Annotated in this window: 55 protein-coding genes and 3 pseudogenes (1 of these 58 only partly in view); 30 read left to right on the top strand and 28 right to left on the bottom strand. The window is 72.1% G+C overall.

The genetic code is table 11. The annotated features are described in order from the left end of the window. From AMK24_RS22420 to AMK24_RS22405, 4 genes are all read left to right on the top strand, one after another. Positions 1-707 carry the 3' portion of an NAD(P)/FAD-dependent oxidoreductase gene (locus AMK24_RS22420; RefSeq protein WP_073770633.1) on the top strand. It extends 310 nt beyond the left edge of the window, so 707 of the gene's 1,017 nt are visible here — the last part of the coding sequence; its start codon lies beyond the left edge, outside the window; the stop codon is at positions 705-707. 126 nt (positions 708-833) lie between these two features. Next, a complete protein-coding gene (locus AMK24_RS22415; protein ID WP_073770632.1) occupies positions 834-2,396 on the top strand; it encodes an MFS transporter in 1,563 nt (520 codons plus the stop codon). A 95-nt stretch (positions 2,397-2,491) separates the two neighbouring features. Beyond that, positions 2,492-2,890 carry a DUF6221 family protein gene (locus AMK24_RS22410; protein ID WP_073770631.1) on the top strand — a complete coding sequence of 133 codons (399 nt, stop codon included), beginning with the start codon at positions 2,492-2,494 and terminating at the stop codon, positions 2,888-2,890. Between the two features lie 267 nt (positions 2,891-3,157). Further along, positions 3,158-3,361, top strand: a complete 204-nt coding sequence (locus tag AMK24_RS22405; RefSeq protein WP_030188562.1) for a cold-shock protein — start codon at positions 3,158-3,160, stop codon at positions 3,359-3,361. A 78-nt stretch (positions 3,362-3,439) separates the two neighbouring features. Here the strand turns inward: AMK24_RS22405 and AMK24_RS22400 are convergent, their stop codons facing one another. Next, complete coding sequence (locus AMK24_RS22400) at positions 3,440-4,984, bottom strand: MFS transporter (RefSeq protein WP_073770630.1); 1,545 nt, start codon at positions 4,982-4,984, stop codon at positions 3,440-3,442. 227 nt (positions 4,985-5,211) lie between these two features. Between AMK24_RS22400 and AMK24_RS35225 the strand changes: the two genes are divergently transcribed. Beyond that, positions 5,212-5,340, top strand: coding sequence for an LPFR motif small protein (locus tag AMK24_RS35225; protein WP_267489257.1), 129 nt, complete (start codon positions 5,212-5,214; stop codon positions 5,338-5,340). Between the two features lie 78 nt (positions 5,341-5,418). Here AMK24_RS35225 and AMK24_RS22395 read toward each other — a convergent pair whose 3' ends face one another. After that, positions 5,419-5,664, bottom strand: a complete 246-nt coding sequence (locus AMK24_RS22395; RefSeq protein ID WP_073770629.1) for a hypothetical protein — start codon at positions 5,662-5,664, stop codon at positions 5,419-5,421. Positions 5,665-5,956: 292 nt separating this feature from the next. On the opposite strand from AMK24_RS22395, the gene AMK24_RS22390 reads away from it, so the two are divergent. The 8 genes from AMK24_RS22390 to AMK24_RS35455 all read left to right on the top strand — a co-directional run bounded on the left by AMK24_RS22390 (position 5,957) and on the right by AMK24_RS35455 (position 10,915). Next, a complete protein-coding gene (locus AMK24_RS22390; protein ID WP_073770628.1) occupies positions 5,957-6,184 on the top strand; it encodes a DUF5133 domain-containing protein in 228 nt (75 codons plus the stop codon). Positions 6,185-6,214: 30 nt separating this feature from the next. Next, positions 6,215-7,342, top strand: a complete 1,128-nt coding sequence (locus AMK24_RS22385; RefSeq protein ID WP_073770627.1) for a glutamate--cysteine ligase 2 — start codon at positions 6,215-6,217, stop codon at positions 7,340-7,342. A 54-nt stretch (positions 7,343-7,396) separates the two neighbouring features. Continuing rightward, complete coding sequence (locus tag AMK24_RS22380; protein WP_073770626.1) at positions 7,397-7,960, top strand: type 1 glutamine amidotransferase domain-containing protein; 564 nt, start codon at positions 7,397-7,399, stop codon at positions 7,958-7,960. A 294-nt stretch (positions 7,961-8,254) separates the two neighbouring features. Continuing rightward, a complete protein-coding gene (locus tag AMK24_RS22375; protein WP_073770625.1) occupies positions 8,255-9,148 on the top strand; it encodes a siderophore-interacting protein in 894 nt (297 codons plus the stop codon). 130 nt (positions 9,149-9,278) lie between these two features. Next, positions 9,279-9,497: an MbtH family protein gene (locus tag AMK24_RS22370; protein ID WP_073770792.1), complete on the top strand. Its 219-nt coding sequence runs from the start codon at positions 9,279-9,281 to the stop codon at positions 9,495-9,497. 249 nt (positions 9,498-9,746) lie between these two features. Further along, a complete protein-coding gene (locus AMK24_RS22365; protein WP_073770624.1) occupies positions 9,747-10,184 on the top strand; it encodes a DUF4190 domain-containing protein in 438 nt (145 codons plus the stop codon). A 42-nt stretch (positions 10,185-10,226) separates the two neighbouring features. After that, on the top strand, positions 10,227-10,613 hold the full coding sequence (locus AMK24_RS22360) for a VOC family protein (RefSeq protein ID WP_073770623.1): 387 nt from the start codon (positions 10,227-10,229) through the stop codon (positions 10,611-10,613). Between the two features lie 224 nt (positions 10,614-10,837). Continuing rightward, the gene (locus AMK24_RS35455) at positions 10,838-10,915 is read left to right on the top strand and encodes a 50S ribosomal protein bL37 (protein WP_373465217.1); all 78 of its coding nucleotides are present in this window, start codon (positions 10,838-10,840) and stop codon (positions 10,913-10,915) included. A 121-nt stretch (positions 10,916-11,036) separates the two neighbouring features. Here AMK24_RS35455 and AMK24_RS22355 read toward each other — a convergent pair whose 3' ends face one another. The 9 genes from AMK24_RS22355 to AMK24_RS22315 all read right to left on the bottom strand — a co-directional run bounded on the left by AMK24_RS22355 (position 11,037) and on the right by AMK24_RS22315 (position 20,927). After that, positions 11,037-11,972, bottom strand: coding sequence for a PfkB family carbohydrate kinase (locus AMK24_RS22355; RefSeq protein WP_073770622.1), 936 nt, complete (start codon positions 11,970-11,972; stop codon positions 11,037-11,039). After that, complete coding sequence (locus tag AMK24_RS22350) at positions 11,969-12,958, bottom strand: zinc-dependent alcohol dehydrogenase family protein (protein ID WP_073770621.1); 990 nt, start codon at positions 12,956-12,958, stop codon at positions 11,969-11,971. Before AMK24_RS22350 ends, AMK24_RS22355 begins: the two co-directional genes overlap by 4 nt. After that, a complete protein-coding gene (locus AMK24_RS22345) occupies positions 12,955-13,827 on the bottom strand; it encodes a carbohydrate ABC transporter permease (RefSeq protein WP_073770620.1) in 873 nt (290 codons plus the stop codon). The genes AMK24_RS22350 and AMK24_RS22345 overlap by 4 nt, the downstream gene beginning before the upstream one ends. Further along, positions 13,824-14,786, bottom strand: a complete 963-nt coding sequence (locus AMK24_RS22340; protein ID WP_073770619.1) for a carbohydrate ABC transporter permease — start codon at positions 14,784-14,786, stop codon at positions 13,824-13,826. The genes AMK24_RS22345 and AMK24_RS22340 overlap by 4 nt, the downstream gene beginning before the upstream one ends. Beyond that, positions 14,783-16,153, bottom strand: coding sequence for an ABC transporter substrate-binding protein (locus AMK24_RS22335; RefSeq protein ID WP_073770618.1), 1,371 nt, complete (start codon positions 16,151-16,153; stop codon positions 14,783-14,785). Before AMK24_RS22335 ends, AMK24_RS22340 begins: the two co-directional genes overlap by 4 nt. Positions 16,154-16,287: 134 nt before the next feature. After that, entirely contained in the window at positions 16,288-17,049 is a 762-nt protein-coding gene (locus AMK24_RS22330) for a DeoR/GlpR family DNA-binding transcription regulator (protein WP_073770617.1), read from the bottom strand. 411 nt (positions 17,050-17,460) lie between these two features. Beyond that, on the bottom strand, positions 17,461-18,555 hold the full coding sequence (locus AMK24_RS22325) for a Rieske 2Fe-2S domain-containing protein (protein ID WP_073770616.1): 1,095 nt from the start codon (positions 18,553-18,555) through the stop codon (positions 17,461-17,463). Between the two features lie 142 nt (positions 18,556-18,697). Next, positions 18,698-19,597: an LLM class F420-dependent oxidoreductase gene (locus tag AMK24_RS22320; protein ID WP_073770615.1), complete on the bottom strand. Its 900-nt coding sequence runs from the start codon at positions 19,595-19,597 to the stop codon at positions 18,698-18,700. Between the two features lie 127 nt (positions 19,598-19,724). Continuing rightward, complete coding sequence (locus AMK24_RS22315) at positions 19,725-20,927, bottom strand: erythromycin esterase family protein (RefSeq protein WP_073770614.1); 1,203 nt, start codon at positions 20,925-20,927, stop codon at positions 19,725-19,727. A 58-nt stretch (positions 20,928-20,985) separates the two neighbouring features. Here AMK24_RS22315 and AMK24_RS22310 point away from each other — a divergent pair, with 58 nt between their 5' ends. Further along, positions 20,986-21,801: a TioE family transcriptional regulator gene (locus AMK24_RS22310; RefSeq protein WP_073770613.1), complete on the top strand. Its 816-nt coding sequence runs from the start codon at positions 20,986-20,988 to the stop codon at positions 21,799-21,801. A gap of 73 nt (positions 21,802-21,874) precedes the next feature. Here the strand turns inward: AMK24_RS22310 and AMK24_RS22305 are convergent, their stop codons facing one another. The 8 genes from AMK24_RS22305 to AMK24_RS22270 all read right to left on the bottom strand — a co-directional run bounded on the left by AMK24_RS22305 (position 21,875) and on the right by AMK24_RS22270 (position 30,945). Then, positions 21,875-23,533, bottom strand: a complete 1,659-nt coding sequence (locus tag AMK24_RS22305; protein WP_073770612.1) for an acyl-CoA dehydrogenase family protein — start codon at positions 23,531-23,533, stop codon at positions 21,875-21,877. 50 nt (positions 23,534-23,583) lie between these two features. Beyond that, positions 23,584-24,189 carry a TetR/AcrR family transcriptional regulator gene (locus AMK24_RS22300; RefSeq protein WP_073770611.1) on the bottom strand — a complete coding sequence of 202 codons (606 nt, stop codon included), beginning with the start codon at positions 24,187-24,189 and terminating at the stop codon, positions 23,584-23,586. Between the two features lie 322 nt (positions 24,190-24,511). Beyond that, positions 24,512-24,691: a hypothetical protein gene (locus AMK24_RS22295; protein ID WP_030118564.1), complete on the bottom strand. Its 180-nt coding sequence runs from the start codon at positions 24,689-24,691 to the stop codon at positions 24,512-24,514. Between the two features lie 145 nt (positions 24,692-24,836). Continuing rightward, a complete protein-coding gene (locus AMK24_RS22290; RefSeq protein WP_073770610.1) occupies positions 24,837-25,379 on the bottom strand; it encodes a DUF488 domain-containing protein in 543 nt (180 codons plus the stop codon). A 6-nt stretch (positions 25,380-25,385) separates the two neighbouring features. Beyond that, positions 25,386-25,595 carry a DUF2945 domain-containing protein gene (locus AMK24_RS22285; protein ID WP_073770609.1) on the bottom strand — a complete coding sequence of 70 codons (210 nt, stop codon included), beginning with the start codon at positions 25,593-25,595 and terminating at the stop codon, positions 25,386-25,388. Between the two features lie 115 nt (positions 25,596-25,710). Continuing rightward, positions 25,711-26,295: an N-acetylmuramoyl-L-alanine amidase gene (locus AMK24_RS22280; RefSeq protein ID WP_073770608.1), complete on the bottom strand. Its 585-nt coding sequence runs from the start codon at positions 26,293-26,295 to the stop codon at positions 25,711-25,713. Positions 26,296-26,599: 304 nt separating this feature from the next. Beyond that, positions 26,600-28,012: an SWF or SNF family helicase gene (locus AMK24_RS22275; RefSeq protein WP_073770607.1), complete on the bottom strand. Its 1,413-nt coding sequence runs from the start codon at positions 28,010-28,012 to the stop codon at positions 26,600-26,602. Continuing rightward, entirely contained in the window at positions 28,009-30,945 is a 2,937-nt protein-coding gene (locus AMK24_RS22270) for a DEAD/DEAH box helicase (protein ID WP_073770606.1), read from the bottom strand. Before AMK24_RS22270 ends, AMK24_RS22275 begins: the two co-directional genes overlap by 4 nt. A 195-nt stretch (positions 30,946-31,140) precedes the next feature. Between AMK24_RS22270 and AMK24_RS22265 the strand changes: the two genes are divergently transcribed. Then, on the top strand, positions 31,141-31,323 hold the full coding sequence (locus AMK24_RS22265) for a hypothetical protein (RefSeq protein WP_073770605.1): 183 nt from the start codon (positions 31,141-31,143) through the stop codon (positions 31,321-31,323). Between the two features lie 21 nt (positions 31,324-31,344). Here the strand turns inward: AMK24_RS22265 and AMK24_RS22260 are convergent, their stop codons facing one another. Next, entirely contained in the window at positions 31,345-32,211 is an 867-nt protein-coding gene (locus tag AMK24_RS22260; RefSeq protein WP_073770604.1) for a hypothetical protein, read from the bottom strand. A 199-nt stretch (positions 32,212-32,410) separates the two neighbouring features. Between AMK24_RS22260 and AMK24_RS22255 the strand changes: the two genes are divergently transcribed. Further along, on the top strand, positions 32,411-33,316 hold the full coding sequence (locus AMK24_RS22255) for an oxygenase MpaB family protein (protein ID WP_073770603.1): 906 nt from the start codon (positions 32,411-32,413) through the stop codon (positions 33,314-33,316). A gap of 46 nt (positions 33,317-33,362) precedes the next feature. On the opposite strand, the gene AMK24_RS22250 is transcribed toward AMK24_RS22255, so the two are convergent. Together AMK24_RS22250 and AMK24_RS35220 are read right to left on the bottom strand one after the other, a co-directional pair. After that, positions 33,363-33,962 carry a class I SAM-dependent methyltransferase gene (locus AMK24_RS22250; protein WP_073770602.1) on the bottom strand — a complete coding sequence of 200 codons (600 nt, stop codon included), beginning with the start codon at positions 33,960-33,962 and terminating at the stop codon, positions 33,363-33,365. Between the two features lie 140 nt (positions 33,963-34,102). Further along, positions 34,103-34,189: pseudogene (locus AMK24_RS35220) on the bottom strand (TerD family protein); the annotation flags it as partial. A 224-nt stretch (positions 34,190-34,413) separates the two neighbouring features. Between AMK24_RS35220 and AMK24_RS22240 the strand changes: the two are divergent. Beyond that, positions 34,414-34,920: pseudogene (locus AMK24_RS22240) on the top strand (GTP-binding protein); the annotation flags it as partial. A gap of 21 nt (positions 34,921-34,941) precedes the next feature. Here the strand turns inward: AMK24_RS22240 and AMK24_RS22235 are convergent. Beyond that, the gene (locus tag AMK24_RS22235) at positions 34,942-35,370 is read right to left on the bottom strand and encodes a PPOX class F420-dependent oxidoreductase (RefSeq protein WP_073770600.1); all 429 of its coding nucleotides are present in this window, start codon (positions 35,368-35,370) and stop codon (positions 34,942-34,944) included. 142 nt (positions 35,371-35,512) lie between these two features. Here AMK24_RS22235 and AMK24_RS22230 point away from each other — a divergent pair, with 142 nt between their 5' ends. The 4 genes from AMK24_RS22230 (at position 35,513) to AMK24_RS22215 (ending at position 38,624) form a co-directional block, all read left to right on the top strand. Beyond that, a complete protein-coding gene (locus tag AMK24_RS22230; RefSeq protein ID WP_073770599.1) occupies positions 35,513-35,926 on the top strand; it encodes a roadblock/LC7 domain-containing protein in 414 nt (137 codons plus the stop codon). 109 nt (positions 35,927-36,035) lie between these two features. Next, the gene (locus AMK24_RS22225; RefSeq protein WP_073770598.1) at positions 36,036-37,208 is read left to right on the top strand and encodes a DUF6397 family protein; all 1,173 of its coding nucleotides are present in this window, start codon (positions 36,036-36,038) and stop codon (positions 37,206-37,208) included. Between the two features lie 39 nt (positions 37,209-37,247). Beyond that, positions 37,248-37,736 (top strand): GNAT family N-acetyltransferase, encoded by a 489-nt coding sequence (locus tag AMK24_RS22220; RefSeq protein ID WP_073770597.1) that lies wholly within the window; start codon positions 37,248-37,250, stop codon positions 37,734-37,736. Between the two features lie 258 nt (positions 37,737-37,994). Beyond that, positions 37,995-38,624: an LAETG motif-containing sortase-dependent surface protein gene (locus AMK24_RS22215; protein ID WP_073770596.1), complete on the top strand. Its 630-nt coding sequence runs from the start codon at positions 37,995-37,997 to the stop codon at positions 38,622-38,624. A gap of 102 nt (positions 38,625-38,726) precedes the next feature. Here AMK24_RS22215 and AMK24_RS22210 read toward each other — a convergent pair whose 3' ends face one another. Continuing rightward, positions 38,727-40,871 carry a SpoIIE family protein phosphatase gene (locus tag AMK24_RS22210; RefSeq protein WP_073770595.1) on the bottom strand — a complete coding sequence of 715 codons (2,145 nt, stop codon included), beginning with the start codon at positions 40,869-40,871 and terminating at the stop codon, positions 38,727-38,729. A gap of 274 nt (positions 40,872-41,145) precedes the next feature. Between AMK24_RS22210 and AMK24_RS22205 the strand changes: the two genes are divergently transcribed. The 6 genes from AMK24_RS22205 to AMK24_RS22175 all read left to right on the top strand — a co-directional run bounded on the left by AMK24_RS22205 (position 41,146) and on the right by AMK24_RS22175 (position 47,044). Beyond that, positions 41,146-42,264: an enoyl-CoA hydratase/isomerase family protein gene (locus AMK24_RS22205; RefSeq protein WP_073770594.1), complete on the top strand. Its 1,119-nt coding sequence runs from the start codon at positions 41,146-41,148 to the stop codon at positions 42,262-42,264. Between the two features lie 119 nt (positions 42,265-42,383). Beyond that, positions 42,384-42,599, top strand: a complete 216-nt coding sequence (locus AMK24_RS22200) for a bacteriocin immunity protein (protein ID WP_107427446.1) — start codon at positions 42,384-42,386, stop codon at positions 42,597-42,599. Positions 42,600-44,016: 1,417 nt separating this feature from the next. Next, positions 44,017-45,114, top strand: a complete 1,098-nt coding sequence (locus tag AMK24_RS22190; protein ID WP_073770592.1) for a hypothetical protein — start codon at positions 44,017-44,019, stop codon at positions 45,112-45,114. A 31-nt stretch (positions 45,115-45,145) separates the two neighbouring features. After that, positions 45,146-46,270 (top strand): HBL/NHE enterotoxin family protein, encoded by a 1,125-nt coding sequence (locus AMK24_RS22185; protein ID WP_073770591.1) that lies wholly within the window; start codon positions 45,146-45,148, stop codon positions 46,268-46,270. Positions 46,271-46,459: 189 nt separating this feature from the next. After that, positions 46,460-46,657 carry a hypothetical protein gene (locus tag AMK24_RS22180; protein WP_199876480.1) on the top strand — a complete coding sequence of 66 codons (198 nt, stop codon included), beginning with the start codon at positions 46,460-46,462 and terminating at the stop codon, positions 46,655-46,657. Positions 46,658-46,828: 171 nt separating this feature from the next. Continuing rightward, positions 46,829-47,044: a hypothetical protein gene (locus tag AMK24_RS22175; RefSeq protein ID WP_073770590.1), complete on the top strand. Its 216-nt coding sequence runs from the start codon at positions 46,829-46,831 to the stop codon at positions 47,042-47,044. Positions 47,045-47,112: 68 nt separating this feature from the next. Here the strand turns inward: AMK24_RS22175 and AMK24_RS22170 are convergent, their stop codons facing one another. The 3 genes from AMK24_RS22170 to AMK24_RS22160 form a co-directional block, all read right to left on the bottom strand. After that, the gene (locus tag AMK24_RS22170) at positions 47,113-49,344 is read right to left on the bottom strand and encodes a LamG domain-containing protein (protein ID WP_073770589.1); all 2,232 of its coding nucleotides are present in this window, start codon (positions 49,342-49,344) and stop codon (positions 47,113-47,115) included. 363 nt (positions 49,345-49,707) lie between these two features. Further along, a complete protein-coding gene (locus tag AMK24_RS22165; protein WP_079190589.1) occupies positions 49,708-51,273 on the bottom strand; it encodes a sensor histidine kinase in 1,566 nt (521 codons plus the stop codon). Beyond that, positions 51,260-51,940 carry a response regulator transcription factor gene (locus tag AMK24_RS22160; RefSeq protein WP_073770587.1) on the bottom strand — a complete coding sequence of 227 codons (681 nt, stop codon included), beginning with the start codon at positions 51,938-51,940 and terminating at the stop codon, positions 51,260-51,262. The genes AMK24_RS22165 and AMK24_RS22160 overlap by 14 nt, the downstream gene beginning before the upstream one ends. Before the next feature lie 123 nt (positions 51,941-52,063). Here AMK24_RS22160 and AMK24_RS22155 point away from each other — a divergent pair, with 123 nt between their 5' ends. After that, on the top strand, positions 52,064-53,611 hold the full coding sequence (locus tag AMK24_RS22155; RefSeq protein ID WP_073770586.1) for a glycosyltransferase family 39 protein: 1,548 nt from the start codon (positions 52,064-52,066) through the stop codon (positions 53,609-53,611). On the opposite strand, the pseudogene AMK24_RS22150 reads toward AMK24_RS22155, so the two are convergent. Continuing rightward, positions 53,593-53,994: pseudogene (locus AMK24_RS22150) on the bottom strand (transposase family protein); the annotation flags it as partial. The gene AMK24_RS22155 and the pseudogene AMK24_RS22150 sit on opposite strands and share 19 nt — an antisense overlap. A gap of 221 nt (positions 53,995-54,215) precedes the next feature. Here AMK24_RS22150 and AMK24_RS22145 point away from each other — a divergent pair. Then, positions 54,216-54,635, top strand: coding sequence for an HIT family protein (locus AMK24_RS22145; RefSeq protein WP_079190588.1), 420 nt, complete (start codon positions 54,216-54,218; stop codon positions 54,633-54,635). Between the two features lie 15 nt (positions 54,636-54,650). Then, positions 54,651-54,872 (top strand): AfsR/SARP family transcriptional regulator, encoded by a 222-nt coding sequence (locus AMK24_RS34835; RefSeq protein WP_073770584.1) that lies wholly within the window; start codon positions 54,651-54,653, stop codon positions 54,870-54,872. Positions 54,873-55,218: the final 346 nt, after the last annotated feature.

Below are 55,218 nucleotides of genomic sequence, written 5' to 3'. Positions count from 1 at the left end.
CCCTCGGTGTACGCGTCGTCCCCGCCAAGGTGCACGGGGTCCGGCAGGACGAGCGCTCCGTCACCGCCGCCGGGCTCACCGCACGCTGGCTCATCGCGGCCGACGGCCTCCACTCGCCGCTGCGCCGCACCCTGGGCCTCGACCGGCCCGCCCCCGGCCCCGGGCGCTACGGCCTGCGCCGCCACTACCCGATCGCCCCCTGGACCGACCACGTCGAGGTGCACTGGTCCCGGTACGGCGAGGCGTACGTGACCCCCGTCGGCGACCGCCTGGTGGGCGTGGCCGTGCTGAGCCGCGACCGCCGCCCCTACGACCAGCACCTGGCGGCCTTCCCGGCCCTCGCGGCCCGGCTCGCGGGCACGACCGGCGCCACCACCGTCCGGGGGGCCGGCCCGCTGCGCCAGCGGGCGCTCGACCGGCGGGCCGGCCGTGTCCTGCTGGTCGGTGACGCCGCGGGCTACGTGGACGCCCTGACCGGCGAGGGCGTCGCCCTCGCCGCGGCCACCGCGACGGCCGCGGTCGACTGCCTGACCGCCGGGCGGCCCGAGGACTACCCCCGCCGCTGGGCGCGGGTCACGCGGCGCCACCGGTGGCTCACCGCAGCCCTGCTCGGCGCGGCAGGGCGCCCGTCCTCGGGGCGGCTGATCGTCGCCGCGGCCCACCGGGCCCCCGCCGTGTTCCGCACCGCCGTGCACGCGCTCCAGTGAGACGAGAGGGGGTGCGGACGGCCGGTCGCCCGAATGGCGGGGGCTCCGGTTCCGGCTTACCGTCGATCGGGTGAGCGCCCGCGCGTACGCGGCGCACCGCCCTCGGCACGGAAGACGAACTCCACCATGACGGGCTCCCGCGCGACACCCCCGGCCACGGCGCACGACCGGCACCGCGGCGGACTGGCACTGCTGGTCATCGCCTCGTGCCAGCTGATGGTGGTGCTCGACGTCACCATCGTCAACATCGCGCTGCCGCACATGCAGAAGGACCTCGGGTTCTCCACCGAGAACCTGTCCTGGGTCGTCAACGCCTACACGCTGACCTTCGGCGGTCTGCTGCTGCTCGGCGGCCGGCTCGGCGACATCCTCGGCCGCCGCCGGGTCTTCGTCTTCGGCGTGCTCCTCTTCGTCTTCGCCTCCCTGCTCGGCGGACTCTCCCAGGAGGGCTGGCAGTTGCTGGCGGCCCGTTCCCTCCAGGGGGTGGGCGGCGCGATCGCCTCGCCCACCGCCCTGTCGCTGATCACCACGACCTTCCGCGAGGGCCCCGAACGCAACCGCGCCTTCGGGGTGTTCGCAGCCGTCTCGGCGGGCGGCAGCGCGATCGGGCTGCTCGCCGGCGGGGTGTTGGTGGAGTGGCTGGACTGGCGATGGGTCCTGTTCGTCAACATCCCCATCGGCCTGCTGATCGCCGTCGCGACCCCCCGCTACATCCCCGAGTCCGAACGCCGCCCCGGCCGCTTCGACATCAGCGGCGCGCTCACGTCGACGGCCGGCATGGTGCTGCTCGTCTACGGCTTCATCCGCGCCTCCGAGGAAGGCTGGACCGAGGCGCTGACCCTCGCCTCGTTCGCCGCCGCCGTGGTCCTCCTCGCCGGGTTCATCCTGGTCGAGCACGGTTCGAAGCAGCCCATCACGCCGCTGTGGATGTTCCGCGACCGCAACCGCGCCGGGTCGTACGCGATGATGCTCAGCCTCGCCGCGGCGATGTTCGGGATGTTCTTCTTCCTGACGCTCTTCGTGCAGAACGTCCTCGACTTCAGTCCGCTGCGGGCCGGACTCGCCTTCCTGCCGGTGAGCGCCGTCATCGCCGTCAGCGCGGGCCTGGCCTCCCGGCTGCTGCCCCGGTGGGGGCCGAAACCCTTCATGGTGGCGGGCGCGCTCCTGGCCGCCGTCGGGCTCGGCTGGCTGACGCTGACCGACGTCCACAGCTCCTACCTCGGCTCGATCCTCGGACCGATGCTCGTCTTCGGCTTCGGCATGGGCATGCAGTTCGTGTCGCTGACCCTGATGGCGGTCTCGGGTGTCGCCCCGAAGGAGGCCGGCGCCGCCTCCGGCGTCCTCAACGCCACCCAGCAGGTCGGCGGATCGCTGGGGCTCTCGATCCTGGTCACGACGTTCGGCACGGCCAGCCGGAACGAGGCGAGGGACCAGGTGCCGGAATTCCTCCGCGAGGGCACCCCCGCCCAGCGCCTGGAGTTCCGCAGGACCGGTGAACTGCCCGCGCCCTGGGGCGACCAGGTCCTCGCCTCGGGCGTCTCCAGCGCCTTCGTGGTCGCCGCCTGCTTCGCCGTGCTCGCCGCCCTGGTCGCCCTGTTCGTCATCCAGGTGCGCCCCGACGACCTGGCCCGCCTCCAGGGCGGCGCGGCGCCGCCCGCCGGGGAGAGAGCGGGGGACACGGTGGGGTGAACCGGATGCGGAGGTGGATCACGTCGCGCCGGTTCCACCAGAATGCTCCCCGTAGCGAGTGCAGCGATTCATCAGCGCAAGGGAGCGGCATCCACATGGGCGCCAACGCAGACATGGTGGCCTTCGTCCGGGCGCGGCTCGCCGACGAGGAACAGGTCGCCCTGGCCGCCGGCGGAGACCGATGGCGGTGCCCGGCCGACGTGCCGGGCGAGGTCCACGACCGCACCGGCGGCGTGGCGTTCACGGTGCGGGGCCGGGGCTTCGACCAGCACATCGCGCTCCAGAACCCCGCACGGACCCTGGAGCGCATCGAGACCAACCGGGTCATGCTCGGCGAGTACGTCGAGGTGGCCGACCTGGACACCGACCGCCCGGCCGAGGACTTCCGCTCCGGCCGCGCGGTGGGCCTGGGCTTCGCCGTACGCCAGCTGGCCGCCGAATACGCGGGCCACCCCGACTACCAGGCCCGCTGGCTGCCCCGGTTCATCCAGTAGGCGTGCGGGACGGCCCGCGCCCCGGGCGCCGTGAACGGAGTGTCGCCGAGGTGGTACGGGCCGGTGTCGGGGAGGGTGATCCACAGCAAAATGGCGTTGCTCTCTGGTGAGGAGTGATCTCGCGGTGTAGCGTCGCCGACAGATGTCGTGGTTCGCAGTACCTGCCCGCGCCTGGCGCGGGCGTTTTGCTGTGCAGTGCCTGAGAACCAGGGCGATCACCTCCGGGTCCGCACGGTGCGGATCCGTTTACTGCTGAGAGGTACAGGCATGGCCAGCGGAACCGTCAAGTGGTTCAACTCGGAAAAGGGCTTCGGCTTCATCGCGCAGGACGGCGGGGGTCCGGACGTCTTCGCGCACTACTCCAACATCAACGCCTCCGGCTTCCGTGAGCTCCAGGAAGGCCAGGCGGTGACCTTCGACATCACCCAGGGCCAGAAGGGCCCGCAGGCGGAGAACATCACCGCCGCCTGATCCGGGTGGACCGGCCCCGGGGCCCCGGAACGCACCATCGTTCCGGGGCCCCGGCGCGTCCCACGACGGAAGAGCGGGTCAGCGGGGCGGGCGCCCCCCGCCGGACGGGCCTTCGCCCCCGCCCCCGGCGCTCTCCCGGGGCCCCTCCGAGCCCTCCCCCCGCTCGCCTTCGGCCGCCACGGCCGACAGGGGAGTGGCGATGTCCTCCAGCGACCGCTGTTCGGCGGGCACCGCGAAGAAGACCGCCACCACGCCTGCCGCCACCATCAGCGCAGCCCCCACGCAGAAGGCGATGACGGCGTCGGAGACCACACCGCTCTCGGTCAGGCTCGCGAACAGCAGGGGGCCCGAGATGCCGCCCGCCGCGGTGCCGATGGCGTAGAAGAACGCGATCGACATGGCGCGCGTCTCCATCGGGAAGATCTCGCTGACCGTCAGATAGGCGGAACTCGCCCCGGCCGAGGCGAAGAAGAGCACCACGCACCAGCACAGCGTCATCGTCGTGGCGGTCAGCAGCCCCGCCCCGAACAGCCACGCCGTCGCGAACAGCAGCACCCCGGACAGGATGTACGTCCCCGCGATCATCGGACGGCGCCCCCAGGTGTCGAACAGACGACCGAGCAGGAGGGGGCCGAGGAAATTGCCGAAGGCGATGACGGCGAAGAAGTACCCCGTCGTCCCGCTGGAGACGTCGAAGAACTTCACCATGATGGACCCGAACCCGAAGGTGATGGCGTTGTAGAGGAACGCCTGCCCGATGAAGAGGGCGAAGCCGAGCGTGGCCCGCCGGGGATGGTCCCGAAAGACGCTCCGGCCGATCTCGATGAACCCGATGCTCCGGCGCTGCCGGATGGTGATCTCCGTCGCGGCCTCCGGGAGGGGCCGGCCCTTCTCCTCCTCGACCGTGCGCTCCACCTCGTCCACGAGGCGCTCCGCCGCTTCCCCCCGCCCGTGGATGAACATCCACCGGGGACTCTCCGGGACATGACGGCGTACGAGCAGGATGACCAGGCCGAGCACCACGCCGAGCGCGAACGTCAGCCGCCAGCCGATGTCCTTCGGGAAGAGGTCCGTGTTCAGGGCGAGGACCGACAGCAGGGCCCCGCCCATCGCCCCGAACCAGTAACTGCCGTTGATGATGAGGTCGACCCGGCCCCGGTACTTGCTCGGGATCAGCTCGTCGATGGCGGAGTTGATGGCCGCGTACTCCCCGCCGATGCCGAAACCGGTGAGGAAGCGGAAGAGGAAGAACCACCAGGGCGAGAAGGAGACCGCGGTCATGGCGGTGGCTCCGAGGTAGACGGCCAGCGTCACCAGGAACAGCTTCTTGCGGCCGTAGAGGTCGGTGAGACGGCCGAAGAACAGCGCCCCGGAGCAGGCTCCCGCCACGTACAGCGCCGCCGCGATACCGGTGACCTGGGCGTCCGTGATGTCCAGGCCGCTGCCGTCCTCGGACAGCCGGCTGGCGATGTTGCCCACCACGGTCACTTCCAGACCGTCGAGGATCCACACGGTCCCGAGGCCGACCACGATCATCCAGTGCCATCGCGACCAGGGAAGCCGGTCCAGCCGGGCGGGAACCCGGGTCGAGACCGTTCCCAGCACCGGTTCGTCTCTGCTCATGCGCACGCCTCCTCAGCCGCTGCGTCCCGGCCTCGCCGCCGGGGCGCGGCGCGGGTACCCCGAGATGAAACCCGACAAACGGCGGCCGGGCGGCAGGCCGCGCGGGGGGAGGGCCGCTCGTGTCCTCCGTCGCGCACGATTCGATTGGCGGGCCGCGGGACGGGTACGCGGTCACCCTCGAACCGAACGCTTCGGGAAGCCCCGGAGCGAGAACGGAGGGCAGACCCATGCTGAAGGCCGTCGCGGACGTACTCCGGTCCATCGGAGGAGCCGTCGCCACCGTGGTCACCCTGCCCTTCCGGGCGGTGGCCAGGCTGTTCTCGGGCGCGTCGAGCACCGCGCGCGGACACCACTGAACGTGACGCACGGGGGCCCCGCCCGACCACTGGTCGGGCGGGGCCCCCGTGCGTCACGTGCGGGCGTGAGCCGGACGGTCAGCCCGTCGACTCGTCCGGAGCCGGGTGCTCCTCGGGGTGCGCGCCCGCGTTGCGCGGCGCGTCCCGGCCGGCCCCCGCCTCGTCCAGCTCCGGGTCGCCCTCGCGGGCCACCCGGTCCGGAATCGGTATGTCGAGAGCGTCCTCGCCCTCCTGGGCCTGCTGGTCCGGCATGTCCGCCGGTACGGGAGGAGGGCTTCCGGCAGCTCCGGTGTAGGCGGCGCCTTCCGGCCTGCGGTCGGTCATGAGAGCTTCCTTCCGTGCGGCCCCGGGGTGGCCGGGGATGAGTGATGCGCCCTGGTGGGTACCCGTTCCCCGGGGAACCAGTCACCCGATCCGTGCGGCATCGGCTGCCCGGCGGGGAGGGGGAGAGGCGCGGCCACCGCGTACGGCCCCGGGGGAGCCCGGGCCCCGCCGCACGGTGGGGGACGGCGGCGCGGCGCCCGCGGTGTGTGGCTCGCCGCTGCGCGGGTACCCGGGGCCTTGCCCCATCCGGGCACTTGGCGTCACCCGACGAATCCGGCGGAAGGAACCCCTCATGCTGATGGCCCACCCCACGGTCCTGCGCAACCTCGTCGAGCAGTACGAGGTGCTGCGCGTCCTGCACGCGGACAACGGCAGCGAGGAGGCGCGTCAGCGCATGGACGACGTGGCGTACACGCTCTGCGTGTCCACGGGCACGGCGGACGTCGACAGCGCTCTGGTCGCCGCACGCCACCGGTTGCCCGGCGCCCGGCCCGAGGACGACTCCGTCCTCTCCGCCTGAGCGTCGTCGATCATCGAAGGGGAGGGCGCTGTGGCCCGTACGGTGGGCGTAGAGGAAGAACTTCTGCTGGTCGACGCGGCCAGCGGGGAGGCGAGGGCGCTGTCCTCGGCGGTGCTGGCGATCGCCGAGAAGGAAGCGGTCGGGGAGTCGGCCTTCGAGTCGGAGCTGCACCGCCAGCAACTGGAATTCTCCACACACCCCTGCTCGGACATGGGGGAGCTGGGCGCCTCGGTCCGCCGCTGGCGTGCCGAAGCGGTGCGGCACGCCGCCGGGGCGGGAGCGTCGGTCGCGGCCCTGGCCACCTCGCCGCTCCCGGTCAGCCCCGAGATCGGCACGGGCGAGCGGTACCGGTGGCTGGCCGAGCACTTCGGGCTGACCGCCCAGGAGCAGCTGACCTGCGGATGCCACGTCCATGTGTCGGTGGAGTCGGACGAGGAGGGCGTCGCCGTACTCGACCGGATACGGTGCTGGCTGCCCGTCCTGCTCGCCCTGAGCGCCAACTCCCCGTTCTGGCAGGGGAAGGACAGCGGCTACAGCAGCTACCGCAGCCGGGTATGGGGGCGCTGGCCGTCGTCGGGCCCGGTGGGGGTCCACGGATCAGCCGCGGCCTACCACGCCGAGGTGCGGTCGCTGGTCGCCACCGGGGTGCTCCGGGACGAGGGGATGATCTATTTCGACGCGCGCCTCTCGCACCGGTACCCCACCGTGGAGGTGAGGGTCGCGGACGTCTGCCTGGACCCGGCCGACACGGTGCTGCTGGCCACGCTGGTACGCGGCCTGGTGGAGACCGCCGCACGGGAGTGGCGGTCCGGCCGTCCCGCTCCGGACGTCAGCGTGGGCCTGCTGCGGGTGGCCTCCTGGCGGGCGGGCCGCTCGGGGCTGGACGACCGGCTGATCCATCCGGTCACCCTCCGGCCGGAGCCCGTGGGCGACGTCCTGCGGGCCCTGATGGACCACGTGCGGGACGCGCTGAAGGACAGCGGCGACCTGGAGGCCGCGGAGAAGGCGCTGGCCGACGTGGAGCGGCGCGGGAACGGCGCCCGGATCCAGCGCGAGGTCCTGGCGCGGACCGGGAGCCTGCGCGAGACGGTCGCGGAGTGCGTCCGGATCACGGCGGGCGAGCCCGCGACGGAGCGGCCGCACGAACCCACCGCATGAACCACTCCGGGTGAACGACCCCGGGCGAACGACACCAGAGGAACGGAGCAGTCCATGTCCACCAACGCTCTCGAAGACCGCCGCATCCTGGTCATCGTCACCAACTACGGCGTCGAGCAGGACGAACTCGTCGTCCCCGTCAAGCACCTGCGCGACCACGGGGCGCGCGTCAGCGTGGCGGCGACCTCCACCGACGAGATCCGTACCCTCGTCGGCGACCGCGACCCCGGCGAGACCGTGCGACCCGACCTCGCGCTCGACGACGTGGACCCCGCCGCCTACGACCTCCTGCTGGTCCCGGGCGGCACGCTGAACGCCGACTCGTTGCGCCTGGAGGACGCCACCACCCGGATCGTCAGCTCGTTCGCCGCCTCCGGCCGCCCGGTGGCCGCCATCTGCCACGGGCCGTGGGCGTTGATCGAAGGCGGCCACGTCGACGGCAAGACGCTGACCTCCTACGCCTCGCTGCGCACCGACCTCACCAACGCCGGCGGCACCTGGGTCGACAAGCCGGTGGTCCGCGACGACGCCTCCGGATGGCCGTTGATCACCTCTCGCACCCCGGACGACCTGGAGGACTTCCTGGGCGAGATCGACGCCGTGCTCGCGGAGGAGTGAGCGCCCCTTCCCGCCCGGCGCGGACTCCGACGGTACGCCCCGGCGTCCGCCCACCGACGCGCGCGGCCCGCGCGGAGCGGTCCGCCGGCCGGAGCGCCTTCTCCACAACGGCCCCGGCGCCGGCCCGCCCCGCTCCACCACGGCCGGTCACCCGGCCGGCCGTGCCCGGGTGGAGCACGCCGCCTTCTTCCCGAACCGGCCCGCCTAAGGTTAGGCTGACCTAAGGCAGTTCGGTTTCCTTGTCCCCACGGGCAGGGCGTGCAGGCCGTCCACGTGCGCGAAGGGGCAGTGTCCATGACGATCCATCGAGCCGTCGTCGCCCGAGTGCGGCCGCTCACCCCGACCATGACCCGCCTCACCTTCCACGGAGAGGGGCTGGCGGGTTTCCGGACCACCGGGGCCGGCGACGAGTACGTACGGATCTTCCTCCCGCACGGGCCGGACCGCACCGCGGTCTCCCTGCCGCGGACGACCGAACAGGGCGGCTGGGAGACCCCGGAGGGGCAGCCGGTCGCGCCGATGCGCACGTACACGGTCCGCGCGGTGCGCCCGGAGGCGGGCGAGATCGACATCGACTTCGTCCTGCACGAGGGCGGAGTGGCCTCCACCTGGGCTGCCGGGGCGCGGCCCGGGGACGTCATCGGCGTCAACGACCCGACCGGCCTCTACAGCCCGCCCGCCGACCTCTCCTGGCAGGTCCTGGTCGCCGACCAGACCGGTCTGCCCGCCGTCGCCCGCCTGCTGGAGAACACCCCGGACCACATCAGGACCCGGGTGGTCCTGGAGGCCCCCGACCCCTCCGCCGTGCTGCCGCTGCGGGAACTGCCCGACTCCAGGGCGACCTGGACCTACGGCGGGAACGGCCACGGACCGAGTCGCCTGGCCGACCTGGTCGCCGCCGCCGTCCCGCCCGGCACGGATCTCGCCGGCGGGTACGTGTGGGTCGCGGGGGAGACCAACGCCCTGCGCGCGGTACGCCGTTACCTCCGCCGCGACCTGGAGCTCCCGGCGGACCGCTTCAAGGTCGTCGGCTACTGGATACCGAACTCCGACACCTGGTCCGAGCGGTACGAGGCGCTGCCCGACGCCGTGCGCGCCGAACTGGAGGCCCTGTGGGACGGTCCGGCCGGCGACTCCGTGGACGTCACCATCCGCTACGAGGCCCGGCTGAGCGAATTCGGGCTCTGAGACGGGACACCCACGGGGTGGCGGACGCCCCGGCGCTCCGCGGCGCTCGATGAGTCGGCCGCGGAGTCGACGGGTAGGGTCGCGAGGCGATCACATGAAGTAATCATTGTTCGAACAGCTGGAGGATGCGGTGACCAATCCGTTCGAGGACGAGGACGGCGTCTACCTGGTGCTCGTCAACGACGAGGGGCAGCACTCCCTGTGGCCGGCCTTCGCCGAGGTGCCCGCCGGATGGACCGTGGCGCACCCGGAGGACACCCGCCGGGCGTGCCTGGAGTACGTCGAGCGCAACTGGACCGACCTGCGCCCCAAGAGCCTGATCGAGAGCATGGCGACCGACCCGGCCTGACCCCCCGAAGCTGTCGGGCCCGGCCGCCCGCGCGGCGCCATGGGCGCGCCCCGGGGCGGCTTCCCCGCACCCGGTCCCCGGCGGCCCCGCACGCCGTGTGCGGGGCCGCCGTCCTCCCCTCGACCGTCCCGCCCCGCCGAGCGGCCCCGGCCGAGGCGCTCGGTTGCCGGAGTGTGACCGGAACGGCGGTTGGCGGCCGGGCCACGGGGCAGGGAGACGGGAAGCCAGAAGAACAGGAGCACCGCGCCGATGTCCCTTCCCTCGTATCCGGACGCCTCGTACCCGTCGCACCCGGGACAGTCCGCAGGCGGCCACGACCCCTACGGGGGCCCGGCGCCCGCCCGGACGAACGGGTTCGCGGTCGCCGCCCTCGTCCTCGGCCTCGTCGCCTGCCTGTTCTTCTGGACCATCGTGGGCGGCCTGCTGCTCGGCCTGCTGGCGGTCGTCTTCGGTGTCGTCGCCGCACTCCGCACCCGGCAGGGCCGCGCCCCGCGCCGTGCGATGGCGATAGTCGGCGCAGCGTTCGGCGCGCTCGGCCTGATCGGCTCCGCGATCGTCCTCGTCCTGGCCGTCTCCGTGTTCGACTCCCAGAAGTTCCAGGACTTCCAGGACTGCGTGGAGCAGGCCGACAGCCGGGCTGCCGAGGACCGGTGCTCCGAGGACTTCGTCGACGACCTGACCGGCTGAGACTTCCGGCACATCCGCGGCGCGAGGCGTACGCTCGGGGCCATGGTGCACGTACTGAGCAGCAGGATCCTGCTCCGGCCCACCGACCCCGAGCGTTCGCGCGCCTTCTACGGCGAGGCCCTGGGCCTCGCCGTGTACCGCGAGTTCGGTACCGGACCGGAGCGCGGCACGGTCTACTTCCTCGGCGGCGGGTTCCTGGAACTCTCCGGCAGGAGCGAGGCCCGCCCCTCGCCCGCCGTGCGGATCTGGCTCCAGGTCGAGGACGCCGAGGCCGCTCACGAGGAACTGCGGGCGAACGGCGTGACCGTTCTGCGCCCGCCGCGCCGCGAACCCTGGGGACTGGTCGAGATGTGGATCGAGGACCCCGACGGGGTGCGGATCGCCGTCGTCGAGGTGCCGGCCGACCACCCCCTGCGCTACCGGCCCTGAACGGCGGGCGCGGCCCGCCCGGTGCCGACGGGCCGACGGATTCCGCGCGCCGCCCGCTCGACGCTCTCCCGCACATCAGTCCACTCCCGCCCGCCGCCGGGCCGCCGGTTGCACCGGCCGCGGCGGTTTGCCACGGTGTGGGTGGGTAGGCGGGCAGGTGATCACGGGCGCCGCCGCCCGCTGGACCGTCCGCAACGGAGCACCGAGCAGAAAAGGAGGGTTCGATGTCCTCGAAGCGACGTCGTAAGAAGAAGGCCCGCCGCAAGAACGCCGCGAACCACGGCAAGCGGCCGCAGAGCTGAGAAGACGCCGCGGCCCCCGCAAGCATCCCTGCTTGCGGGGGCCGCGGCGGTCGTCTCCGTGGGCCGGGGGAGGGCCGTGCGGAACTCGGGTCCTCCTCCTGATGCCCGGTGGACGGCGGGTTCACACCCCGAGCGGGGCCGAGGGCTCCGTTCCCGCCTGGGCGCAGACCGACGCCGCCGCCCCCGACGCGTACTCCAGCATCGCCTCCGCACGCTCGGCGGTCAGCTCCGTACACCAGTCGGCCTCCGCGCCCAGCCAGGCCAGCATCCCCGCCATGAACGCGTCGCCCGCGCCGATGGTGTTCACCACCCGCACCGGCCGAGCGGGCACGGAGACCGCCGGGGCGCCGTGGACATAGGCCGTGGCGCCCCGCGCGCCCCGCGTCATCACCACCAGCCGCCCCCGCTCCGCCAGCTCCCGGCAGCTCGCCTCGGGACTCGCGTCCGGCCACAGCCGCACCAGGTCCTCGTCGCTCGCCTTCACGATCCGCGCGAGAGCGCACAGCTCACGCAGCCGCTCCCGGCACCGCACGGGATCCAGGGTGCGGTCATCGCGCACATTGGGATCCACCGCCAGCAGCCCCGACCGGGCGGCCTCCCGCGCGACGGCGGCCACCACCGCCGCCGCCGGCTCCACGACCGCGGCCAGCCCGCCCACGTACACCGCGCCGAAGCGCCCCGCTTCCGCCGTCCGGTCGGGCAGCGCGAAGGTCGCCGTGTCCCCGAGGTGGAAGCGGTACGTGTTCCCGCGGGCGCCCGGATCGGCCACCGCGAGCGCCGTGGGCAGCGCCGGGCGGGTACTCAGCGACAGGTCGACGCCCGCACCGGTCAGCCACCGCCCGACGGTGTCCCCGAAGGCGTCGTCGCCGAGGCCGCCCACGAAGGACGGCCGCCCGCCCAGCCGGGCCAGCCCCACCGCGACGTTCGCCGGCGCGCCGCCCGGCTGGGCCACGCGGACGCCCGCCTCGCCCTCGGCCGGGACCAGGTCCACCAGCGCCTCGCCCACCACGAGGACGGAACGCCCCCCTTGGGACCGGGGGACCGGCGCGTCCGTCACGGCTCCACCACGATCTTGCGGCCGATCCCCGCCCGGAAGCGCTCGATCGCCTGCGGATACTGCTCCAGCGGCAGCCGGTCGCTGATGAACACCGACGCGTCCAGCACCCCGCTCGCGAAGAGCGCGGCGGCCCGTTCGTAACTGTGCAGGACCGCCATCGACCCGGTGATGGTGATCTCCTGGTTGTAGATCCTGTACGGCTCGATCACCGCCCTCGTCGCGTAGTCCGCGACCCCGAACTGGAGGAACGTACCGCCCTTGGCGACCCGCCCCAGCCCGTCCTGGATCGCGGCGGCGTTGCCCGTGGCGTCGATGACCACGTCCCAGCCGCCCGGGCGGTCCAGCTCCTCGGCGCGGGCGGCCGCGCCCGTACAGCCCAGGGTCGTCGCGGTCGCCAGCCGCCGGGGGTTGACGTCCAGGATGTCCACGGACGCGGCGCCGGTCCGCTTGGCCAGCTCCAGCATCATCAGGCCCATGGTTCCGGACCCGTAGATCAGCACCTCGGCCCCGAGGTTGCCGTGGAGGACGTCGTACCCCCGCACCGCGCAGGACAGCGGCTCGATCAGGGCCGCGTCCCGTACGTCGATGTGCTCCGGCAGACGTACGCAGTTGGCGGCGGGCGCCACCGCGAACTCGGCCGCGCCCCCGGGCACGGTGACGCCGATCGCCGCCCAGGCGTCGCACAGGTTGCCGCGCCCCGCCCGGCAGTAGCGGCACTCGTGGCAGTGCAGCGAGGGGTCCACGGCCACCTTGTCGCCGACGGACAACTCGGTGACGTCCGCGCCGGTGCCGACGATCTCCCCGGCGAACTCGTGCCCCGGCACGATCGGCAGGGTCGGGGCGAACTCCCCCTGGAGGATGTGGAGATCGGTCCCGCACAGTCCGCACGAGGCGACCTTGACGACCACGTCGCGCGGGCCTGGCGCGGGGTCCGGGACGGTGGTCACGGAGACCTTGCCGACCGCTTCGACGATGGCTGCCCTCATTTGACTGCTCCCAGCGAGAGGCCCTGGACGAGTTTGTCCTGGGCGGCGTAGCCGGCGACGAGCACCGGCAGGGACACGACCACGGACGCCGCGCACAGCTGGGCGAGGAAGAGGCCCTGACTGGTGACGAAGGTGGTCAGGTGGACGGGCGCGGTGCCGGCGACCACACCGGTCAGCACCCGGGCGAACAACAGCTCGTTCCAGCTGAAGATGAAGCAGATCAGGGCCGTCGCCGCGATCCCGGGACCGGCGACCGGGGCGACGACCCGGCGCAGGACGGTCGGCAGCCGGGCTCCGTCGACCTGCGCCGCCTCGATGATGGAGACGGGCACGTCCGCGAGGAAGGACTGCATCATCCACACCGCGATCGGCAGGTTCATCGAGGTGTAGAGCAGGACCAGCAGCCAGACGTTGTCCAGCAGCCCGGTGTTCTTCGCGAACAGGTACACCGGCAGCAGCCCGGCGACCACCGGGAGCATCTTGGTGGACAGGAAGAAGAACATCACGTCCGTCCACTTGCGCACCCGCCGGATGGAGAGCGCGTACGCGGCAGGCAGGGCGAGCAGCAGCACCAGCACGGTCGAGAAGAACGAGGCGGCCAGCGAGTTGACCAGCGGCGGCCACGGCGTCGGGCCGCCCCCGCCGCCGAAGAAGGCGCGGTAGCCGTCCAGCGTCAGGGCGGCGGCGACCGACGGCGGGTTGGTCGCCGCGTCGGCCTCCGCGTGGAAGGAGGTCAGCACCATCCACAGGGCGGGCAGGCAGAAGCCGATCCCGACGACCCAGGCGGCCACGCCCAGGGCGGTGGAGCGGCGACGGGCCCTGCGCGTCACGGTGTCGGCGGACGGAGTTGTGGCGGTCGAGGCGCTCATGCGCGGCTCGCCTCCTCACGGAAGAGGGAGGAGACCACCCGCAGGGCGAAGGTGGCGATGATGATCGTGCCGATCACCACGACCACGCCCGCCGCGGACGCCAGCCCGTACTCATGGGCCCGGTAGAAGGTCTCGTAGACGGTGTACGGGAGGTTGGCGGTGCCGAGACCGCCGGAGGTGATGGTGAACACCGCGTCGAAGTTCTGCACGATGTACACCGACCCGAGCAGGACGCCGAGTTCGAGGTAACGGCGCAGATGCGGCAGGGTCAGATGGCGGAAGACCTGCCAGGGCCCGGCCCCGTCCAGCCGCGCGGCCTCCATGATCTCGGCGGGCCGGCTCTGCAGTCCGGCCAGCAGGATCAGCATCATGAACGGCGTCCACTGCCACACCAGGGCCGCCTCGACGGCGATCAGCGGCATCTCCGACGTCCACTCCGGCTGCGCCACGGACTCGATGCCGAACAGCTCGCCGAACCAGGTGAGCGCCCCGTTGAACAGCCCGTACTCCGGGTTGTAGAGCGCGTGCTTCCACAGCAGCGCGGCCGAGACCGGCACCAGCAGGAACGGGGTGATCAGCAGAGTGCGCACGAACCCCCGGCCGAAGAAAGCGCGGTCGAGCAGCAGGGCGAGGGCGAGCCCCAGCACGACGCTGACGACGACGACGGACGCGGTGAGGACGATGGTCGTCACGACCGACTCGCGCAGCGCCTCGTCGGTGAAGACCGACGCGTAGTTGGAGAACCCGGTGAAGTGGCGTTTCTCCGGTTTGAGGGAGTTCCAGTCGAAGAGCGAGATCACCAGTGTCGCCACGAACGGCAGCTGGGTCACGGCGATGAGGAAGACGAGCGCGGGCAGCAGGGGCGCCCGGGTCGCCCACGCGCGCCGCCGGGCGCCGGCCGGCCCCTTCGCCGGAACCTCGGGAGGCGTGGCGGCCCTTCTCGTCGCGGTGGCGGTCATCGGTACTCCTCCGCGACCTTCTCGGCCAGCTTCTGGGAGGCGGCGAGCGCGGCGTCCACCGACTGGCGGCCCGCGATGGCGGCGCTGATCTCCTGCGCCACCTTGGTGCCCAGATCGGTGAACTCCGGTACGCCGACGAACTGGATGCCCGCCGTCGGGCGGGGCTGGGTGCCCGGGTTCTTCGGGTCGGCCTCGGAAATGGCCCGTTCGGTGACGTCGGCGAACGCCCCGGCCTCCGCGCGGTAGCGGGGGTTGGCATAGGTGGAGGCCCGTTTGCCGGCCGGGACGTCGGCCCAGCCGCTGGTGGCCCCGACCAGTTCCTCGTACTCCTTGCCGGACGCCCAGGAGACGAACTCCCAGGCGTCGTCGGTCTTCCTGGACGCCTTCTGCACCCCCCAGGCCCAGGTGTACAGCCACCCCGAGCTCCTGGTCCGTTCGACGGGGGCGGGCACGTACCCGATCTTCCCCTTCACCGGGGAGCCCTCGGCCTCCAGCGACCCGGCGCCCGCCGTGGCGTCGTACCACATGGCGGTCTTGCCCTGGGTCATGTTGTTCAGGCACTCGGCGTACCCGGACTGCGGAGCGCCCAGCTCCCCGTGCTCGCGTACGAGATCCACGTAGAACTTCGTCGCCCTCGTGAACTCCGGCGAGGTCAGACGCGGTTCCCAGTCCTCGGTGAACCAGGTCCCGCCCATCGTGTTGACGACCGTGGTGAGCGGGGCGATGACCTCGCCCCAGCCCGGCAGCCCGCGCAGGCAGATGCCCTTCATTCCGCGCTCCGCCCCGTCCGCCCGCTCGGCGAGTGCCGCCACCTCCTTCCACGTCGGCTTCTCGGGCATGGTGAGGCCGTGCTCCTCGAAGACGTCCTTGCGGTACATCAGGAAGGACGACTCGCCGTAGAACGGCTGGGCGTAGAGCTTGCCGTCCTCCGCGGTCAGCGAGTCCTCGAGGGGCTGGAGTATGTCCTCCTGGTCGAAGGCGGCATCGGCCCGCGCGTACGCGTCGAGGGGGCTGAGCCAGCCGTTCTTCGCGAAGAACGGCAGCTCGAAGTTGCTGATGGTGGCGATGTCGTACTGGCCGGCCTGGTTGGAGAAGTCCTGACTGATCTTGTCGCGTACGTCGTTCTCCGGGAGCACCGTGAAGTGGACCTCGATGCCGGTTTCCCCGGTGAAGTGCTTCGCCGTCAGCTTCTGCAGCTCGACCATCTGCGGGTTGTTCACCATGAGTACGTTCAACGCGTCGCCGCCGCCGAACGAGGTCCCGCCCGCCCCGGCACATCCGGTGGCGAGCAGGGCCAGCGCCGCGGCGGCCGCGGCGCAGGCGCGGCCACGGGGGCGTGGCCGGCGACGGCGTCCTGGATGGGGCATGGGGGCTCCTGATCAGTCGTAGCGGCTCGGTGATCGGGCCGCCGCGGGCATGGCGAACCACGCCCCGGCGGGGGAGTGCGGGTGGTGGGGTGCGCCGGCCGCACCGGCGGCGGGGCCCACCGGGGGAGATCCGGTCAGACGCGGATGACCTGCGGCCCGAGGAGGGAGTAGCGCTGGGCTTCGGCCGAGGAGAGCCCGGAGTCGGTGACGATCGCTTCGAAGTCGGCCACCCCGGCGAACCGGCAGAAGCTCACCGCCCCGAACTTGCTGTGGATCCCGGCGAAGATCCGCCGCCGCGAACCGCGCAGCGCCTGCGCCTTCACCTCGGCGACCGCGGGATCCGGGGTGGTGAGGCCGTACTCGCGGGAGATGCCGTTGGCCCCGAGGTACGCGAGGTCGATGACGAAGTCCGCGAGCATCCGGGAGGCCCAGTGGTCCACGGTCGCCATCGTCGAACCGCGCACCCGGCCGCCCAGCAGGAGCACCGACGTCTTCTCGACCCCGGCGAGGGAGGTGGCCACGGCCAGGGAAGCGGTGATCACGGTCAGGGGCCGGTCCCGGGGAAGCGCCTCGGCGACGAGTTGCGGGGTGAACCCCTCGTCGACGAAGACCGTCTCGGCGTCACCGAGCAGATCGGCGGCCGCGGCCGCGATCCGCGACTTCTGGGGGACGTTGCGGGTGGTACGGATCGCGAGCGTGGTCTCGAAGCCTGCCGACTCCACCGGGTAGGCGCCGCCGTGGGTCCGGCGGACGAGCCCGTGGTCCTCCAGGGCGTGAAGATCGCGGCGGACGGTCTCCTTGGACACCTTGAACAGGTCCGCCAGGGCGTTCACGACGACCGAGCCCTCCCGCCGGGCGGTGTCCAGAATTCCCCGACGGCGTTCCTCGGTGTCCACGGTGCACGTCCCTGGTCGCTGCTGGGCCCGTTACGGGCAGAGTCCGCATGTCCGTTCGGACTCGTGTGTCGTTTGTACAAGCAGTTCCGGGGTTACGACCAGCCACTTCCCCTGGTTGCCTCGGCCCGTTCGTGCCCGTTTTCCCGTCAACCGCGGTGCTGGTCACGTCCGATGCGGCCTCCGGTCCGGTCGTTCGGGGTGCCCGTTCCGGTGTGGGCCATGCCCGAATGGCATCCGAAGTGCGGAGTCCCGGCCTCCGCGAGGCGGGAGGAAGGCAGAGAAAGGAAGGGGAGGACAGGGCGTACGAGAGCGGGGGCGCCGGAGAGCGGGCCGGGGCGAGGGGCGGGGTGGGGACGGCTGGAGCGGGCCGGGCGAGCGGGCCGGGCGAGCGGGCCGGGCGAGCGGGCCGGGTCAGGAGAGCACGGCACTGCCCTCGTCTTCGCCGCGGTGGGGGCGGGGTGTTCCGCCCCAGCCGGGCGACTCGGGATAGAACCGCTTCGCCCAGCGCCGGAACGGTCCGATCGGCCCGTCCCCGACAGCCAGCCGGGGCGGTTGTTGGTACTGCTTGTGGTGCCAGATCGGGAAGTCGGCGGCGGTGAACTCGCAACTGGACCGGAATACGGGACGGTCCAGGAGGCGGGCCGCGGTACGGCTGACGATCCGGGCGAGCCGGGGCGGCAGCCGGCCCGGCTCGTCGAAGGCGATGCGGTTGAGCTGACGGAACTGCATCCGGTTGGGGCCGATCGCGGTCGGCATGACCATCGTGCACATCCGCAGCCCGAAGCGGGGCGTGTGCACATCGGCGTGCAGACAGCCCAATCCGTAACCGGCCACCTTCACCTCCACGGTGAAGTCGCCCACGAGCGGCGCCGACTCGTGGGCCCGCATGGCGACGCGGAACGTCGCGCCGTCGTACGCCACGGGACCGTCGATCTCGGCCTTCGCCCAGCCGTGCAGGGTGGCGAAGTGCCCGAGGTCGACCGAGTTCTCGATGACCTCCTGGACGTTGCCCGCCAATTCCCAGGCGGCCGTGCGCGCGGGCCGGTGGCCGATCTCGTGCCACTGGGGGACGGACCAGTCCGGATCCCGGCCGTCGTGGTGCCGCCAGACGAAGACGCCCCCGTTGACCTCGTGGACGGGCAGGTGCGTCAGCGGGGACCGGGGCGGCGGTGTGCCGTACCCCGTCCGCACGCACCTGCCGTCGGGACCGAACGAGAAGAAGTGGAAGGGGCAGGTGAGATCCTCCCCCTCGACCTTCGCCAGACCGAGATGGGCTCCCAGGTGCGGGCAGTACGGCCGGACGGCGCGCAGCGCTCCCGTGCCGGTGCGGTACAGGACGACGTCGCGCCCCGCGAGCGGCCGGGTGAGCACGGCGCCCGGCCGCAGCTCGTGCGAGAAGGCCAGCGCCGACCAGCCGCTCGGATACGGCAGCGCGGGAGCCCCCGCCGCGTCGGCCGGTGTCGGACCCTCACTGATGGCGCGTCCGTACTCACGTGACACTCCCACGCATCCCCCTCACGACTGGTCACCCAGAGGCTGCCCGGGAGCGTCCCGTGAACCCCCGGACACGCCGCACATCATCCGAAGGGGACGAGAGGTATGACGTGTTGACGGGGGCGAGGGTGCGCGGAGGAACGCGTCCGCGGCCTCAGAGCTGGTCGCCGAACGCCTCCGCCAGCTCACGCCACGCGGCCCGCGGCAGCCCCCCGCCGCCCTCCTCGGCGGTGAGGACCTGCAACGCGACGTGGTCCGCCCCGGCGTCCAGGTACTCCCGGGTCCGGCGCACCACCTGCTCCGCGTCGCCCAGCGCGAAGAGCGCGTCGAGCAGCCGGACGCTGCCCCCGCCCTCGAAGTCGCCCTCGGTGAACCCCAGCCGCAGCAGGTTGGCGGTGTAGTTGGGCAGATGCAGGTACATCTCCAGCATCGTCCGCGCGGTGGTGCGGGCCCGGTCCAGGTCGGTGTCCAGCACCACCGTCAGCTCGGGGGCGAGCACCGCGTCGGGGCCGAGCGCCTCGCGGGCCTCGGCGGTGTGCTCGGTGGTGACGAGGTAGGGGTGGGCCCCGAGCGCGCGGTCCGCCGCGAGCCTGATCATCTTCGGCCCGAGGGCCGCCAGGACCCGGTGGCCCGCGCCGACGGACGGTTCGGCGGCGTCGAGCGCGTCGAGGTAGTCCGTCATCGCGCTGTACGGCTTCGCGTACTGCGGCACCATCGGGCCGTGGCTGACCCCCAGGCCGAGGACGAAACGGCGGCGTTCGTCCGGGTCGATCGCCGCGACCGCGGCGGCCACCTCCTCCGCCGTGTGGTCCCAGATGCTCAGGATGCCGGTGGCCACCGTGATCGAGCGGGTGGCGGCCACGACGGCTGCGGCGTCCCCGGGCGCCGGGCTGCTCCCGACCCATACGGTGCCGTACCCCAGCTCGTCGAGCTCGGCGAGCGCCTCCGTGATCGCCTTCCCGCCCGCATCGTCCACGCGCGACGCGTGCAGCGCGCCGCTCCAGATCCCCACGCGTCCGAAGGTCCTGCCCGTACCGGAAATCTCAGAAGTCATGACGGGGTCAACAACCGTCCGCCCCGTCTATTCCTGACGGGGCGAAGGTTCACCCTCTCCGCCGTGCGGGTCGTACGGCGCGGCCCCCGGACATCGGTCCGGCTCGCCCACCGCCTCGGGGACGTCCTCACTTCTCGGGGACGTCCCCCATGAACACGACGCCGTCGATACGGGGCAGCTGGGCCGGGTCGAGCGGGGCGTACCCGAAGTACGGGGACGTGCGCCGGCCGGGGCCCGGGGAGCCGAGGGCGGCGGCCAGTTCCGCAGCGTCCACCAGGCAGGTCCCGGCCCCGTGCGCGTACAGGGCCCCCTCCAGGGTGTCCGCCGGTGGAGCGTGGACCCCCTGGTGCCGCAGCGTGCCGAAGGCGGTGGCCAGGAACCCGTAGTCCTCGCCCAGCCGGGCGCTCACGATGGAGCCCGCGCTCCACCACTCCAGCGGCATCCCGCCCATCCGCATCGAGCTGATGTCCCGCTGGAGATGGCTGTTGTGGGCGTGCACCAGGACCGGCCCGCGCTCGGCGAGGGCGAGGAGGCGGTCCGCCATCATGTGGTCCCGCAGCCCCGACAGCCGTGCCAGCCGGCTCGGCGACGCGTCGGCCATCCAGTAGTGGTAGCGCAGCAGACCGACGGCGGTCCGCGCGTACAGGCGCACCCGGTCGAACGCCTCCCGGGGGACCGCCGTGACCAGATGCGGCGTCCAGGTGTCGAGCAGCGCCCCCAGGTCGTCGGCCAGCAGCCGCAGTTCGCGGGCTTCGGCCGACCGCCCGAAGGACGCGGCGGGATCCAGCATCGCGGCGGGATCGGTCCACCGGTCGTCGGGGCCGAGCAGGCGGTCCAGCGTTTCGGCGGTGCAGGGGAGCAGGCCCGTGTCCACATGGTCCGCCAGGCAGCGGTGGAGCGCGGTGAGGGCCGTGCGGGGGCTGGCCGCGCAGGCCATCTCCAACGGACCGTCGAAGCCGGCGAACCGGACCCGGTCGGACGCGGGCCGGCCGTCGTTGAAGGCGCGCATCCAGCGCACCAGTTCACGGTTGGCGGCAGAAGCCCCCAGACCGTGGCTGAACCCCCGCGCCAGTACCCCGTCGAGGCTGCCGGCGCCCGTCGCCACGTAGTCGTCCACGAGGAGCCCCGCCACGCAGTCGCTCTCGAGGGCGACGGTCCGGTAGCCCGCCCGCTCGACCAGCTCCCGGAAGAGGGCGTTGCGCAGCCGGAGCGGGGCGTCCACCCCGTGGGCGGGTTCGCCGAGGGCCAGCACCCGGGGCGGGACGGCGAACAGGTCCAGGGCGGAGGCCGCCTGGACGGCATGGGCGATGTCCTTGATGTCGTTGGCCATGGCTTCAACCGTATCGTTGAACTCTCGGTGGAGACTTTTCCGCGATAAGCTCGTTGACATGGGGAAAAACCCTCAAACAGGCAGACGCCTCCGGCCGATCGATCTGGCTCGGCGGCACGGATTGTCGACCCAGGCCGTCAGGAACTACGAGGCGGCCGGGGTGCTGCCGTCGGCCGGGCGCACCCCCCACGGCTACCGCACCTACACCCCGCTGCACGCGCAGGCCCTCGCCGCCTTCCTGGCGCTCCTCCCCGGCCATGGGCACGCGGCGGCGACGTCGATCATGCGCGCGGTGAACCAGGGCGAACCGCAGGAGGCGTTCGGTCTCATCGACGAGAGCCACGCCCAGCTCCTGGAGGACCGGCGGACCCTGCGAGCCGTCGAGAGCGCCCTGCGTGACCTGAGGTCAGACGCCGTGCCCGGGACCGACGGGGTGCCCGGATCCGGCGCGGGCCCCCGCTCCGGCGCCGGACCGGGGCCCGCCCCCGGCGGCGTGTTCGTGGGCTCGCTGGCGGCGAAGCTCGGGATCAGGCCCGCCACTCTGCGGACATGGGAGCGCGCCGGGATCGTGGCCCCGCGTCGCGACCCGCGCACCGGATACCGGGTGTATGACGGGACCGACGTACGGGACGTGCGGCTGGCCCACCAACTCAGGCGGGGAGGCTACCGGTTGGAGCAGATCGCCCTGCTGGTCGCCCGGCTGCGGGCGGCCGGCGGTCCGGAACCGCTGGCCGCCGCCCTGCACGACTGGCATGCCCGCCTGGCCGCCCGCGGACGCGCGATGCTGGCCGGGGCCGCCGCCCTGGACGCCTACCTCGACGAGTGCGCCGTACCGGGCGCACGGCCGGACGCGAAGGGTCCGCACGTCACCTGAACAGGGCGGCTGTCCCCGCGGCTAACGTGGGCGGGGGCGGTGGCTCACCCCTTTCCGGTCGCCCGCCGCTCGCTCAGCCCGGCAGCCGGCCCAGCAGGGCGCCGAAATCCGTGCCCGCGGGAAGAGTGCCGAAGGCGAGCCCCTGGTCACCGGCGAGACGGGAGGCGCAGAAAGCGTCGGCCACCGCGCCCGGTGCGTGACGCACCAGGAGCGAGCCCTGGAGGACGAGAGCGGCCCGCTCGACGACCCGGCGGGCCCGCAACGCGGCGTCCTCCGGCCGGGCCAGCTCCGTCCGGAGGTCCCGCCAGGCCGCGTCGAGGCGCGCGTCCGCCCCGGCGGCGGCCTCGATCTCGGCGCGCAGCGCTTCGAGCGACTCCGGCTCGCGCGTCAACGCCCGCAGCATGTCGAGGGCGTTGACGTTGCCGGAGCCCTCCCAGATGCCGTTGAGCGGGGCCTCGCGGTACAGCCGGGGCATACCGGACGCCTCGTCGTACCCGTTTCCGCCGAGGCATTCCAGGGCCTCGGCCACCGCCGCGGGCTGCCGTTTGCACACCCAGTACTTGCCGATCGCCGTGGCCAGACGCAGGAAGGCGCGCTCCCCGCCGTCGCCCCGGTGCGCCCGGTCGGCGGCCCCCGCCAGGCGCAGCGCCAGGGTCGTGGCCGCCTCCGACTCCAGTGACAGGTCCGCCAGTACGTTGCGCATCAGCGGCTGGTCGACGAGCAGAGCGCCGAACACCGAGCGGTGCCGGGCGTGGTGGGCCGCCTGGGCGAGCGCGGCACGGATACCGGCGGCGGAACCGAGCACGCAGTCGAGCCGGGTCATCGTCACCATGTCGATGATGGTGCGCACACCCCTGCCCTCGTCCCCCACGAGCCAGGCCACGGTGTCGTCGAACTCCGGCTCGCTGGAGGCGTTGGAGCGGTTGCCGAGCTTGTCCTTGAGCCGCTGGATGCGGAAGGTGTTGCGGCTCCCGTCCGGCAGCACGCGCGGCACCAGGAAGCAGGACAGGCCGCCGGGTGACTGGGCCAGCACCAGGAAGAGGTCGTTCATCGGCGCGCTGGTGAACCACTTGTGCCCGCGCAGCCGCCACGTGCCGTCGCCCTGTTCGACGGCGGTCGTGGTGTTGGCGCGCACATCGGTGCCGCCCTGCTTCTCCGTCATGCCCATACCGGCGAGCAGACCCCGCTTGGCGGTGGGCGTGCGCAGCCCCGGCTCGTACACCCGGCTGGTCAGCAGCGGTTCGTACACGGCGGCGAGGCCGGGGGAGCGGCGCAGCGCGGGGACCACGGCGTACGTCATGGAGACCGGGCACAGGTGCCCCTGCTCCAGCATCGAGGCCAGCATGAAGCCGCCGGCACGGGCGACATGGGCTCCGGGGCGCTCGTCGGCCCAGGCCGCCCCGGCGAGTCCGGCCCCGACCGACGCGTCCATCAGCGCGTGGTAGGCGGGGTGGAACTCGACCTCGTCGATCCGGTGGCCGAAGCGGTCGTGGGTGCGCAGTTCCGGCTCGTGGCGGTTGGCCTGGTCGGCCCAGTGCTGCGCCTCCCCGCTGCCGACGTAGCGGCCGAAGCGGTGCAGCTCGTCCACGTGCCACCCGGCGCCCTCGCGCCGCACCCCTTCGAGCAGCACCGCGTCGTCGGCGGCGTCGTGGCCGAGGAGCGGAGGCGGCTGGTTCGTCACCTCGTGCGTCACGGCGGTCGGGTTGCTGCGCGGCGTGTCGGACGTGGTCATCGCATTTCCTCCGGGACGGCGGGACGGCGGGTGCGGGGACGCGGTACGGGTCAGGGGGCCGCGCCCGCGCAGCGCAGGGCCACGGCGGTGAGGCGGGCGACGAGCAGGTCCGCGTCGTGCGCGGCCGAGGCGCTCAGCGGGTACACGAGGACCTCGCCGACGGCGCCGGTGAGGGCGGCCGCGGTGGTCTCCGGGTCCTGGGCGGGCAGCAGGCCCGTGGTGACCCCCTCCTCGATCACCGCGGCGAACAGCTCCCGGTAGCGCCGCCGGAAGGCGAGACGCTCCGCGCCGACCGCGGGCTCGGCGGGGGCCGCGAGCAGCGCGTGGGCCAGGCCCTGGTTCTCCAGGGCGCGGCGGGCGAACACCTCCACCCCCCGGCGCAGGCGCTCGGCCGCGTCGCCGTCACCCGCCAGCACCTCGCTCAGCACCTCCACCTCGCGACGTGCGGCACGCCGGAAGACCTCGACCGCGAGCGCGGACTTGGACGAGAAGTGCTGGTAGACGGAGCCGGCGGCGATCCCGGCCGCGTCGGCGACGGCCGTCACGGACGCCTGCGCCCAGCCGGCCTCCGCCACCACCTCGGTGGCGCGGCCGACGAGATGCTCCCGGGCGGCTTCGAGGCGGCGCGCTTCGGCCGGGGTCTTGCGGTAGGCCATGGAAGAAGTGAACCATCATTCAGAGCATCGCGCCACGGTCGTGAGCCGACGGGCGACGGACCCCGTCCTCCGGCGGGTCCGGGAGAGCACGGGGCCGGCCGGGCCGACGCGGCAGCCGCTTCATCGGCCCGCCCCGAGAGGCCGGGGAACCGCTGCCGCGCTACCGGGGGACAACGTCTTCGACGCCTCCACGTTCACGCAGCGCTTCCCCGGCTTCGCCGTCACCTCCTGCAGCCAGGGCGTCGCCCGGATCCTCGACCGAGGTGTCCGGTGCAACGCGCGGCGGGGGCCCACCACTTGGTGGGCCCCCGCCGCGCGTTCCTCAGCGCCTGCGCGAGCCGCCGATCCGGGTACCGGCTCCCACCCCCGCCACGTGCAGGGCGAGAAGCATGAGGCCGAGCAGCATCACGTTGCCCGACGCGAACACGTCGTTGGTCGAGATGTCGGCCGCGTTGATGAGGAACGCGATGAAGAACAGGACAGCGGCGGCTATACCCAGCATGGGAGTTGCTCCTTCCGAGTGGTGCAACCCGTGTGCCCGGCATCGGGACGGGTAGGCCCCCCGGCGGGTCTCCTACGGCGCGGCGGAGGCGAACCATGCGCCTCCGACCGCCCTCGTGCGCCAACGGCGGAGCGCTGGAGTACGGTCACGGCGCTTTCTCCGGACCGGGAGCCGGGTAGGTCAGGCGGCCGTCGCGGATGCGCGCGTTCTCGTTGAGGACGGCCGGCTTCGCGGCCGTTCGGGACATGATGTGCACGACCTCCACTCCGGCGACCAGGAGCGCGTCGGTGATCAGCCGGCGGTGACACCGCCACGGCACCGCTTCACTGCACATGATCGCGGTGGACTCGCGTTCCGCGAGGCGGATCAATTCCCGCAGGCCCTCCGAGAATTCTTCGCCCGCCATGTGGTCGGCGTAATCACGGAAGGCTTTCACCCGCCACGCGTCGTTCTCGCTCGGGACGTTCTTGGGGGTGTGGCGCCGTCCCCCGAGCCCGGGAATCCAGCGGTAGGAGATGTCGGGCGGCAGATTCTCCACGAGGGCCGACCGGTTCCACTGGGGGTGCTTCCTCGACGAGGGAAAGGAGCGGACGTCCACCAGGCAGGTGACGTCGTGTGCGCGCAGCATCTCCAGAACGTCCTCGAACGAACGCGTCGAATGGCCGATGGTGTGGACCCGGGTGGGCATCGGCCGCTACGCCTTCGTCAGCGCGCCGCCCTTGTGCATGGCGATATGGCCGGTCTTGTCGCTCTTGACCTCGTACTGCGGGTCGTCCTCGGAGCAGTGCCGGGTACGACCCTTGAACTCCACATCGTGCGTGTGCTTCTTGACGACGACCCCTTCGACGTGACCGGCCTCGGAGTTCCAGCGCACATGGTCGCCCACGGTGAACGCGCTCGCCATTTCCGTACCTCCGGCCCTCTGTCGTACGCCTCGATCCTTCAACGGCCTCCAGAATCTCATGCGTCCGGGGAGGCGGCCATCCGGCGAGCACGTGCCGTTCAAAGGCCCTTCGGCGTCATCCGGCGCCGGCCACGAGCCGGAGATAGCGGTCCCAGTCCCAGAGGACGCCCGGATCGGTGTGGTCGCTGCCCGGCACCTCGTGGTGACCGACGATGTGCGCACGGTCGCGGGGGATGCCGTGACGCGCGCAGATGTCGGCGGTGAGTTCGGCGGACCGCCGGTACATGACGTCGGTGAAGAACTCAGGGCGGTCCACCCACCCCTCGTGCTCGATGCCGATGCTCCGCGTGTTCCAGTCCCAGGCGCCCGCGTGCCAGGCGATGTCCTTCTCCCGTACGCACTGGGCGACATGGCCGTCGCCGGAACGCACCACGTAGTGGGCGGACACCCGCTTGGCGGGGTCGCGGAAAATGCCCGCGGTCGGCGTGAACAACTGCTGCGCGACATGGATGATCACGCGGTCGACCCGCCGCCGGGAAGGGTGGGACGGCACGGTGTAGTTGGCGGGGGCGGCCGGGGCCCAGAGCGCCGTCGCGTAGTCGGTGGCGCCCTCCGGCGCCGCCACGGGCCGCGCGGAGGCCGGCAGGGAGGCCACCGCTGCCGTCGCGGCGACGCCCTGGAGGATTCTTCTGCGATGCAACAGCGCTCCTGATTGCGGGGCGGCGGAACCGAGACCGCGCGCGGGGGGTACGGAGGCGGGCCGCCAGGGCTCCGAAGGGAGATCGCCCGCCGAAGCGGATGACGACCCGTGCCGGGCCTCCGGTTCCCCGCGGCGACCGCCCGGGCGGCTGGGGCGTGTTTCGAGAGTCCCGCACCCGGTGGTTCCCGCCTCCTGACGCATGCCGTGATCGCCCGCGCGGCCGAGGCGCCGGCGATGAGGAGCCGCCGCCCCCACCGGCCCCGCCGGACCCGGCCCGATGCGTGTCGAGCCCGCCCCGAACGGGTCAGCCCGCCGCGTCGGCCGTCCCCCCCTCGGCCCCCGCCAGCGCTCCCGCCGGATCGTCGTCCGCCGGTCCGGCCGGAACCCAGCGCCCGCTCTCCTTGCGGTACGGCCACCAGCGCCCGTCGCGGTCGAGCCGGAGCTGGAGGCCGGTCCCCGTCACGGTCCAGCGGGCCCGCCCGCTCGTCCGCAGCGCCGGCCGCTCGCCGGCCTCCCACGCCTCGGCGAGCCGGACGCGGGCCCGCTCCAGGTCTTCCCGGCCCGGCGCCCACTCCTCCTCCAGGACGGCGAGCGCCGCGGCCCCGCCGAACCGCCAGGCGCGCACGGCCGCGTCCAGGTCCGCCGCCGACCGGCCGGAGCCGGCGGCCAGCAGGGCCCCGATCCGCGGTTCCGGCCGGGCGTCCGCGGCCAGCCGCACCGCGTCCTGCGCCGGGGCCGGCCCGGTCGGGACCGGCTGCTCCTCGTGGCCGGGGGCCAGGGCGTCCAACAGCATCCGGCGGGCGCGCACCGCGCTGTCGGCCGCCAGTACCTCCAGCGCCGCCGGGTCGATCCCGGCCGGCGGCCGGGTCTCCGTGTCCAGCGACGGCCCGAGCCCCGGCTCGTCGGGGACCGGCGGGGGCGGGGGCAGCGGCGGCAGGATCCCGGCCGCCGCGACCGCTTCCGCGGCCGGTACCCCGCGCGCCTCCCGCCGCGTGTCGTGGGCGGCCTCCCGCCCCCCGCCGTCGTTCGCCCGGACCGCCCGGGCCGCGCTGCGGACCTGCAACTCGTCCAGCAGCCGCCGCTCGTCACGCCCCCGCATCAGCAGCAGGACGAACGGATCCTCGTCCAGCAGGCGCGCCACCTGATAGCAGAGAGCACCGGAATGCGGACAGTGGTCCCAGGCCCCGCAGGTGCATTCCGGCTCCAGGTCCCCGATGCCGGGCAGCAGTTCGACCCCGGCGTCCGCCGCGTCCTCCACCAGATGGGGCGGCATCTCCCGGTCCAGGAGCGCCGCGATGTGCCCGGCCCGGTCCACGGCCGTGTTCAGGAACCGGTCCCAGCCGTCCGTGTCGAGCTGCTGGAGCAGGACGTCGCTGCGGTGGGCCGTGCCGTCGCGGTCCCGCACCATCGCCGTGATCCGCCCCGGCCGTACGGAGACCGCCCCGACCCCGCCCTTCCGGGCCAGCATGCGGCCCTGCTTGAGCTGCTGGCCGTCCAGCGCGGTGTCCTCCAGGGCCTGGAGCCACGCCCTGCCCCACCAGGAGGTGGCGAAACTCCTGCCCGGCCCCGGCGGAAGCGCCGCGAACGTACGCTCCACTCCGCGACGGCCCTCGCGCGCGGCAGCCTCCTCGTCCCCGTCCGGGGCGTCCGCGCCGTCCCTCCCGTACCCGGTTCCGTACAGGTGGTCGTCCTCGTAGTCGTCGTAGTCGTCGCTCATCGCGCGCCCCCTCGCAGCTCGACCAGATCGGCCAGTTCCGCATCGGTCAGTTCGGTCAGTGCCGCCTCGCCGGAGCCGAGCACCGCGTCTGCGAGGCCCTGTTTGCGGGCGAGCATCTCGGCGATCCGGTCCTCGATCGTGCCCTCGGCGATCAGCCGGTGCACCTGCACCGGCTGCGTCTGGCCGATCCGGTAGGCACGGTCCGTCGCCTGGGCCTCGACCGCCGGATTCCACCAGCGGTCGAAGTGCACGACGTGGCCGGCCCGGGTGAGGTTGAGCCCGGTCCCCGCGGCCTTGAGGGACAGCAGGAACACCGGGGCCTCGCCCGCCTGGAACCGGGCCACCATCTCCTCGCGCCGGGCCACCGGCGTACCGCCGTGCAGGAACTGGGTCCTCACGCCGCGTGCGGCCAGGTGCTCCTCCAGCAGTCTGGCCATCTGCACGTACTGGGTGAAGACCAGCACCGAACCCCGCTCGGCGAGGATCGTGTCCAGGAGTTCGTCCAGCAACTCGACCTTTCCCGACCGGTCCGCGATCCTCGGCCGCTCCTCCTTGAGGTACTGCGCCGGGTGGTTGCAGATCTGCTTCAGCGCCGTCAGCAGCTTCATCACGAGCCCCCGCCGCTCGAAGCCGTCCGCGGCGGCGATCTCCGCCAGGGTCTCGCGGACCACCGCCTCGTACAGACCGGTCTGCTCCGGCGTCAGCGACACGGCCCGGTCGGTCTCGGTCTTCGGCGGCAACTCGGGTGCGATCCCCGGGTCGGACTTGCGCCGCCGCAGCAGGAAGGGCCGGACCAGTGCGGCGAGCCGCTCGGCGGCGGCCGGGTCGTCGCCGCCCTCCACCGCCGCGGCGTAGCGCGTACGGAACGTGCCGAGGCGGCCGAGGAGGCCGGGCGTCGTCCAGTCCAGGATCGCCCACAGCTCGGTCAGGTTGTTCTCGACCGGGGTGCCGGTGAGCGCGACGCGGGCCCGCGCCCCGATCGTGCGCAGCTGCTTGGCCGTCGCCGAGTGCGGGTTCTTGACGTGCTGCGCCTCGTCGACGACGACCATGCCCCAGGGTGTGGAGGCGAGCCGGGGCGCGTCGAGGCGCATCGTGCCGTACGTCGTCAGGACGAACTCGCCGTCCGCCAGCCCTTCCAGGGAGCGAGAGGCGCCGTGGAAGCGGCGGACGGGGACGCCCGGCGCGAACTTCTCGATCTCCCGCTGCCAGTTGCCCATCAGCGAGGTCGGGCACACCACCAGCGTGGGCCCCGCCGCCTCGCGGTCGGCCTGCCGGTGCAGATGCAGGGCGATGAGGGTGATCGTCTTACCGAGCCCCATGTCGTCGGCGAGGCAGCCGCCCAGGCCGAGGGAGGTCATGGTGTTCAGCCAGTTCAGCCCGCGCAGCTGGTAGTCGCGCAGGGTCGCGGAGAGCGCTGCGGGCTGCCCGACGCTCTGCTGGGCGGCGGACTCCGGATCGGCCAGCCGGTCGCGCAACCGCTGGAGCCAGCCGGTCGCCGCCACCTCGACACGGCGGCCGTCCATCTCCGTGGAACCGGTCAGCACCGCGCCCAGAGCGTCGATCGGGGTCACCTTGCGGCCTTGGGCCTCCCGCGCCCGGCGCACCTCCTGGGGGTCGACGAGCACCCACTGGTCGCGCAGGCGCACGATGGGCCTGCTGGACTCGGCGAGCTGTTCCACCTCCTCGCGGGTCAGCCGGCGGTCGCCCAGGGCGAACCGCCAGTCGAACGAGAGCAGGGCGTCCGCGGAGAGGAACGACGGCATGTCCGCGGACCTGCGTCCCCGTGGCCCGGCGCCTGCCCCCTCCGCGAGGTCGCGCCCCTCGGCGTCCGGGTCGTCCGGGCCGATCACGGCCCGCGCGGTGAGCTTGCGGGCCAGCTCCTTGGGCCAGTGGACCTGCACCCCGGCGGCGGCCAGGGCGCGGGAGGCGGACCCGAGGAGTTCGGCGATCTCCTCGTCGGCCGGTTCCACCGAGTCCGGCACCGCCGCGGAGAGCAGCGGCGCCAGCGGGGGCCACGCGCGGGCGGCACGCCGCAGGGTGAGGAGAGCGTCCATCCGGGCCCGGGGCCCGAACGCGGCGGCCGTCCGCGAGGCCCCCGCCCACACCTCGGCCGCGTCGGCGACGTGGGAGGGGTCGCTCACGCTGTGGATCTGGAGCACGGCTCGGAACGACGGCGCGTCCGCACCGGAGTCCCGCCCGCCGTCCCCGGCCGCGGCCGGTTCCGCCACGTCGCGTCCGAGGGCCACGCCCGAGACCTCGATACGCAACGAGAGCCGCACACCGGCGTCGTGACCGGCCGCCACATCGGCGGCCCAGTCCCGCCCGTCGGGCAGACGACACGGCTCCTGCGCGGTGAACGCGGGTCCGCCGACGACGAATCCGGCAGCCGGTGTACGGGGCAGCGTGTCGGCCACCGCGTCGAGGAACGCCCGCAGCAGGTGTTCCGGTTCGGGCAGCGACGGCTCGCCGCCGCCCGGGAGGGGCGTCGCGTGCGCGGTCGGCGGCATCGACGCCGCCAGTTCCCGTAGCCGTTCGAGGTCGTCGAGGCTCAACGGTCCGATCCGCCAGGCATCCTGATCGGTACTGCTCAGCCCCGGCAGCAGCAGCCCCCGGGCGACGAACTGGAGGCCCAGAAGTGCGGCGCCGCCCCAGAACGCCGTGGCGGGGGAGGCGTGGGCGACGGCGCGCGCCCGGGTCAACACCGGCAGGGCGTCCCGTACGGGGAGCCGGAGGGCCAGAACCGTACGGGGCCGCAGATCGTCCCCGAGCACGGTCAGCTCCGACAATGCCCCCGGGCCGTCGGGAGGAGTGCCGCCGTCCGGGCTCCAGAACGCGATGCCGCCGGTGCGAGCCGGGTCCGCGGGGACGAAGACCGCGGCGCAGCGGGACAGTCGGGCGATCTCGGAGGGTGTTGCCGCAGGGTGTCTGTGCACAGCGATGTCAGATTCCTCAAATTTGACTAGTGAGCGGAGTCGCCGAGGGTACCCCTTTTCGCGCGCCCGGGGGTCGTATCATCCTGTGATGTGCGTCATAGTCCATCCTGGAAAGCGGTCCTGACGGGGAACGCGAGCGCGCCCGGGTGCGTTCACCGGGCAGGAGCGGCGCCGGCCGCGGAGGAGGCGTGGACCATGTCGAACGGTGCGAAGGCCGCCGTCGGGGGCGTTCTGGCGGCAGCGATCCTGTGGCCCCTGCTCGGATTCTGGTGGGCGCTGCTGATCGTGATCGGGCTTCCCGCCGCGGGCTATCTGCTGCTGGACCCGTCCCAGCGGAGCAGGCTCCGCAGAATCAACCGCAAGCGGATCGGCCGCTGACCGCCGAGGGCGCCCGCGTCCTCACGTGGGACGGACGGCCAGCCCGTCCAGCGCCATGAGAAGGCCGGGGAGGGCTGCTCCACGGCCCACCGGGATGACGGTCCCCGGCTCCTCGTCCAGAAGGAACAGGGCGATGTCGTCGGTCCGCGCCACCATCGACCACCCCGGGCCGTCGACGCGCAGGATGCGGGCGTCGGCGGAGGCGTACGAGGAGCGGATCCGGCCGGGCGGGGGCGGAGCCGTCGTGTAGGCGGCCGCCTCCGACAGCGCCCTGCGTACGCCGGGGTGGCGCACGGCGGCAGAGGCGTCGTGCGCCGGCTCTCCTCCGGCGTCGCCCTCCGGCTCCGGCCCGGCGTCCGGCCGCAACACCCGCGCGTCGTCGAGCTGCCCGCGCCACACCGGCCACTGCGCGGCGATCTCGTCCGCCCCGAGCCGTCGCTGCGGCGGACCCCAGGCCTCCGCGTCGGGCGGGGACAGCGGCGCGGGGCCCTCCGGGTCCGTCTCCGGATCGTGCGGCTCGGGGACGCCGGGAGCCGAGACGGCGAGGTCCATCGGCCAGCCCGGCAGCGCGCACACCATGGAGCGCTCGTCGGGGGAGAGGTCGTGCTCCATGCCGCAGTCCCACGCGGCGATGGCGACGGCCACCTGGGAGGCGTCCTCCACCACCACGGTCCACCGGGCCCCCTGGCCGTCCTGCCCGAGTACCAGGCCGTAGCCCTCCTCGTACGGTTCGAGTCCGAGGGCGGCGCACGCGGCCGGGTAGTCGTCCCCGAGCACGGCGGGGAACCGTGCGGGCGTCAGCAGCATCGCGGTCAGCACCAGCAGGGCGTCGTCCTCGACCGCGGCCGTACCGTCCGCACCGGGCACGGCGCTCTCCCCATCGCTCATCGCGCACCCGCCCCTCGTCCGGCCTGCCTGCCATGGTCCGTCGGCGCACCCTAACCACTCGGTAACCTCTCCGTCGAGGCCCTGGCGACCGCCGGTGATCCAGGGCCGGGCCACTCGTCCGGGTGGGACCTGCCGCTCGTCCGGGCGCGCGCGGACTCTGTGCGTAGGGTTGAATTTCCGGCCGAACGAGGGGGACAACATGGCGAAGCGGTACGACCGGCTGAAAGAGATCCAGGCACTGGACCCGGAGCGGGACTACCACGAGATCTACCGGCTCACCGTCGCCCACGAGTTCCCCTGGGACATCACCCGCGCCCTCGAACTGGCCCTGTACCGCACCTACGCCGTGCCCGGCATCGGCCGACTCCTGGACGAGACGGCGGAGCTGACGCACCGTTCCCAGAAGCGCTACGACGACACCGCCCTGCTCCTCGACGCGGTGGTGGAGCACGGCTTCGACACCGACGAAGGCCGCACGGCCATCCGCCGGATCAACCAGATGCACCGCGCCTACGACATCGGCAACGACGACATGCGCTACGTCCTGTGCACGTTCGTCGTCACCCCGAAGCGCTGGCTGGACGACTTCGGCTGGCGCCGCCTCTGCTGCCACGAGCGGCGCGCTTTCGCCGCCTACTACCGCACTCTCGGCGCCCGGATGGGGATCAAGGACGTGCCGGAGAGCTACGAGGACTTCGAGCGCACCCTCGACGCCTACGAGGACGAACACTTCGGCTGGGACGAAGGGGGCCGCCGGGTCTCCGACGCCACCTTGGCGCTGATGGGCTCCTGGTACCCGGCACCGCTGGCCCCCCTGGTGCGCGGCGCCGCCCGCGCCCTGCTGGACGACTCGTTGCTCACGGCGTTCCGCTACCGCCGCCCGGGGCCGGTGGCACGCGGGCTGACCAGGGGAGCGCTCCGGCTGCGGGCCCGTGCCGTCCGGCTCATGCCGCCCCGCCGCAGGCCCCACTACGCGCGGCAGAACCCCGAGATCAAGGGATATCCGGACGGGTACGAGATCGCGAAGCTCGGTACGTTCCCCGCCCCCGGTGTCCGAGGCTGCCCCGTTCCCGGCCATCGGCCGCCGCGGACGCCGGCCGAGTGACGCGGCCGGCGCGGGCCGGGACGCCGCCTCCGTCCTCGCGAGGCTTTCAGCCCTGTCTGACGGCGAGGGCGAGGAAACGGTCGTCCTCGTCGGTGTAGGACTCCAGCCGCCACCCCGCACCCGCCAGGAGGACCCGCAGCCGCGGCTCGGCCCGCAGATCGTCGTCGGTGACGGCGCGGCCCTGTCGCGCGGCGAGGGCGGCCCGGCCGATCGGGTGGAACAGGGCGAGCGTTCCGCCCGGCCGTACGACGCGGGCGAGTTCCGCCACATCGGCCTCGGGGCGGGCCAGGTGTGAGAGCAGTCCGGCTCCGAACACCGCGTCCACACCTCCGTCGCGCAGCGGGAGCCGAGCGACGTCGGCCCGGAGAAGCGCCCCGCTGCCGCCCCGCCCCGCCCGTACGGCTTCCGCGAGCATGGCCGGGGTGAGGTCGGCGCCCAGCACCGTGCCCCGCGGTCCGACCACCGCCCGCAGCGGGGGCAGCGCGCGCCCCGTGCCGCAGCCCGCGTCGAGCACGGTGTCACCGGGACGCAGCCCGAGCAGGCCGACCGCGGCGGCGTAGGCGGGACCGTCGTCGGGGAACCGGCTGTCCCAGCCGGCCGCACGAGGGGTGAAGAAATCCAGGACATGGGTGTGGTCATCGGCCATGGGGCCATGGTCGCGCAGGCGGCCGGGTGTGTCACCGGGCCCCGCCCGGCCGGCCGGCCTGCGGTCCGGCGCCCGGGGCCGGCCGGTACGTCAGGCGGCGGCGACCCGTCCGGTCGGACGCGGACGCCGTAGTCCGAGGCGGCGTCCGCGAGGCCGAAGGCGTAACCCCGGGCGACGGCGCGAAACCGCCACCCGGCGCCGCGCCGGTACGACTCCCCGAAGACCACGGCGGACGCGACACGGCGCACCGCGCCGAAGGGCGGCCCCGCGAGCCCTCGTCCGCTTCAGGACCCGCCCCGGCGGGGGGACTGGCCGTACTCCTCGGCGGCGTCCGGCACCGTCCCGTCGCGGGCCTGCCCGACCACCGACCGGCGCGGACCCGCCGCTCAGCGCCGGCCGGTGTACGGCGGGCCCCCTCGGCACGTAGGAGCAGTCGCACATCGACGGGTACAAGACGACCCCGGTGGGATCGGTGAGCGAGATCCGCCCGCTGCACTCGGAGGAGGCGGCGGGCAGGAGGGGGGAGGCCGGAGGGATGGAACGGGGGGCCACGACGACCGTAGCGATGGATTTCGGCCGTATCACCGTCCACGCGGGGCTCTCGCTGTACCTGTTCGGCATGCCGGGCCAGGACCGCTTCCGGTTCCTGTGGGGCGAGCTGTGCGCGGGGGCGCTGGCGGCGATCGTGCTCGCCGAAGCCCGGCGGGTGGAGGACTGCCTCACCGCCGTCGACCACTTCGAGCGCGCCCGGGTGCCGTTCGTGGTCGCCGTCAACCTCTTCCCCCGAGCCCCCGACCGTACGGAGTGCGACGTGGCGCGGGCGCTGGGCCTCGAACGGGGCACACGGGTCGTGCTGTGCGACGCGCGGGACCGGACCTCCGGGAAAGAGGTCCTGATCCGCACGGTCGAGTACGCCGGCCGGGTGCACACCGCCCGGCTGCTCGCTTCCCTCGGCTGACGTTTCCGAGCCGGCCCCCGGTCAGTCGGCCATGTCGGCCATCGCGGTCACCTTGTCGATCCGTACCCGCACGACCAGCTCGCCCGGCACGCCGTTGCGGCGTCCGAACTCCTCGGCGGCGTCCGCCCCCACGTAGCGGCGGGCGATCAGCGTCGCCCACCGCAGGAGCTCGCCAGGGTCCTCGCTCAGCTCGGCGCGTCCCTTCACCACCGCAAACGCGTACGGCGGCCGGTCGTCGTCCACGCACAGGGCGACCCGTCCGTCGCGTGCGAGATTGCGCCCCTTCACGGTCTCCTTGCCGGTGTTGAAGACCACCGAGTCACCGTCGAGGAGAAACCAGACGGGTGCGACGTGCGGACTGCCGTCGGCCCGCACCGTCGAAACCTTCGCCGTGCGCGTGCCTTCCGAGAGGAAGGCCCGCCAGGCGTCTTCAGTCATGTGGTGTGCCATGGTCCCCATCCTGAGCCCCCTGCGCGGATGGCGCGAAGCGGCGCCCCGGGGCGCGAGGGGCGCTTGCTCCCAGGGGGCGGGTGCGCGAGGCTGGCGAGCGTAACGGGGGCACGGGGAACGAAGGCACGGGGAGGACGAGCACATGCCGCTTGACCGGGGACTCGACTGGCTTCTCGACGATCTCACCAAAAGGGTGCAGTTCATACGGCACGCCTTGGTGCTCTCGAACGACGGGCTGGTCACCGGGGCCAGTACCGGGCTCGCCCGCGAGGACGCGGAACACCTGGCGGCGGTCGCCTCCGGCCTGCAGAGTCTGGCGCGCGGGTCGGGGCGTCACTTCCGGGCGGGCCGGCCCCGCCAGACGATGGTGGAGTTCGACGAGGCACTGCTCTTCGTGACGGCCGCCGGCGACGGCAGTTGCCTGTGCGTGCTGACCGCTGCCGAAGCCGACGTCGGCCAGGTCGCCTACGAGATGACCCTGCTCGTCAACCGGGTCGGAGAACATCTCGGGGTCTCCGTCCGCCAGGGCGGCCCCGAGGACCTCGGACCCTTCTGACCTGCTTTTTCCTCCGGTCCTTGCCCGGTTGTCCACAGGGCTGACGGGTGATCGCTCTCCTGGACTACCGTGATCACGGAGAGTAGTCGAGGTGGCGGGGGAGACAGCCATGACAGTCAGCCGAGCGCTGCGGGTGGACGCCGGCGGCCGGAACGCGCGAGCCGAGCGCGGCCGTGTGCGGGCCGAGGGCACGCGAAAGAGGGCCGGCGCCCCCGCTGTGGTGACGCGTGCGGAAGGCGTCGGTGGACGGGACGGGGCCGTCGCCCGGACGGCGACGGTCGCGCCCGGGCGAGCCGTCCGTGAACTCGGCCTCCGGCGTACGGAGTTCGAGCTCGCGGTGCACCTCGGGCTGATCGCCGTCGTCACTGGGCCGGACGGTGGGCGGTCCCGCGTGCACGAGGAGGAGATCGAGCGTCTGCGGGAACTGCCGGGCTTTCCCGGCAGCGTGGCGGAGAGGGTCCGCACCGTCGGCACGGCGGAGGGCGCGGCCCTGCTGGGCGTCCCTCCGGCCCGGTTCACCCGGTTGGCCCGGGCAGGCCGCGTCTCACCGGTGACGTTCTGTCTGAACCGGTATCGCGCGGTGGTGTGGCTCTACCTGGCGGACGAACTCGCCGCGTTCGCGGCCCGGGAACCCGAGTTGCTCGGCGGGCGGATGCCGGAGGAGATGCGCGCCGTGCTGGAGACGGGCGCCGACCTGCGGGCGCGCAACTGGCGGTCGCAGCGGATCGACCGGCTGGTGAACCGCTCGCCGGACCCCTGGGCGCGGGCTGCGGCCCACGCTTCAGCGCTGGACCCGGTGCACCTGGCGGAAGTGGTCGACGACCCCGGCGAACGCGCTCACCTCGCACGGGTCCGTCCGGGGCCGGTCTTCAAACGCCCGGTCCCGATGGCGGCGAGGGAGGCCGTGGCGGAGCTGATGGCGGCCGACGACCCCGACGAGATCCTCTGGCGGCGGATCAACCTGACGCTTGAAGTGGACCGGGCGCGCGAGCACCGGCCGGCTCCGGTTCCGGGGAGCGGTGCGGGGGCCCGCAGGATCCCGGCTGTCGAGGTCGTCACCGGGAACGGGAAGAGCGCGGGAAGCGGGGCGGACGCCGGGAGGGGGGCAGCGGTGGCGACCGGCTCCGCTCCCAGGCGCGAAGCGGCGGAAGCGGGCTTGACCTCCGCCGTCGATTCGACGCCGCCGGTCTGCGCCGGAGCGTCGCGCGCCGCCGTCCCCGGCGGGCCGAGGGCGAAGAGGCTTCTCGCCGGGCTGGGACGGCGCGGCAGGGGCGAGGGGTGACTTTTCGCGCCGATCGACCGCATGGGCCATCCTGTCAGGATGTTGATCAGAGAAGCCACCGCGAAGGACTGGTCCGCCGTCTGGCCCTTCTTCCACTCCGTCGTCTCCGCCGGCGAGACGCTCACCTACCCGCTGGATCTCGGACAGGAGGAAGCCGAGGGATGGTGGTTCGTCCCGGCGCCGAGCCGCGTGGTCGTCGCCGTCGACGAGGCCGGGACGGTGCTCGGTACGGCGAAGATGAACCGCAACCACATGGGCAACGGCTCCCACATCGCCAGCGCCACCTACCTGGTCGATCCCGCCCACTCCGGCCGGGGCGTGGGACGCGCGCTGTGCGCGTACTCCATCGACTGGGCTCGCGCCGAAGGGTACCGGGCCATGCAGTTCAACGCGGTGGTCGAGACCAACACCTATGCGGTCAAGCTGTACCGGTCGCTCGGGTTCGAGGTGATCGGAACCCTGCCGGAAGGCTTCCGCCACCCGGTCCAGGGCTATGTGGGACTTCACATCATGCACAAGGCCCTGTGACGGCACGCCCGGAGCCGCCCTTCCTGGCGGAGGTCCCCGCGCGATGACGGGCGGTGCCTGTGCGGACCGCGCACTTTCGGCCACTGTGGGAGGGGGGACGGGCCGGGGCGGCTCGCCCGCAGGACCGGAAGTGGGAGGATCATGAACTGAGTTGGCGCGCCGGACTGTCCATGGGGCGGGTGAGTCGCCGGGGGGCGATGGCAGTACTGTGCGCCCCACCGCCATCGGGGCGATGAGAAGTAGCTGGAGGAAGAATCCATGACCATACCCAGGAGATCGTGGCGTGGCGCGGGAGCGTTCGTGGCCGCTGCGGTCGTCGGTCTGACCGGAGGCGTCATCTCCGCCGGTCCGGCCGCGGCTCACACCCCCACCTGGGACGTGACCTGCTCCGAGGTGACTGTCGACCTCACCAACTACACGGACGGCGTCCCCAACACGGTGACCGTCACGGTGGACGGGAAGGACCTGCTCCCCACCGAGACGTTCGGCCGTGAGTTCCACAAGAAGCTGACGCTGCCCGAGCACGACCAGCCGGTGACCGTCCGACTGGTCGTCAAGGACGCCGACGGGGACGGCAAGCACTCCATCGACAGGACGAAGACGGCGGAGGTGTGCGAGGAGGAGCCCAGCCCCACCCCGCCCCAGCCGACCCCGAGTGAGCCGGCCCCGTCGCAGTCCACCGGGACGCCCGAGCCGAGCGTCACCCCCAGTGAGCAGCCTTCGGAGTCCGCGCCCGCCGTGCCCGCCCCGAGCCCGAGCTCGCCGGACCTGGCCGAGACGGGCTCGTCCTCGTCGACGCCGATCATCGGTGGCGCCGCCGTCGCGGTGCTGCTGGCCGGCGGCGGCATCCTGTGGGCCGTCCGCAAGCGCCGTACCGCCCAGAACTGACGCCTCCGCTCAGCGGAGCGGCTGATCCGGGGGGTGCGGGGGCGGCACAGTGGTGCCGCCCCCGCACCCCCCCTGCCGGCTCGTCGCCGCCCCCCGACGCCGTCACCGCTCCGTGGCCGACGGCACGGTGGCCGACGGGGGAGCGGGGCCGATCTCGCACCAGACGGCCTTGCCCTCGCCCCGCGGTTCGATCCCCCAGCGGGTGGCGACGGCGTCGAGCAGCAGCAGTCCCCGGCCGGAGGTGGACGTCTCGCCCGGCGTACGCCGACGGGGCCAGGCGCTGGACCGGTCCTGGACCGACAGCCGGACCCGGCGCACCGGTTCGGGAAGCACCTCCAGGGTCAGAACGGCCCCGCCCTCGGTGTGCAGGAGCACATTGACCAGCAACTCGCCCGTGACCAGTTCGGCGTCGTCGGCGAACTCGGCCATCTCCCAGTCGGTGAGGGCCTGGCGCACGATCGCGCGGGCGTCCGAGAGCCCTTCCGGGTCCGCCTGGTGGATGTACTGGTGGAGCCGTGGCGCGTGCGACGTCCCCACGTCCGGGCTCCGTCGCAGGACCAGCAGGGCCACGTCGTCCCCGGCGCCCCAACGCTCCCACAGCCGTTCCGACAGGTGGTCGGCCAGGGCCTCGGCCCCGGCGGGCCCGGCGCTCACCTCCTGGCGCAGCGCGTCGATCCCGGTGTCGAGGTCGGCCCCGGGCTCCTCCACCAGCCCGTCCGTGTACAGCACGAACGTCTCGCCGGGCACCAGATCGAGCCGCGTCTCCGGGTACTCCTCGTCCAGGAGGTCCGTGGAGATGCCCAGCGGCAGCCCGCCCCGCACCTGTGGACTGCCGACCCGCCCGTCGACGTGCCGGATGAGCGGCCCGAAGTGCCCGGCCCGCACCACCCGCACCGCCCCGGTCCCCAGGTCGACCTGGGCGTACGTGCAGGTGGCGAAGCGCTCGGTGTCCAGTTCCGAGAGGAAGCGGGAGGCCCGGGCCAGCACGGAGGCCGGCGGGTGCCCCTCGGAGGCGTACGCACGCAGGGCGATACGCAACTGGCCCATGATCGCTGCCGCGTGGGTGTCGTGCCCCTGCACGTCCCCCACGACCAGCCCGTACCGGTTCTTGGGCAGGGTGATCACGTCGTACCAGTCGCCGCCGACCTGACGTCCGCTCCAGGCGGCGTGGTACCGGACCGCGATCTCACCGCCCTCGACCTCCTGTATCCGGGACGGGAGCATCGCGGACTGGAGCTGGGTGGCGAACTCGCGTTCCTCGTCGAAGAGCATCGCCCGTTGCAGGGACTGCGCCACGATGGCGGCGAGCCCCAGACACAGGATGCGTTCGTCTGCGTTGAAGACCGTGCGCTCGCGGTAGAAGAGGGCCAGGCCGCCCAGCGACCGGGCCTGAGCCACCAGCGGGAGGTACGCCGCCGCCCGGAAGCCGAACCCGCCGAGGCGGGGCTCCAACTGCGGGTAGCGACGGGCGAGCGCGGCCGGCGAGGTGATGAACCGGGGGCGGCCGCTGCGAATGGCGTCCGCGAGCGGGAGGTCGCGGTCGAGATCGCCGGAACCGAGGCCGTCGAGCACCTCCAGCGACTCGCCGCTCAACGCGACGATGTTCAGCGTGGAGTTCTCCACGAGCCCCAGGGTGAGACCGTCCGCACCCAGCCGGGCCAGCCCCCCGGGGCCGGTGAGGGCGGCCGTCACGTCGTCCACGGTCACCGCGCGGGACATGGCGCTCGTGGTGCGTTCGACGATATCGGTCTGGCGCTGCCGCCGTTTTTCCAGATTGAGGACGAAGGCCGAATGGGTGACCTCCGCCGTCGCGTCCCGGACGATCCCCACGATCCGGTGGGCCCTTCCGTCCTTCGACCGCAGAATGCGGGCCTGGACGTGCGTCCACTGCGGGGTCCCGTCGTCGAGCGGCACGGTGAAATGGACGCTGTAGGAGTTGCCGCCCCCGGTGATGGCCTCGTCGACCGTCACGTCGAGCCTGGCCCGCTCGGCCGGCTCCAGACGTTCCAACAGCGTGCCCGGCCGGGAGTCGAACGTCGCCGGGGCCACGCCGAACACCATGAGCCCGGCCTCGTCGACGTCCACGACCCCGGTGTCCAGGTCCCAGTCGAAACTGCCGGTCCGGTTCATGGCGAGGCGTTCCGGCGGCCGGATCTCCCCGTTGTTCTTCCGGCCGAGCGGGCCGAGCGGGCCGAGCGGGCGGAGCGGAGCGGCTTCGGCGTCCTGCCGCCGTTCGTCGTCGGTCATTCCTGCTCCGGAGGTCGTCCGGTCGGGCCGTGCGTCGGTGCACCCCGCCAGCCTCAATTGTCGAGCCGCGACCATCGGAGTGCCACAGGGCTCACCCGGCCGATCCGCCCGCTCTCGGCCTCCGCCCCGATGATCCGCACGGTCGTCTCCCGCCCGCTCCCCGAGCTTCCTTTCGCGCCGGGGGCCATGGAAACTCAGCGGGGGCCGTCAGCGATCATGGCGGGGGCCCCGCGGCCCACCACCATGTCCACGATCCAGTGAGCGGAGCGCACGCATGAACGACGACCGGCCCGTCCTGCTGGAAACGCGGGGCGCATGCCTGCACGTGACCCTCAACCGCCCCCGCGCCCTCAACGCGCTCAGCCACACCATGGTGCGGATGCTCGACGAGGCCCTGGACCGCGCCGAGCAGGACGAGGCGATCACGTCCGTGCTGCTGTCCGGGGCGGGCGACCGGGGCCTGTGCGCCGGAGGCGACATCCGGGCCCTGCACGACGACGCCCGGGCCGCGGGGCGCGCGTCGCTGGAGTTCTGGCGGGACGAGTACCGCCTCAACGCCCGCATCGCCCGATTTCCCAAGCCCTACGTCGCCCTGATGGACGGCATCGTGATGGGCGGCGGCGTCGGGGTGTCGGCCCACGCCGAGGTCCGGGTCGTCACCGAACGCTCGCGTGTCGCCATGCCCGAGACGGCCATCGGCTTCGTGCCCGATGTCGGGGGCACCCGCCTGCTGGCCGCGGCCCCGGGCGAACTGGGCACCCACCTGGCGCTCACGGGCCGTTCGATCGGGGCGGCCGACGCCCTCCTCTGCGGTCTGGCCGACCACCACGTCCCGGCCCGCCTCCTGCCGGCCCTGGCCGAGGCGCTGGGCGATCCGGCCCTCTCCGGCGAGTCCGCCGCCGGGGTCGTCGAACGGTTCGCCACGCAGCCGCCCGCCGGAGACCTCGACGCACAGCGCGACTGGATCGATGACTGTTACGCGGCGGAGACCGTGGAGGAGATCCTCCACCGGTTGCGGGCGAGCGGAGTCCCGGCGGCGCGGGCCGCGGCCGACGAACTCCTGGCCAAGTCACCGCTCGCGCTCAAGGTCACCCTCGCCGCGGTCCGCCGGGCAGCCCGGCTCGACAGCCTGGAAGCCGTACTCGATCAGGAGTTCCGTGTCTCCAGCCGGGCCTTCGAGCAGCCCGACTTCGTGGAGGGGGTGCGCGCCCGGATCATCGACAAGGACAACGATCCGCAGTGGAAGCCCGGCTCCCTCGCCGAGGTCGACGACGAGCAGGTCGCCCGGTTCTTCGCCCCGCTCGGCCCCGGTGAGCGGGAGCTCGGTCTCGCCCGGCGCCCCGCGGACGCCCCGGCGCGAGGCACTCGCAGCCCCAAGGCGCAGGCCAGATAGGACGAACCGGTGCTGCGCCGGTCCTGCCCGGCCGACGCACGCTCCGGCCAGGACTTGTCCGGCCGATCACGCTGCTCGTCAGGCCGGCGCCCAGGGAGGCTGTGATGGATACCGCGGGTATGAGCCGGGCCGAGGCGGTCTCGCTCGTGCAGCGGATCATGGATGCGGACTACGCGTCCGACGACGAGGCGGACGGGTGGCTGGAGAGGCTCGACCGAACCCTGGCCTGCCCATCCGGCCACGTCAGCGACCTGATCTTCTGGCCGCCGGAGCGAGAGCTCTCTGCCGATGAGGTGGTCGATCAGGCAGGGGCCTACCGGGCGATCGCGTTGTGACGCCCCGGCTCAGGTGCGAAGCCGGACAACGAGGACTGCTGCGGTCGCGATGCCGAGGAAAGGTGGCCGCGTTCCTCGTAGCGGGTGGCCACGGCTCCGGCGTGCTTGAGCCGGTTGACCGCCCGCTCGAAGGTGTTTCGTTTCTTGTACCGTCCTTCGTCGAAGCCTGCTGGTCGCCCGCCGCGTGCCCCTTTGCGCAGGCGGGCAGCCTGGCTGTCGGTCCTCTCCGGAATCGTGTGCCGGACGGTCCGGCACCGCGGGTGCTCGCGGCACGGCCCGTTGCTGTAAAAGGTCCTCACAGAAGCCAATGATCTTGTGACTGTCGGCGTGGATGCTCATCGGTCCGTTCGTGGGGAAGGGGAACTTTCGGCCATGGGGCGACTCGGATGAGCTGTGGTCGCTGATCGGGTCGTTCTGAAGAAGCTGCGGTCGGCCGGGCAGCTGGTCTGGTCTCGGGCGGTGATCGACTCCAGCCGTGTCCGGGCTGCTCGGCGCGGGGCGAGCACCTCCACGACGCCGCTGGCGCCGTGCCCGCGGCGAAGGCATCGCCGTGCGCGGAGGAAACCGGCCGGCAGGCCCCCCGGCGGTGTGCTGGTCCGGGAACATCGCCCGGAACGGTGCATCCGCTACGTGCGCACCGCCATGCAGCGGGGCACAACCTCGAAGCGGGGCACAACCTCGAATGGTGATGCGAATAGGGGAGTTCGAGGCACCGGGATTCGGACATCGGGACGTCCGCTTCGATCCCTGGGGGCTGCTTCCGGGCAGTGTGGGGCGCCTTCCGGCACGGGGCGTCGCCCCTGAGGTACTGAGCGCGGCGGAGCGTTTCTGCGGTGAACCCCTTCCCTCGGGAGGGTGAGCACGGGGCAGAGGGCGGCGCGAAGATGGTGCGCGGCCGATAGAACGCCATAGTGATCAAGAAACTTGTACGTGGCCTCGACGCCCCCTCCCTGGTGGGAGGCGACGTCTCTGGCTGCGGTGGCGGCGCGCAGCGACCGGCAGAGGAACGATCAGGATCCGGCGGACTGGGTGCCGTCGTCCCCGGAAGCGCGGTGCGGGTACGTGGGGGGATGGGTGGCCGCCCGACTCCGCTGGGAGCTCGCCGCGAACGGCCGCGAACTCGAAGGCCTGAAGGTCCACGCCGAGGGACCGTACGAGGACGCCATCGTGCGCTGCACCCCGGCCCCCTGACCGTTCCTCCGAGCTGTTCCCGGTCCGTCCGATCGGCGTGCCGTGCGCATCGACCGGACCAGGTGAGCAGCCGGGGCCGACGCTGGACAGCGCCGACCGGCACCGGCCCTCACCGGCCCCCTGTGTCCGTCTGCGGGCGGCGCACCCGAGCACCGGGGCGAGAAGTCTTCTCGACCGGCCTGTCCTCCCCTGCCCTTCCCGTTCTTCAGTGCCCAACGGAGTCACGATGACGTCATCACAAGTCGCCCCCAACGTTCCGGCCAGGATCACGCTTGCCCCGATCGGCCTCGAAGAGCCCCTGGAACGGTTGGTGACCGCTGCTCAGGTCGCGCAGGTATGGGCCCTGGTTCTCGAAGCGCAGGTGTCCGTCGGCACGGTGGACCCGAGCGATGAGCACGCCATGCATACGGCGCAGGAGGAGGTCAGGGGGAACGCGCGGACGTACCGAAGCGTTCAACTTCCCTCGGTGATCCATCAGCTTGTCCTGATGGCAGGGGCGGCCGACCTCCTCCAGAGCTTGCATGAGGGGTCTGTGGAGTCCCCGGAGAGCGTTGCTTCTTTTCTGGGCGAGCTGATGCCGATTTTCGAAGAGCATGAGCAGCATGCCCGTGATCTCGCAGACAAGTACGGGAAGTTCTCCAAGGAGACGGAGGACCGGCTGGAAGTCCTGGCCGACCGGACGCATGCCGAGATCAAGAAGATCTCCGGGGGCGACGGCAGGATCGCCGCCAAGACAAAGGAACTGGAGGCGATGCAGGAAGAGGTGCGGAAGGACCTGGATGCCGTCATCTCCGCCTCGCACAAGGTGGGCAGCGGCGCACGGAAAATCCTCGACACCATCCTCGACATCTTCAAGGACGCCGCGAAGAAGAAGGGAGAGGGCGACGGCAAGAGCAAGAAGGAGGACAAGCCGTCCTCCGGTGAACCCGCCCCGGAAACCTCGGAGGATGTGCACGAGGGGATCGAAGACATCACGTCCGGTGCCGTTGGTGCGGCCCTCCAGAAGCTCCGCAGGGACCGCGCGAAGGTTGAAGCGCTCTACCGGGAGATCGCCGGTTTGAAGTCGGGCCTGGAGATGGCGAAGAAGATCGATTCAGAATGTGGTGCTTACGGGCGCAGCGTGCGTGGCGTGATGCGCCCGGCCCAGGAAATCGCAGATGCCTGGGCCCAAGTGGTCGCATCTTTTGCGGCGACGCTGGAGGAGCAGACGAAGAAGAACGATGGAGGCGCCTGGCTGGCCACTGAGATCAGCTGGAGCGTCATCAAGTGGAAATCCATCCAGGACCAGGCGGAGAGACTGCGCGCCACGGTCACCGGAAACTGAAAACTCGCTACTGGACGACTGGGAGAAAACTATGAGCGATGCACTTGCCGCTGCCCTGGAAAAGCAGGAGAAAATTGGGGGCGAGGTGGCCGCGCAAAGATCCCTGACCGCGCTCGTGCAAACACATGCTCTCAGTATCATGCAGCAGCCGAAGCCGGACTTCAGTCGCATCGACAACGAAAAGGTCCGGAGCTTTCAAGGTACGGTTCAGGGTGCGCTGAACAAGGCCGCGGACAATGCAGGAAAGTACCTCTGGACGGTACAGCCTGAGTCCATCGCACTCCTGGCGAAGGTCGAGAACTACTTCGTCACGCTGGGTGCTTTTTCGGAAACCCTCAAAGACGAGGAAGATCCGGATGCGATGGTGCAAATGCTGAGGTTCCTGCGTGAGCAGGCGGGCGAGTTCACGGATGAGACGAGGAGGGTCGCTTCCGGTACGGACAGGATGGTCACTGCCTTCAGCGACGACAAGCGGGGGTTCACTGAGTGCGCCGTGGAGATCAACACTCTGGTGAGCGGCGAGAATGGGATTCTGGAAGACTTGCGGAGAGATCTGGAGAATGTGAACGAAAAGATCACCGCCGCCTCCGTGGGGGCAGTGGTGAGCGGGAGTGCGATTCTGACGGGTGCGGCGTTCATCGTCATCGGATGCTGCACTTCGATCTTCACCGGCGGGCTGAGCCTCGGCGTGGCCATCGGCGGCGGTGTCCTGATCCTCGGTGGCCTCGCAGGAGGTATCGGCAGCGGGATCGCGCTAGCGAATCTCTATGACGAGAAGAAGGAGCTCCTCGCCAAGCAGGAACGGCTCGAAAGCGGGGTGAAGCTGCTGACGGCATGCAGCGCCGGACTGGCAGACCTCGGTGCCCAGGCAGGGGGAGTGGCCACCGCGCTGCAGAACACCGCCAACAGCTGGACGATCCTCAGGGAATCGCTGAACTCTGCCGCCGACAACATCGAGAAGGCCGGGAGGGCGCAGTCGGACTTCGTCCGAAAGAGCTTCTTGAGGACCATCGAGAGGTCCTTGCCTCGGAATCTTGAACAGCTGAGGAATACGCGAAACGCCCTCATCGGAATGAAGACGGTCTCCCAACCGAACACACACACCGGAGATCTCATCCGGTTCGAGCTGCAGAAGCCTCCCCGGCTGGCGCGATGACGGCGCTCTGAAACTCCACGCCCTGCGGCCCAGCACCTGTCTGATCATTGAGCGTTTTCAGCGGTGCCTCTCCAGGGGGAGGACGGCTTTGGTGATGACGGTCATGCGGTTCGGGTTGATGTGGGATCTGCGGCAGGTGCGGCGTGGGAGCGGATAGCCCCGCACAGCGCCATCGGTATGCCCGGTGCCGTGGTCTGGACGCCGGCTCAGGCCCTCGGCCACCTGCGCGGCACGAGCTTCGCCCGCCCGGACCTCTTCGGCGGCTGTCACGACCGCTTCGAAACCGAAGTCCTGGAGCTGCTGGAGCGCTACAGCGAGCGCGTCGGCCTCGTCCAGGACGAGATGTCCACCGTGCTGCCGGCCCGACGTCCGGAAGGCAAGGCGTGAGCGGCGGACGGCACACCATGCCGGTGGACGTGCACCTGCTCGCCGTCCGCGACGGAGATCGGGGCCCGGAAGTGCTGCTGTCCCGGCGGGCCGACGACGTGTACACGAGAGGTCTGGGGCACGCGCTCCCCGGAGTTCGTCCTGGATGGCGCCGGGGCGCAGGAGTTCACCGTGGGCAAGCCTCTGCCGACCGGCTTCTACGTGGTCGACACGGAGCGGTCGGACGACGGCTCGTTCATGGGGGAGTCCGTGGACGACAGGCCGGGCCTCGACCTGCTCGCCCACACGAGGCTGAAGGACTTCCGGGGCCGGACTCCGAGGGGGGCGGGAGGGCCCCGCGCTGGGGTGGCCGAAGGCGCGTGGTCCCTGGAGGCCCTGCCCGTGTAGGCGTACGGAACAGGGCGTGCCCCGGCCGGAGACCTCCGGCCTGGGCACGCGGGATTCGCCTGCCAGGATCAGGCGGCGGGCGTCAGGAAGTGACAGTTGGCGGAGACGGGGTTTTTGTTGGTCGTCGCGTCGGCCGTCCGGACCCGCCAGCCGTAGCTGTGGCCGGGGGTGAGCGTGGGGACGGTGAGGGAGACGGTGCCCTGGCCCTTGACCGTGGAGCTCTTCGAGCCCGGCGTGCCCAGGCTCAGGATCTGGGTCGAGGTGGTGTTGTCCCACAGGGAGAACTCGGCCCACACGTCCTTGGACGGGTCGGGGTGCCGGACCGTCGCGGTGAGTGTCGGCGTGCGCGTGGCGGCGGTGCCGAAGGCGTTCCCGTACAGGTCGCCGTGCTGGTGGCATCCTTGGGAGTTCATGCCTTCGGCGACGGGCATCGCGACGCTCTTGTCGGTCGGGGCCGTCATGGTCCCGGAGTACGAGGCGACCTGGTCGTCGCGCAGGGCGTAGGAGAAGGCCTCGGCCCGCTGGAGGTGGCCCTTGAAGCCGGCGTTGCGCACGCCGCTGACGAGGTCTCGGCCGACGACGAAGGGGCCCGTCGCGGACCACCTGGCGGTGTGCGTGGTCTCGGCCTTCTTCGTGCCGTCGACGAAGAGGCTCACCTTGCCGGTGGAGGCGTCGTACACGCCGGTGAGCCTGGTCCACCGGCCCTTGACCGCGCCGGGCGCGACGGCCTGGTCGATGTTCCAGCCGTCGGCGTCGGCCCTCGGCAGGCCGAAGCGCCAGGAGTTGTCGCCCGCGTTGTAGAAGAGGATCATGCCGCTGACCCGGGTGCCGTCCTGGGACACGACGGCGGCCGTGTCCGCGTCGGCGTCGAGTTTGGCCCAGGCGGAGACGGTGAAGCTGTGGGTGGTGTCGATCGCGGGAGCGCGGGCGACGACGGCCTCGTCCACCCGGCCGTCCATGTACAGCGCGCCACCGTGCTCGGCCGCCCGCCAGTCGCTCGTACCGTCACTGCTCGCGCCGTTCAGCTCGGCCGTCGGGCCGCTCGTCGCGGTGGCGCTGCCGTCGAGCTTCCAGGAGACGACAGGGCCTCCCTCGGTGTAGCCGTAGACGGGAGTGTGGTCGGAGTAGGCGTCGTCGTCGGGCCTGCAGTTCCTCTTGACCAGGTGACACTCCGGCTGGGTCGTGACCAGGTAGTCCGTGCGGTCGCCGAACTCCGTCCGCGAGTCGCAGCCGGTGAAGCCGTCGGTCGAGAACAGGTAGTCGATCTTGGACGAGGTCATGGTGTACGACGTGTACCCGCCGTCGGCCCGCTTGACCTCGTTGTCCCGGGTGAGCTTCGTGTGCTCGTTGACGGCGTCGCCGGGAAAGTACGCCCGCTGGTCGCACTCCGCCATCAGGTCGTAGAGCGGCTTGAGCGTGGTCTGGTTGCTGGTGTTGAAGTCACCGCCCAGGACCACGGACGGGAACTGCTTCACGACCCGCTCGACGATGTCGAGCTGCTTCTGGTAGTAGATCGCGGCCGTCCCCGACGAGATCGGGACCTCCCAGTGCGGCTCCTTCTTCTCCTTCGTCGTGTCGGAGTGGAAGTTGGAGATGTGCGTGCTGCACAGGTGGCTTTCCCAGCCCTCCACCTCGGCACAGAGGATGGTGCCGCTGTTCATGGAGAGGCCGGTGCCGACCGGAGTCCCGAAGTCGTCCTCCGACCGCCAGGTGATCCTTCCCTTGACGGCGATGGCGTTGCTCAGTGTGCCGGTCAGGTGATCGCCACGGCAGTCCGATCCCTCGGAGTCGAGGAGTTCGGGATCCCTACGCTCGGGCTCCACCCCGTGCGGGTCGTCGGGCCGGGTCACACCTGCGGAGGCGAAGCTCCACTCGCCCGCCGGAAGGAGCTTCCTGAGTTCGTCGAGGTGGCTCGTTCCGGTGGCGTCGCCCGGTGTCCTGCCGACGCAGACCTCCTGGAGCAGCACGGCGTTGAGCTTGCGCTCGTTGATGAGCCGGACGACGCCTTCCATCTTCCTGCGCGGACCGGACCCGTCGGGAATCGAAAAACCGTCCTTGTCGTACCGTCCGGTGGCGGCGCCGTTCCGCCAGGGGCAGTACCCGGCATCCGAGGCGGTCCCACCGCCTGCCTCCCCGCACATGTTCCAGGTCGCCGCGCGCACCGACTCGCGGGTGTAGCCGGTCGCTGTCGGATCCCCGGGGACGAGGGCCGTGGCGGGTGTGGCCTGGCCCCCGAGGAGCAGGACGACGGCCAGAGCGGGCGCCCACGCGTGCAGCCATCGGGCCGCGAATCTTCTCATATCAGCTCACAAGCGGACGTAGGGGTCTCCGCGTCCCCCCGCCCTGAAGGCCAGGACGGCCCCAGGACTATAAGGAACCCGCTCCTGGACGGATCCCTCCGCCCTCGCGTCCGCGTCCACCACCATCGTGCGGGCCCGGAAGAGTCGGCCTTGCCGCTGGGGGGCGCTGGATACGGCCGTTCAGGGCCAGTTGGCGCGGGACCTTGTAGCCGGCAAGGCGTCACCTTGCACCTCCCGCCCTCGGGCCCGGAGGCGTGGGGGCGGCAGGGACGCACGCCCGGGCGCCACGTCGGCACGAGCCGACTGCGACGAGCGGGTCGGCGGGCGGTGCCGGGCGGAATCGGTGCCCAGGTCGACGGCCCGTCAGCGCGCAGGGCTGTCCGGAGCGGGCCGGCCGGCGGTCCTCGCACCGTCAGGGCGATCTCGTCGGAGGTCGTCGGCGTCAGGTCGGCCCGGGGCTACTCGGGGGATGCGTAGACGGAAGCATGCTCCGGCCTCCGAGGGGACCAGGGCGAGGCTGCCCCGGTGGCGGTGGGCGAGTTCGCGGGCGATCGGGAGACCGAGGCCGGTGCCTCCGTGGCCCCGGGCCCGGGCTTCGTCCAACCGGACGAAACGTTCGAAGATCCGCTCGGACTCCTCGGCGGGGATGCCCGGGCCGTCGTCGTGGACGGACAGTTCGACGTGTTCGGGCTGGTTCCGGACGGTGACCCGGACGCGGCTTGTGGCGTGGCGGGCGGCGTTGTCGATGAGATTGCGCAGGAGTCGTTCGTGGTCGCCGGGACTGCCGTGCACGTATGCGGGAGCGGTGGTGTGGGCCGTGAGGGTCACCGGCCCGTCCGGTGGGACGCCCTGCTCGACGAGGCGGCGGGCCAGGGCGGCCAGGTCGATGGAACCGCTGTCCATCGCGGGCGTGGGGGCGTCGAGGCGGGCGAGGAGCAGCAGATCCTCGGCGAGGTTCTGAAGGCGTCGGGTCTGCCGCGCCGCGGTGTCGACCGCGGCGGGCCAGTCGGTGCGTTCGGGGTAGGCGAGCGCTACTTCCAGGCTGGTCAGCAGGGCGGTGAGGGGGCTGCGGAGTTCGTGTGCGGCGTCCGCGACGAAGCGTCTCTGTTGGGCTGCTGCCTCGTCGAGGCGTTGCAGGGTGGTGTTGATGGTGGTGGCCAGGGCGGTGATCTCGTGTCCTGTGGCGGGTACGGTGACTCGCTCTCTCGGGTCACCGGCGGTGACCGAGGCGGTGGCTGTGCGGATCGCTTCGACCGGCCGCAGGGCGATGCGTACGGTGAAATAGGTGACGGCGGAGATCAGCAGCAGGCCGGCGAGTCCGGCTCGCAGCAGCAGGAATCCGATGTTGGCGGTGATCGCCTCGGCGGTGTGGGGGAGCACCACCACGTAGACCCGCATGGTGGCGTCCGGGGAAAGGCCCAGGCCGGCTCGCTGCTCCCGGGTCAGTTCACCGGCCCAGACGTCGGTGGTGAGAACGGGGTAGGTCCCGCCGCCCAGGTCGAAGCCGCGGACGGCGTCGCTGCGCTCCGGGACGCGCAGTTCGTAGCTCACATAGCCGAAGCCCGCATCGGGATCATCGATGGGCGTGGAGGAGGCGGGTGGTTCGGGAAACACATGGCGGCTGCCGGGAGGAAAGGCGTTCATCCCTCCGCCGGACGCGACGGGGGCGCTGCGTCCGGTGGCGACCACCTCGTACGGCACGGCGCTCCTCGGGCTGGGGATCACTCCTTGCCGTAGCTGGTCGGCGAGCGCCAGCAGCGGGGCCTGGGCCTGGTCCTGGGCGATCTGGGCGCTTTGGCGGTAGACGTCGTGGTGCAGCCACCAGCCGATGCCGAGCAGGACGACTGCGGCGGTCAAGGCGACGGTCACGGCGGTACGGGCGCGTACGGACCGGGGCCACCAACGCCGTCGCGACTCAGCCGCGTTCACGGTCGTCAACCAGCCGGTAGCCGATGCCTCGCACGGTCTGCAGGGAGTGCCGATGGAACGGGGCGTCCACCTTCTTGCGCAGAACGCTGACACGCGCCTCCACCAGATTCGGGTCCAGGGCGTCATCGGGCCACGCGTGGTAGAGCAGATCCGCCTTGGAAACAGCCTGCCCCGCCCGCCGGGCCAGCAGTTCCAGTACGGCGAACTCCCGGGTGGTGAGGTCCACCCGGGCGCCCGCCCGACGGCAGACCCGGGCGGCGACGTCCAGCGAGAGGTCCCCGACGGCGAGGACAGGTGGGGCGACGGCCGCGGCACGTCGGACCAGGGCCCGGAGCCGCGCGAGGAGCACCAGGTAGGAGAAGGGCTTGGCCAGGTAGTCGTCGGCGCCCGTGTCCAATGCCTCCGTCTGGTCCCACTCCCCGTTCTTGGCGGTGAGCACCAGGATCGGAGTCGCGTTGCTCTCGCGGCGCAGCTGGGCACAGACCTTGTAGCCGTTGAGGCCGGGCAGCATCAAGTCCAGGACGACGGCGGCGTACTCACCTGTCCTGGCCATCCACAGCCCCTGCCGCCCGTCGTGGGCGAGATCGACGCTGTACCCCTCGGCCGTCAGACCGGTGTGCAGGGTGCGGGCGAGATCCACCTCGTCTTCGACCACCAGGATGCGCATGCTTCGTAGCCTCGCACGGGGCCCGGAGCCGTTCCTGATCGACCGGTCAGGTTGGGTCAGCAGCCGGTCAAGCGGGCCGGGCACGCTGGCGATGTCCACGCCGCCTGAAAGGCCCTTCCGACGATGTCGCTCGCTGTACGCGCGCCCGCCCCCGCCCCCGCTCCCGCCGCCGGGCTCCCGGGTCAGCCGCCCACTGCCCGGCTGCCCTCCGTCTCGGTGAGGGCCCTGACCGTCGTCGCTCCCGCCTCGCTGTCCCTTGCCCTGGGAATGTGGGGCATCCGCAGACAGAACACGATGTGGGGGGACGAGGCCGTCACCTACCGGCTCGCGCAACGCGAGTGGTACCAGCTGTGGGAGACGGTGCAGCAGGTCGATCTCGTCCACGCTCTGTACTACGCGGTGATGCACCTCGTCTTCGACGTGTTCGGCGCCGAGCTGCTTTCCCTGCGGCTGCCGTCCGTACTGGCCATGGCCGCTGCGACGGGTGGAGTGGGTCTTCTCGGCTTGCGCCTGGCGGGACCTCGTGCCGGAGCGACGGCTGGGCTTGTATTCGCCCTCCTCCCTCAGGTGCAGAAGTACGCCCAGGAGGGCCGGTCCTACGCCGTGGTCTGCGCACTGGTCACCTGGGCGACCTGCGCCCTCGTGATCAGCTCGTCACGGCGCGGCCGTTGGCGGTGGACCGTGTACGGCTTCGCCATGCTTCTGGCCTGCCTGCTCCACGAGTTCGCGGTTCTGGCCCTTGTCGCACACGGTGTCACGGTGATCGTCTCGCGCCCTCCGAAGGCTGTGCTGAGGGCGTGGAGCGTCACCGCCGGCGGCGTGGTGGCAGCGCTTTTGCCGCTGGCGATCGTCAGCGCGGGCCAGTCGGAGCAGGTGTCCTGGATCGGCGGGCCGGTGCGCCCCTACCCCTGGCTGACTGCGGTGGTGGTCGGGCTGGTGTGCACACGAGCGCCCCTGCGGAGCCGAGGGGCTGTCCGGCTGACCGTACTGGCTGTTCCGCTTCTTGTGCTTCCGGGCGCTCTGCTGCTGATTGTCTCCCTCGCCAAGCCGATCTTCGTGGACCGGTACGTCCTCTTCGGCGACATCGGGCTCGCCCTTCTGCTGGGCGCCTTCCTGGAGTACGTCCACAGGCTGCCGCGATACTCCTGGACCGTGTACGTCGCGGTGCCCGCGGCCCTGGTAGCGCTCGCGCCGCTGAGCAGCTCGCTGAGGACGCCCCAGAGCCGGAGTAACGACGCCTCAGCCATCGGCGCCGCCGTCCGCACGGCAGGCCACGCCGGCGACGGACTGCTCTACCTCTCCGGTCAGCACCGGACGCTGACCGCCGCCGATCCCGACGACACACGCCTCCTGGTGGATATCGCCCTGGCGCGAGACCCCGTGGCATCGAACACCCTCGCGGGTGTCGAGCACCCTGCCCCTGAGATCGCCGCCCGTATGAAGCGGTTCGACCGGATCGTCGTCGTGAGGGCAGCAGGCACGTACGCACCGGGGGACCCGCGAGAAGAAGCGAAAAGGGATACCCTGCGACGCCACTTCCGCGCGCACACGACGAGTGAGGTCAACGGCGCGAGAGTGACGCTCTACACCCGAATACACCCGAAATACGGCTCCCACGCTTCGTACCGGACATCAGACGGGCAGCACAGAAGCGCTGCGGGCAGGTCGTAGGCGCGGCCCGGCAGGGCGGGTGAAAGCCACACCGGTCGGCCGCCGGGATCGGTGACCACCTGCACGTTCACCCCGTGGCGCCGGTGTTTGCGGGAGTAGCCGGCCCGGCCGTCGCCGACTCGGTCGCACTCGGCGGGGGCGCCGTCGAGCAGGACGAAGCCGGGTTGGTGTCCGCGCAGCGTCTTGAGCGGATCCGGCGAACGTTCGGCGAGCGGATCGACGACCGCGCCGGGGTAGGCGGGAGCGGTGGACTCGCTGATTCCGAACCCGGCGGCGATCCTCGCGAGTGCGGTGTGCTCGCGCAGGTACACCCGTGCCACCAACGCGCTCTGGAAGGGGCGGAGTTTGCGGCGTCGGTCGCCCTGGCGGGTGACGGTCGGCATGGCGACCCACTCGACGAGTGCGTGCGGCAGGATGGACGACCAGCGAGGCCCCCGAGCAACCTGATGGAGACGTCGGACATTTCCATCAACAGGCCGGGGACCTCGCTCGTTGTGCTTCACGGTCATCACCCGACCGGTAGTCGACTCGAAGAAGCTCAGTGAAGAGACGCCTGGCGACACAGTTGGCAGGGGCGGTGCGGACTCTGGCAAGGTCAGCGCACATGGACTGCACCTTCTGCCATCTGATCCGGGACGATGACGCGCGGTGGGTGGCGCGAGGACCCGTGGCCAGTGCGTTCGCTCCGCTGAATCCCCTCGCGCCAGGTCACACGCTGGTGGTTCCCACGGCCCACTGGGCGGATATCTTCGATATTCCTCCGGAGGACTTGGCGCACACGATGGCACTGGTCCAGCAGGTTGCCGCGATGATGCGGACCGCGTTGCAGGCTGGAGGCGTCAACGTCCTGAATGCCAGTGGGCCCGGATCTGAGCAGTCAGTACCCCATCTGCACTTCCACGTAATCCCGCGCTGGGCGGACGACGCTTTCTCCACCTGGCCCACCCAGCGATCCCGTCACCAGATCGCCGATGATCCTGTCGCCCGGCTCGCCGACGCCCTGGCTGCCGCTCCCACGCGGTGACCCATCACGGAAGCCGTGTCAGAACCCGAGGTCCCCGAAGGGCCCGGCTACGCGCTGCGCCTGCCGCGCGACCCCGTGGACGTCCACCGCTTCGAGGACGCCCTGGCCCGCGCCCGGCATACATCTGAGGCGCTGACCGATCTCGGCGCCGCCCTCGCGGCCTGGCGCGGCCCCGCCTACGCCGACGTGACCGGCTCCGCGGGGGCCCAGCGCGAACGGACCCGCGGGAGGAACTGAGGCTGGAGACGGAGATTCTCCGCGGAACCACGACGCTCCAGCCTTCACGTACCGTCTGGACCTCAGGCGTACGACTCGGCCCGCGCGCCCCCGTGGGACTGGCCCGCACCCTGGCCTTGGCGGGGGCCGGCGAACCTCTGGCTCAGATCACTAGGGCGTGTTTCGAAAGTCCCGCCTGCTCGGCGACGCCCGGCACGCACGCTCGCGGCGTTGTCGGGACCGCCCCGATACATCCGGTATCGGGGCGGCCCTCCGCCTTGCGATCGCACGCACCGGACGCCGCCGAGCCCGCCCTCCGGGCGGACGACGCTCCTTCCGAAACACGCCCTAGCTGTATTGACCCGCA

It is taken from the genome of Streptomyces sp. CB02366 (genome assembly GCF_001905905.1).
Lineage (GTDB): Bacteria > Actinomycetota > Actinomycetes > Streptomycetales > Streptomycetaceae > Streptomyces.
Note: the sequence above shows the minus strand (reverse complement) of the source record. Positions and strands in the feature narration are given on the sequence as shown.

Coding starts and splice junctions, on each gene's coding strand:
- AMK24_RS22290 (WP_073770610.1), bottom strand. CDS start 25,379: ATGCCCACCCGGGTCCACACCATCGGCCATTCGACGCGTTCGTTCGAG.
- AMK24_RS22305 (WP_073770612.1), bottom strand. CDS start 23,533: ATGACCACGTCCGACACGCCGCGCAGCAACCCGACCGCCGTGACGCAC.
- AMK24_RS22200 (WP_107427446.1), top strand. CDS start 42,384: ATGAGCCGGGCCGAGGCGGTCTCGCTCGTGCAGCGGATCATGGATGCG.
- AMK24_RS22225 (WP_073770598.1), top strand. CDS start 36,036: ATGACAGTCAGCCGAGCGCTGCGGGTGGACGCCGGCGGCCGGAACGCG.
- AMK24_RS22230 (WP_073770599.1), top strand. CDS start 35,513: ATGCCGCTTGACCGGGGACTCGACTGGCTTCTCGACGATCTCACCAAA.
- AMK24_RS22275 (WP_073770607.1), bottom strand. CDS start 28,012: ATGAGCGACGACTACGACGACTACGAGGACGACCACCTGTACGGAACC.
- AMK24_RS35455 (WP_373465217.1), top strand. CDS start 10,838: ATGTCCTCGAAGCGACGTCGTAAGAAGAAGGCCCGCCGCAAGAACGCC.
- AMK24_RS22295 (WP_030118564.1), bottom strand. CDS start 24,691: ATGCTGGGTATAGCCGCCGCTGTCCTGTTCTTCATCGCGTTCCTCATC.
- AMK24_RS22215 (WP_073770596.1), top strand. CDS start 37,995: ATGACCATACCCAGGAGATCGTGGCGTGGCGCGGGAGCGTTCGTGGCC.
- AMK24_RS22145 (WP_079190588.1), top strand. CDS start 54,216: ATGGACTGCACCTTCTGCCATCTGATCCGGGACGATGACGCGCGGTGG.
- AMK24_RS22205 (WP_073770594.1), top strand. CDS start 41,146: ATGAACGACGACCGGCCCGTCCTGCTGGAAACGCGGGGCGCATGCCTG.
- AMK24_RS22155 (WP_073770586.1), top strand. CDS start 52,064: ATGTCGCTCGCTGTACGCGCGCCCGCCCCCGCCCCCGCTCCCGCCGCC.
- AMK24_RS22315 (WP_073770614.1), bottom strand. CDS start 20,927: ATGGCCAACGACATCAAGGACATCGCCCATGCCGTCCAGGCGGCCTCC.
- AMK24_RS22210 (WP_073770595.1), bottom strand. CDS start 40,871: ATGACCGACGACGAACGGCGGCAGGACGCCGAAGCCGCTCCGCTCCGC.
- AMK24_RS22405 (WP_030188562.1), top strand. CDS start 3,158: ATGGCCAGCGGAACCGTCAAGTGGTTCAACTCGGAAAAGGGCTTCGGC.
- AMK24_RS22310 (WP_073770613.1), top strand. CDS start 20,986: ATGGGGAAAAACCCTCAAACAGGCAGACGCCTCCGGCCGATCGATCTG.
- AMK24_RS22410 (WP_073770631.1), top strand. CDS start 2,492: ATGGGCGCCAACGCAGACATGGTGGCCTTCGTCCGGGCGCGGCTCGCC.
- AMK24_RS22400 (WP_073770630.1), bottom strand. CDS start 4,984: ATGAGCAGAGACGAACCGGTGCTGGGAACGGTCTCGACCCGGGTTCCC.
- AMK24_RS22260 (WP_073770604.1), bottom strand. CDS start 32,211: ATGAGCGATGGGGAGAGCGCCGTGCCCGGTGCGGACGGTACGGCCGCG.
- AMK24_RS22335 (WP_073770618.1), bottom strand. CDS start 16,153: ATGCCCCATCCAGGACGCCGTCGCCGGCCACGCCCCCGTGGCCGCGCC.
- AMK24_RS22250 (WP_073770602.1), bottom strand. CDS start 33,962: ATGGCCGATGACCACACCCATGTCCTGGATTTCTTCACCCCTCGTGCG.
- AMK24_RS22340 (WP_073770619.1), bottom strand. CDS start 14,786: ATGACCGCCACCGCGACGAGAAGGGCCGCCACGCCTCCCGAGGTTCCG.
- AMK24_RS22235 (WP_073770600.1), bottom strand. CDS start 35,370: ATGGCACACCACATGACTGAAGACGCCTGGCGGGCCTTCCTCTCGGAA.
- AMK24_RS22300 (WP_073770611.1), bottom strand. CDS start 24,189: ATGGCCTACCGCAAGACCCCGGCCGAAGCGCGCCGCCTCGAAGCCGCC.
- AMK24_RS22345 (WP_073770620.1), bottom strand. CDS start 13,827: ATGAGCGCCTCGACCGCCACAACTCCGTCCGCCGACACCGTGACGCGC.
- AMK24_RS22360 (WP_073770623.1), top strand. CDS start 10,227: ATGGTGCACGTACTGAGCAGCAGGATCCTGCTCCGGCCCACCGACCCC.
- AMK24_RS22190 (WP_073770592.1), top strand. CDS start 44,017: ATGACGTCATCACAAGTCGCCCCCAACGTTCCGGCCAGGATCACGCTT.
- AMK24_RS22415 (WP_073770632.1), top strand. CDS start 834: ATGACGGGCTCCCGCGCGACACCCCCGGCCACGGCGCACGACCGGCAC.
- AMK24_RS35225 (WP_267489257.1), top strand. CDS start 5,212: ATGCTGAAGGCCGTCGCGGACGTACTCCGGTCCATCGGAGGAGCCGTC.
- AMK24_RS22380 (WP_073770626.1), top strand. CDS start 7,397: ATGTCCACCAACGCTCTCGAAGACCGCCGCATCCTGGTCATCGTCACC.
- AMK24_RS22285 (WP_073770609.1), bottom strand. CDS start 25,595: ATGGCGAGCGCGTTCACCGTGGGCGACCATGTGCGCTGGAACTCCGAG.
- AMK24_RS22265 (WP_073770605.1), top strand. CDS start 31,141: ATGTCGAACGGTGCGAAGGCCGCCGTCGGGGGCGTTCTGGCGGCAGCG.
- AMK24_RS22255 (WP_073770603.1), top strand. CDS start 32,411: ATGGCGAAGCGGTACGACCGGCTGAAAGAGATCCAGGCACTGGACCCG.
- AMK24_RS22350 (WP_073770621.1), bottom strand. CDS start 12,958: ATGAGGGCAGCCATCGTCGAAGCGGTCGGCAAGGTCTCCGTGACCACC.
- AMK24_RS22160 (WP_073770587.1), bottom strand. CDS start 51,940: ATGCGCATCCTGGTGGTCGAAGACGAGGTGGATCTCGCCCGCACCCTG.
- AMK24_RS22390 (WP_073770628.1), top strand. CDS start 5,957: ATGCTGATGGCCCACCCCACGGTCCTGCGCAACCTCGTCGAGCAGTAC.
- AMK24_RS22365 (WP_073770624.1), top strand. CDS start 9,747: ATGTCCCTTCCCTCGTATCCGGACGCCTCGTACCCGTCGCACCCGGGA.
- AMK24_RS22375 (WP_073770625.1), top strand. CDS start 8,255: ATGACGATCCATCGAGCCGTCGTCGCCCGAGTGCGGCCGCTCACCCCG.
- AMK24_RS22320 (WP_073770615.1), bottom strand. CDS start 19,597: ATGACTTCTGAGATTTCCGGTACGGGCAGGACCTTCGGACGCGTGGGG.
- AMK24_RS22220 (WP_073770597.1), top strand. CDS start 37,248: ATGTTGATCAGAGAAGCCACCGCGAAGGACTGGTCCGCCGTCTGGCCC.
- AMK24_RS22395 (WP_073770629.1), bottom strand. CDS start 5,664: ATGACCGACCGCAGGCCGGAAGGCGCCGCCTACACCGGAGCTGCCGGA.
- AMK24_RS22185 (WP_073770591.1), top strand. CDS start 45,146: ATGAGCGATGCACTTGCCGCTGCCCTGGAAAAGCAGGAGAAAATTGGG.
- AMK24_RS22170 (WP_073770589.1), bottom strand. CDS start 49,344: ATGAGAAGATTCGCGGCCCGATGGCTGCACGCGTGGGCGCCCGCTCTG.